This window comes from Streptomonospora sediminis (assembly GCF_054778995.1).
Genome location: NZ_BAAGYZ010000017.1, coordinates 57,672 through 102,046, shown reverse-complemented (window position 1 = coordinate 102,046; position 44,375 = coordinate 57,672). Strand labels below are relative to the sequence as shown.

General features: G+C 71.8%; 37 protein-coding genes and 1 pseudogene (1 of these 38 only partly in view). 10 read left to right on the top strand and 28 right to left on the bottom strand.

Annotated elements, in window-relative coordinates:
• Positions 1 to 490, top strand: a 490-nt coding sequence (locus ACYVD5_RS05045; protein WP_460999714.1) for a PH domain-containing protein, incomplete at its 5' end; no start/stop codon positions are given.
• 55 nt (positions 491 to 545) lie between these two features.
• Here the strand turns inward: ACYVD5_RS05045 and ACYVD5_RS05040 are convergent.
• Positions 546 to 914, bottom strand: a complete 369-nt coding sequence (locus tag ACYVD5_RS05040) for an STAS domain-containing protein (RefSeq protein WP_460999713.1) — start codon at positions 912 to 914, stop codon at positions 546 to 548.
• Between the two features lie 614 nt (positions 915 to 1,528).
• Here ACYVD5_RS05040 and ACYVD5_RS05035 point away from each other — a divergent pair.
• The 3 genes from ACYVD5_RS05035 to ACYVD5_RS05025 all read left to right on the top strand — a co-directional run bounded on the left by ACYVD5_RS05035 (position 1,529) and on the right by ACYVD5_RS05025 (position 7,589).
• Entirely contained in the window at positions 1,529 to 2,419 is an 891-nt protein-coding gene (locus tag ACYVD5_RS05035; protein ID WP_460999712.1) for a sigma-70 family RNA polymerase sigma factor, read from the top strand.
• 1,754 nt (positions 2,420 to 4,173) lie between these two features.
• Entirely contained in the window at positions 4,174 to 6,201 is a 2,028-nt protein-coding gene (locus ACYVD5_RS05030; protein WP_460999711.1) for a DUF6807 family protein, read from the top strand.
• 350 nt (positions 6,202 to 6,551) lie between these two features.
• Positions 6,552 to 7,589 (top strand): LacI family DNA-binding transcriptional regulator, encoded by a 1,038-nt coding sequence (locus tag ACYVD5_RS05025; RefSeq protein WP_460999710.1) that lies wholly within the window; start codon positions 6,552 to 6,554, stop codon positions 7,587 to 7,589.
• A 61-nt stretch (positions 7,590 to 7,650) separates the two neighbouring features.
• On the opposite strand, the gene ACYVD5_RS05020 is transcribed toward ACYVD5_RS05025, so the two are convergent.
• The 4 genes from ACYVD5_RS05020 to ACYVD5_RS05005 all read right to left on the bottom strand — a co-directional run bounded on the left by ACYVD5_RS05020 (position 7,651) and on the right by ACYVD5_RS05005 (position 11,597).
• Positions 7,651 to 8,562 carry a sugar phosphate isomerase/epimerase family protein gene (locus tag ACYVD5_RS05020; protein WP_460999709.1) on the bottom strand — a complete coding sequence of 304 codons (912 nt, stop codon included), beginning with the start codon at positions 8,560 to 8,562 and terminating at the stop codon, positions 7,651 to 7,653.
• Positions 8,562 to 9,728, bottom strand: a complete 1,167-nt coding sequence (locus tag ACYVD5_RS05015) for a dihydrodipicolinate synthase family protein (RefSeq protein ID WP_460999708.1) — start codon at positions 9,726 to 9,728, stop codon at positions 8,562 to 8,564. Before ACYVD5_RS05015 ends, ACYVD5_RS05020 begins: the two co-directional genes overlap by 1 nt.
• Complete coding sequence (locus ACYVD5_RS05010) at positions 9,725 to 10,882, bottom strand: Gfo/Idh/MocA family protein (protein WP_460999707.1); 1,158 nt, start codon at positions 10,880 to 10,882, stop codon at positions 9,725 to 9,727. Before ACYVD5_RS05010 ends, ACYVD5_RS05015 begins: the two co-directional genes overlap by 4 nt.
• A gap of 274 nt (positions 10,883 to 11,156) precedes the next feature.
• Positions 11,157 to 11,597 carry an Rv3235 family protein gene (locus tag ACYVD5_RS05005; protein ID WP_460999706.1) on the bottom strand — a complete coding sequence of 147 codons (441 nt, stop codon included), beginning with the start codon at positions 11,595 to 11,597 and terminating at the stop codon, positions 11,157 to 11,159.
• Positions 11,598 to 11,810: 213 nt separating this feature from the next.
• On the opposite strand from ACYVD5_RS05005, the gene ACYVD5_RS05000 reads away from it, so the two are divergent.
• Together ACYVD5_RS05000 and ACYVD5_RS04995 are read left to right on the top strand one after the other, a co-directional pair.
• Positions 11,811 to 12,617, top strand: coding sequence for a glycerophosphodiester phosphodiesterase (locus tag ACYVD5_RS05000; protein ID WP_460999705.1), 807 nt, complete (start codon positions 11,811 to 11,813; stop codon positions 12,615 to 12,617).
• A 77-nt stretch (positions 12,618 to 12,694) separates the two neighbouring features.
• The gene (locus ACYVD5_RS04995) at positions 12,695 to 14,101 is read left to right on the top strand and encodes an MFS transporter (RefSeq protein ID WP_460999704.1); all 1,407 of its coding nucleotides are present in this window, start codon (positions 12,695 to 12,697) and stop codon (positions 14,099 to 14,101) included.
• Positions 14,102 to 14,203: 102 nt separating this feature from the next.
• Here the strand turns inward: ACYVD5_RS04995 and ACYVD5_RS04990 are convergent, their stop codons facing one another.
• Positions 14,204 to 15,646 (bottom strand): aminopeptidase, encoded by a 1,443-nt coding sequence (locus ACYVD5_RS04990; RefSeq protein ID WP_460999703.1) that lies wholly within the window; start codon positions 15,644 to 15,646, stop codon positions 14,204 to 14,206.
• Between the two features lie 280 nt (positions 15,647 to 15,926).
• Here ACYVD5_RS04990 and ACYVD5_RS04985 point away from each other — a divergent pair, with 280 nt between their 5' ends.
• A complete protein-coding gene (locus tag ACYVD5_RS04985; protein WP_460999702.1) occupies positions 15,927 to 16,331 on the top strand; it encodes a nitroreductase family deazaflavin-dependent oxidoreductase in 405 nt (134 codons plus the stop codon).
• A 432-nt stretch (positions 16,332 to 16,763) separates the two neighbouring features.
• Positions 16,764 to 17,147 carry an RNA polymerase-binding protein RbpA gene (locus tag ACYVD5_RS04980; protein WP_460999701.1) on the top strand — a complete coding sequence of 128 codons (384 nt, stop codon included), beginning with the start codon at positions 16,764 to 16,766 and terminating at the stop codon, positions 17,145 to 17,147.
• Between the two features lie 163 nt (positions 17,148 to 17,310).
• Here the strand turns inward: ACYVD5_RS04980 and ACYVD5_RS04975 are convergent, their stop codons facing one another.
• The 4 genes from ACYVD5_RS04975 to lnt form a co-directional block, all read right to left on the bottom strand.
• Complete coding sequence (locus ACYVD5_RS04975) at positions 17,311 to 18,102, bottom strand: HAD-IIA family hydrolase (protein ID WP_460999719.1); 792 nt, start codon at positions 18,100 to 18,102, stop codon at positions 17,311 to 17,313.
• A gap of 162 nt (positions 18,103 to 18,264) precedes the next feature.
• The gene (locus tag ACYVD5_RS04970) at positions 18,265 to 18,789 is read right to left on the bottom strand and encodes a hypothetical protein (RefSeq protein ID WP_460999700.1); all 525 of its coding nucleotides are present in this window, start codon (positions 18,787 to 18,789) and stop codon (positions 18,265 to 18,267) included.
• Between the two features lie 66 nt (positions 18,790 to 18,855).
• A complete protein-coding gene (locus ACYVD5_RS04965) occupies positions 18,856 to 19,350 on the bottom strand; it encodes an FxsA family protein (protein WP_460999718.1) in 495 nt (164 codons plus the stop codon).
• Positions 19,351 to 19,530: 180 nt separating this feature from the next.
• On the bottom strand, positions 19,531 to 21,186 hold the full coding sequence (lnt, locus tag ACYVD5_RS04960) for an apolipoprotein N-acyltransferase (protein WP_460999699.1): 1,656 nt from the start codon (positions 21,184 to 21,186) through the stop codon (positions 19,531 to 19,533).
• Positions 21,187 to 22,061: 875 nt separating this feature from the next.
• Here lnt and ACYVD5_RS04955 point away from each other — a divergent pair.
• On the top strand, positions 22,062 to 23,294 hold the full coding sequence (locus ACYVD5_RS04955; RefSeq protein WP_460999698.1) for an ABC transporter ATP-binding protein: 1,233 nt from the start codon (positions 22,062 to 22,064) through the stop codon (positions 23,292 to 23,294).
• 219 nt (positions 23,295 to 23,513) lie between these two features.
• On the opposite strand, the gene ACYVD5_RS04950 is transcribed toward ACYVD5_RS04955, so the two are convergent.
• The 6 genes from ACYVD5_RS04950 to ACYVD5_RS04925 all read right to left on the bottom strand — a co-directional run bounded on the left by ACYVD5_RS04950 (position 23,514) and on the right by ACYVD5_RS04925 (position 30,440).
• A complete protein-coding gene (locus tag ACYVD5_RS04950; RefSeq protein ID WP_460999697.1) occupies positions 23,514 to 24,461 on the bottom strand; it encodes a carbohydrate ABC transporter permease in 948 nt (315 codons plus the stop codon).
• Positions 24,458 to 25,819 carry a carbohydrate ABC transporter permease gene (locus ACYVD5_RS04945; RefSeq protein ID WP_460999696.1) on the bottom strand — a complete coding sequence of 454 codons (1,362 nt, stop codon included), beginning with the start codon at positions 25,817 to 25,819 and terminating at the stop codon, positions 24,458 to 24,460. The genes ACYVD5_RS04950 and ACYVD5_RS04945 overlap by 4 nt, the downstream gene beginning before the upstream one ends.
• Before the next feature lie 93 nt (positions 25,820 to 25,912).
• Positions 25,913 to 27,220: an ABC transporter substrate-binding protein gene (locus tag ACYVD5_RS04940; RefSeq protein WP_460999695.1), complete on the bottom strand. Its 1,308-nt coding sequence runs from the start codon at positions 27,218 to 27,220 to the stop codon at positions 25,913 to 25,915.
• 184 nt (positions 27,221 to 27,404) lie between these two features.
• Positions 27,405 to 28,586 carry an acyl-CoA dehydrogenase family protein gene (locus tag ACYVD5_RS04935; RefSeq protein ID WP_460999694.1) on the bottom strand — a complete coding sequence of 394 codons (1,182 nt, stop codon included), beginning with the start codon at positions 28,584 to 28,586 and terminating at the stop codon, positions 27,405 to 27,407.
• Positions 28,587 to 28,758: 172 nt separating this feature from the next.
• The gene (locus ACYVD5_RS04930) at positions 28,759 to 29,916 is read right to left on the bottom strand and encodes a glycosyltransferase family 4 protein (RefSeq protein ID WP_460999693.1); all 1,158 of its coding nucleotides are present in this window, start codon (positions 29,914 to 29,916) and stop codon (positions 28,759 to 28,761) included.
• Positions 29,917 to 30,068: 152 nt separating this feature from the next.
• Entirely contained in the window at positions 30,069 to 30,440 is a 372-nt protein-coding gene (locus ACYVD5_RS04925; RefSeq protein ID WP_460999692.1) for a MerR family transcriptional regulator, read from the bottom strand.
• Positions 30,441 to 30,562: 122 nt separating this feature from the next.
• On the opposite strand from ACYVD5_RS04925, the pseudogene ACYVD5_RS04920 reads away from it, so the two are divergent.
• Positions 30,563 to 30,820, top strand: a pseudogene (locus ACYVD5_RS04920) (oxidoreductase); the annotation flags it as partial.
• A 390-nt stretch (positions 30,821 to 31,210) separates the two neighbouring features.
• Here the strand turns inward: ACYVD5_RS04920 and ACYVD5_RS04915 are convergent.
• From ACYVD5_RS04915 to dop, 12 genes are all read right to left on the bottom strand, one after another.
• On the bottom strand, positions 31,211 to 34,072 hold the full coding sequence (locus tag ACYVD5_RS04915) for a DEAD/DEAH box helicase (RefSeq protein WP_460999691.1): 2,862 nt from the start codon (positions 34,070 to 34,072) through the stop codon (positions 31,211 to 31,213).
• A gap of 102 nt (positions 34,073 to 34,174) precedes the next feature.
• A complete protein-coding gene (locus ACYVD5_RS04910; protein WP_460999690.1) occupies positions 34,175 to 34,585 on the bottom strand; it encodes a DUF397 domain-containing protein in 411 nt (136 codons plus the stop codon).
• 59 nt (positions 34,586 to 34,644) lie between these two features.
• A complete protein-coding gene (gene tatC / locus ACYVD5_RS04905; protein ID WP_460999689.1) occupies positions 34,645 to 35,457 on the bottom strand; it encodes a twin-arginine translocase subunit TatC in 813 nt (270 codons plus the stop codon).
• A gap of 142 nt (positions 35,458 to 35,599) precedes the next feature.
• Positions 35,600 to 35,941 carry a Sec-independent protein translocase subunit TatA gene (tatA, locus tag ACYVD5_RS04900; protein WP_460999688.1) on the bottom strand — a complete coding sequence of 114 codons (342 nt, stop codon included), beginning with the start codon at positions 35,939 to 35,941 and terminating at the stop codon, positions 35,600 to 35,602.
• A gap of 62 nt (positions 35,942 to 36,003) precedes the next feature.
• Complete coding sequence (locus ACYVD5_RS04895) at positions 36,004 to 36,192, bottom strand: hypothetical protein (RefSeq protein ID WP_460999687.1); 189 nt, start codon at positions 36,190 to 36,192, stop codon at positions 36,004 to 36,006.
• Positions 36,193 to 36,473: 281 nt separating this feature from the next.
• Complete coding sequence (locus ACYVD5_RS04890) at positions 36,474 to 38,552, bottom strand: helix-turn-helix transcriptional regulator (RefSeq protein ID WP_460999686.1); 2,079 nt, start codon at positions 38,550 to 38,552, stop codon at positions 36,474 to 36,476.
• Between the two features lie 236 nt (positions 38,553 to 38,788).
• A complete protein-coding gene (locus ACYVD5_RS04885; RefSeq protein WP_460999685.1) occupies positions 38,789 to 39,898 on the bottom strand; it encodes an FKBP-type peptidyl-prolyl cis-trans isomerase in 1,110 nt (369 codons plus the stop codon).
• 206 nt (positions 39,899 to 40,104) lie between these two features.
• Positions 40,105 to 41,463, bottom strand: coding sequence for a Pup--protein ligase (gene pafA / locus ACYVD5_RS04880; protein ID WP_460999684.1), 1,359 nt, complete (start codon positions 41,461 to 41,463; stop codon positions 40,105 to 40,107).
• Positions 41,464 to 41,640: 177 nt separating this feature from the next.
• Entirely contained in the window at positions 41,641 to 42,462 is an 822-nt protein-coding gene (gene prcA / locus ACYVD5_RS04875) for a proteasome subunit alpha (protein WP_460999717.1), read from the bottom strand.
• A 46-nt stretch (positions 42,463 to 42,508) separates the two neighbouring features.
• The gene (gene prcB, locus ACYVD5_RS04870) at positions 42,509 to 43,357 is read right to left on the bottom strand and encodes a proteasome subunit beta (RefSeq protein WP_460999683.1); all 849 of its coding nucleotides are present in this window, start codon (positions 43,355 to 43,357) and stop codon (positions 42,509 to 42,511) included.
• Between the two features lie 232 nt (positions 43,358 to 43,589).
• Positions 43,590 to 43,793, bottom strand: coding sequence for a ubiquitin-like protein Pup (locus ACYVD5_RS04865; protein ID WP_460999682.1), 204 nt, complete (start codon positions 43,791 to 43,793; stop codon positions 43,590 to 43,592).
• A 199-nt stretch (positions 43,794 to 43,992) separates the two neighbouring features.
• Positions 43,993 to 44,375 carry the 3' portion of a depupylase/deamidase Dop gene (gene dop, locus ACYVD5_RS04860; RefSeq protein WP_460999681.1) on the bottom strand. Its footprint extends 1,138 nt past the window's final position, so 383 of the gene's 1,521 nt are visible here — the last part of the coding sequence; its start codon lies beyond the right edge, outside the window; it ends in the stop codon at positions 43,993 to 43,995.

Below are 44,375 nucleotides of genomic sequence, written 5' to 3'. Positions count from 1 at the left end.
GGCCGCAGGCGCCGCCGCGGCTGCGTCGGCGATGCTGCCGCGGGCCGCCGGACCTGGGCTGGGCGCCCTCCTGCCCGGGGTTCCGGCGGACGGGCTGCCGCCGGCGCAGGAGTGGGCGGCGGTGGGGACCTGGGGGCCGGCCGCTGCTGCGGGCGCGCTCGCGGGGGCGCTGCTGCTCGTGCCCTGGGCACTCGGCTCCTACCGCGGGCTCGGGTACGCGCTCCTGTCCGGAGCGCCGGGCTACCTCGTCACCCGCAAGGGGATGCTGGCCCGCTCGACGGTTGCGCTGCGGCGCGACGGGATCATCGGCTGGCGGATCTCCCGCTCGCCGTTCCAGCGGTGGCAAGGGCTGGCGACCGTGGCCGCGACCACATCAGGGGGCGCCGGCCGCTATGCCGCCGTGGACATGGAGCTCGGCGCAGGGCTGCGGCTCGCGGACGAGGCCGTGCCCGAACTGCTCGACCAGTTCCTGGTTCCGGCGCGGGCGTGACAGGCGCCGGCGAAGAATGACATGCCGGGTGGTACCGCTACCGGCGGCACCGGTATCAGCGGCGGAGGGCCGAGTCTGCGTTGAAGGGCACCTCCGACGGGGGAAGGACGGTGAAACAGCAGGCCAGGTCCAACACGTCGAGGGTACGGACGACGGCGGCCGAGGGCGCTCCCAGCACCACTCGCACGCCGCGGGAGGTCAGGCGGCGGCGTACCGCCATCAGGGCGCGGACGCCGCTCGCGTCAAAGAAGTCGACCTCGGACAGGTCGGCGATCAGAACCGCGCAGCCGGGCTGCCCGGCCGCCGCCAGCATCCGGTCGCGCATGTCGTCGGCCGTGGCGATGTCGATCTCGCCCCGGACCGCGACGACCGCGGTTTCCCCGTGTTCGAACCGCAGGCTGTTCGCTCGGGCATCTCCGGGCACACCGTGCCGCCTCTCACTCGCCTTATCCGGACCCCTCCCCCCGAGGCATGATCGTATCGGGTTCGCGGCGCTTGCGCCCGCCCCATCCGCGTGAATCCTCCGATCCGCGGATGAATCCAAGGCGTCGGACCGCGCATGGGCGGAACACGCGAGGATTTCGGCGGGACACACCTTCGGAGAACAGGCGCGTGTTCGGCGGGAGGCGGGGCGGGGCGGGCCGGCTGCTGTGGGGCGGGTCCCCGGAGAGTAGGGGTGCTGTCGCTGCCGTTGGGCGGTTACCCATCCACGTCCAAGCGGTTGCCGACCGGTCGCGGGCCGAGGATCGGCTAGGGGGCGGCGGCCGCTGGTGCTGGTCGATCGCCGGTCGGCCACCGGTGCTGATGGCCGGCCGCCGGCCGGTCCCCGACCGCCGGCGGGTCTCCCGCAGGGACCACCGACCGTCCTGTCACATCAGTGGGACTCCAGGGGTCAACAAGCCGGGCGCTACAGGCGCAGGCAGCACCCCAGACGAAGGGATTCGTGACCGCATGGGCAGCAGGGACGGTCGGAAGCACGGGGACACCAGCGACGGGGGCGATGTGAACCGTGGGGACGGCAGGGACGGCGGTGGCAGTATGGACGAGCGCAGCTGGCTGATGGAGCGCTTCACGGCCGACCGGCAGCGGTTGCGCGCGGTGGCCTTCCGGATGCTCGGGTCCCAGAGCGAGGCCGACGACGCCGTCCAAGAGGCCTGGCTGCGACTCAACCGCGCCGACACCACCGGCATCGAGAACCCCGGCGGGTGGCTGACAACCGTGGTGGCGCGGGTGTGCCTGAACATGCTCCGCACCCGCAATGCGCGGCGCGAGAATCCGCTGGACGACCTGGCGGCCGACAGCGGAGTCCGGAAAGAAGAGGCCGCCGGCCCCGAGCAGGAGGCGCTACTGGCCGATTCGGTCGGATTGGCGTTGCTGGTGGTCCTCGACACCCTCGCCCCGGCCGAGCGGCTCGCCTTCGTGCTACACGACATGTTCGCCGTGCCCTTCGACGAGATCGGCCCCATGATCGACCGCTCCCCCGCAGCCGCCAGGCAACTCGCCAGCCGCGCCCGCCGCCGCGTTCGCGACGGGGCCGAGCCGCCGAGGTCCGATCTGGCGCGCCAGCGGCGCGTCGTCGAGGCGTTCCTGGCCGCGGCACGCGACGGAGACTTCGATGCGCTAGTCTCAGTGCTCGATCCCAACGTGGTCCTGCGAGCCGACGCCGAAGCCGGCCCGACCCCCGCCCCCTTCACGCTCAACGGCGCGCGCAACGTCGCCAAGGGCGCAAGCGCCGCCGCAGCGCGGGCACGCTACACCGAGCCGGGCCTGGTCAACGGCACGGTCGGCCTAGTGGTGGCACCCCGCGGACGGCTCGCCCTCGCTCTCGCGTTCACGATCGCGGATACGGAGGACAAGATCACCGGCATCGACATCATCGCGGCACCCGACCGCCTCGCCGACCTGGACATCGCCGCCCTCGGCACCTAGTGATGCGGCGCGGTGTGGCACCTGGTCGGGGCGGTGGTCGGTTAGCCGGTGGTCGGTCCCGCCCGGCGAGCACCGCGACGCCCGCCCTACGGTGGCGCGGTGGATCGGACGGTCACCGGGACAGCACGCAGACGGGACAGCACGCAGACGGTGCGGCGGCTGCAGCGGGGTGGTGGCAATGGACTGCGGTGCCGGCGACGGTCGGCTGTGCGGCCTTGTGATCTGCCGGGCGACACGCGGTCTACAGCAGGGCAACGACGGCAACGGCCCACTGAGCGGCCTTGTGGTCAGCCGAGCGACACGCGGTCTACAGCAGGGCAACGACGGCAACGGCCCACTGAGCGGCCTTGTGGTCAGCCGAGCGACACGCGGTCTGCAGTGAAAAGCGGCACCAAGGGCGGTGGAGGGCTCGGCCGAGCGTGGAGGGGCGCCCGTTATGTCGGGTTTATTAGGAACCCAGGAGCGACAGGCAGGCACCCCACGAGGGTTATGCCTCACTCCTGTAAATGGCCGGATTGCGCTCTGAATCGAGCAGAGCAATGGCGCCCGCGCGCCAACGCGACTACAGCGGCCGCCGAGGCACAGCGGGCGTGGACGATCACCGGAACCGCAACCCTCGGAAGCCCTCAGCGGGACAGCGACGCCAACACAGGGCAGGACGACTACCACCGACCCCACCGCAGACGCGTGCCCCCGACCACCGCCCCCCGCTCCGGCATGGCCGCCAACCCGATGGCGCGTTGCCGGAGATGGGGCAACGGGGCAAAACCGGTCGCTCGACCGGCGACGCCCCCGGCCTGAGATCGACAGCGCGCACTGGCGCCCCTCAGCCCCAGCCGATACACCCCTCCCAGCGAGGAGAATTGCCGGGTTTGACCTGATTCATCACAGCGGACACCCTGCTCGCACGGACACCGGAAGCACGAACCCCGCCGAAATAACTCCCGGAGGCCTTCCGAACCGTCACTGGCCCGGTCTCGTGGCACCACACCCCCGTGATGGGGCACAAAGATCCGGCAATCCAGACAAAACGCGCCGCATTTCTTTCGCATGACGGAAGAACGCGGCGAGATCCGCCAATACCCGCCCCGCGGAACACACTGGCCTGGCCTCGTTAGCCGCAGGCACCCAACCCGCCTGCGTTTTGCCCGAATAGTCCACTGCCATCCAGCCACCTACCCCGTTGTCCCGACCAAGGAGTGGCGACAGTGCAGAAATGCCCAAATCTAGCGATGTTTTTGGGCACTTATGCACTGTCGTTGCGCCAGGCAAGGCGCTGGCGGTGCCTTGGCCCTTTGGATCCCGCTGCCGATTCGGCAGGGCGCCACCCGGCGGGCGGCCGACCGCCGGGTGGCGCCCCGTCTGACGCCCCACCACCAACCCGCCTCACCGCTGACCCGCCGCCCCAACCCACCGCCGACCTCGGTGCCGCCTTTCACCACAGAGACCCCGACACCCGGCCGACCACAAGGCCGCACAGCAAACCCTTGCCGCCCCATCCGGAACCCCACCCTCGCCCGCCGTATCGACAACCAACCACCTCACCCCCATGACTGAAAGGGGACGACTACGACGGCTATTGGCGGCATTTGGCGTGTTCGGTGGCTTTTGCCGACGTTGACACCGCGGATGGAGCTACCTAAATTGGCTTGGCAAGCGCTTTCCACCCTTCCTTTCCCGCCCTGCTCCTGCTCCGCACCCGTCCGCCCGCACACACCCCCTCCTCCCAGCCCTCCAGCCCCAAGGCAGGTTCCATGCACGAAACCCCCGTTCCGGTCGTACTCGCCGGCGCCCACGGGCATGGGCGCTCGCATCTGCGCAAGTTGCGGATACTCGCCGAAGAAGGACTGGTCAGGCTGGTCGGGGTGTGCGACCGGGTGCCGCTGCCTGCGGAGGAACTGGCGGCGCATCCGGGGGTGGAACAGGACGGCGACCTCGGTGCGCTGCTGCGGCGTACCGGTGCGGTGGTAACGGTGCTGTGCACGCCGATCCATACCCATCTTCCGCTGGCGCGCACGGCGCTGGAGCACGGCTCCCATCTGCTGCTCGAGAAACCGCCGACGGCGACCGCCACCGAGTTCAGCGCGCTCCGGGAGGCGGTCGATGCCTCCGGCCTGGCCTGCCAGATCGGGTTCCAGAGTCTGGGTTCTGCGGCGATCGACGCGGTGCGCTCGATGATCGCCGACGGTGCCATCGGCACTGTGCGCGGCATCGCTGGTGCCGGGACGTGGGTGCGTTCCTCTGCCTACTACGCGCGCGCCGAGTGGGCGGGGCGGCGCAGTCTCGGCGGTCTGGACGTTGTGGACGGGGTGCTTACCAACCCCCTTGCCCACGCAGTGGCGACCGCGCTCGCCGTCGCCAGCGCCCAGCGCGGGGTCGCAGGCGGGATCGAGCTCGAACTCTTCCGCGCACACGAGATCGAAAGCGACGACACCTCGTGCGTGCGCGTGCACGCTCCCGACGGCACGCCGATCAGTGTCGCGGCCACGCTGTGCGCGGCCACCGCCCGGCCGCCGCGCCTGGTCGTCCACGGCGACGCCGGCCGGATCACGCTGTTCTACACGTTCGACGAGGTGCGTTTGGAACGCCCCGACAGCGAACCGGAGGTCAGCGTCCACCCGCGCACCGAGCTGCTGCGCAACCTGGTCGCCCACGTGCGCGGCAAGGCACCGCTGGCGGTGCCGCCCGAGGAGACCGCCGGGTTCATGGCGGTCCTGGACGCGGTGCGCCGCGCGCCCGCCCCCGTGCCGATCCCCGCGGATCTGCAGCGCATCACCGACGACGGCGGCGCCCTCCACCGGGTGGTCGAGGGGGTGGACGACCTGGTCGCGCTGAGCGCCGAGCGGGTGGCGCTGTTCTCCGAACTGGCGGCGCCCTGGGCGGCCCGGCGGACCGAGGATGTGCGGCTGCGCTGCGGGGGCGGCGTTGTCGCCGAGTGGGCCGACGGCACCGGCGTCGAGCCGCACCTGTCGCCGCGCCCCTACCTGCACCCGGTACGTACTCGGGCGGGCACCATCGTCACCGAGATCCGTCCCGACGACCACCTGCACCATCTGGGTGTGGGGGTGGCCGTCCCCGATGTCAACGGCAGCAGCTTCTGGGGCGGCACGACCTTTGTCCGCGACCGCGGACCGGTGCTGCTGGACGACCACGGCCGCCAGGAGCACCGGGGTTGGGAATCGGTCGGGGACAACCGGCTGGTGGAGCGGCTGGCGTGGGTGGGGCGCGACGGAGGCGAGCTGCTCAGCGAGGTCCGCGAAACCGCCGCCTGGGAGGTGGACGAGCGGATGTGGGCGCTGGACCTGCGCACTCGGTTGCTCGCGGGTGATTGCGACCTGGAGATGAACAGCCCCGCCACCAAGGGCCGCCCGGGTGCCGGCTACGGCGGGTTCTTCTGGCGTGCGCCCAAGCATGCGCGCCCGCCCCGGGTGCTCGGTCCAGGCGCCGAGGGCGAGGAAGCGCTGCACGAGTCGTGCGCCCCCTGGGTGGCGCTGCAGGGCGGGGCCGACTCCGGCGGCGCGCCGTGGACCCTGGTCTTTGCGGCCGCGGGCGCGGTGGCCGATCCGTGGTTCGTGCGCGCCGGGGAGTATCCGGGCGTGGGCGGTTCGCTGGCGTGGCGCCGGCCGCTGCGCGTCTCGGCGCACACCGCGGTCGAACGGCGCGTGATCACCCTGGTCGCCGACGGCCACCCCGCACCCGCCGACCTGGCCGCCCGGGTGGAGTCCGCCCGCGCCCGGCTCGGCGCGCCGGAGCCGGAGCGCTACTCCGCGGCCGACGGCTGACGCGCCCGCCGAGGTGCGCTGTTCGGCGCTGCGGCGGTGCGCGAGCGGTTAGGCTGGCGCCCGCACCGGGTCCGGTGCACACACGACCGGTGGAATCGGCTTCCCGGGTTCCCGCGGGGGCCGTGCAGGCGGTGCAGGCCGCACGCACCGCTTCGGGGCGCGGGCCCGCACACCTGCCGCGCTGCGCGGTCCCGGTCGCTCAGCGTGTCGGGTATCACCGGTCGGCGGCGGGGTTCCGGCTGGTGAGCGCGTTCGCACCAACCTATGATCGACTTGCGGAAAGTGTTTTCCCGGATCGGCGCCCTCCCGGGCGGGCGTTCTCTTAAAGATACGGCGCGGAAGGTGGGGCCGTGGGCAACGGTTACGTGACATTGGAACAGGTCGCCCGGCACGCCGGGGTCTCGTTGGCCACCGCCTCACGAGTCCTCAACGGCAGCACGCGGCAGGTCGGCCGGACGCTGCACGAGCGGGTCACCGCCAGCGCCCATGAACTGGGCTACCTCGCCAACGCGTCGGCGCAGACGCTCGCCCGCAACACCAGCTCCCTGGTCGGGTTGATCGTGCACGACATCGCCGACCCCTACTTCTCCAGCATCGCCTCCGGTGTCACCCGCGCCGCCGAGGACGAAGGGCTGGTGGTGGTGCTGGGCACCACCGGACGCACGCCCCAGCGGGAGATGGAGCTGCTGGCCACGCTGCGCTCGCACCGCGCCCGCGCGGTCGTGCTGGCGGGCAGCCGCACCGTCGAGGACGAGACCACCCGGCGGCTGGCCGACGAGATCGCCGCTTTCACCGCGCGCGGCGGGCGCCTGGCCTGCGTGTCGCAGGAGGGCCTGCCCGCTGACACCATCGTGCCCAGCAACCGCGACGGCGCCGCCGAACTCGCCCGGCACCTGATCGGCCTGGGGCACCGACGATTTGCGATCCTGGCCGGGCCGACGAACCTGCGCACCGCCCGCGACCGCCTCGACGGGTTCCACGCGGCGCTGTCGGGGGCCGGTATCGAGCTGGACCCGCGCAACGTGGTGCACGGCGCCTTCACCCGCGACGGCGGCTACGAGTCCACCCGCCGCCTGCTGGCGGCCGAGACCGACGCCACGTGCCTGTTCGGTGTCAACGACGTCATGGCCACCGGCGCCGTCGCTGCCCTGCGCGACTCCGGGCTGGGGGTACCGGAGGACCTGTCGGTGGCCGGCTTCGACGACATCCCGACCCTGCGCGACCTCACACCCGGTCTGACCACCGTGCGCCTGCCGCTGGAGTGGATGGGCGAGGAGGCCGCGCGCCTGGCCCTGAACATGGACGAGGGCATCGAGCCGCGCGTCGTGCCGGTCTCGGGCGAGGTCGTCGTCCGCGCGAGCACCGCTCCGCCGACCCGGGCCGGCTGACCGCAGGGACCACCGGCCCGGTCCGGCCGGTGCGGCACCGGCCGGACCGCTTCAGCCCGGTTCAGGCCAGGTAGCGGACGTGGCGGCGGGCGAGGGTGGCCAGTACGGCGTCGGGATCGGCGGCCCACACGTCGGCGTTGAAGATCTCGACCTCGATGTCGCCGGTGTAGCCCGCGGCGTCCACGGCCCGGTGCAGGTCCGGGATGTCGGCGTGGCCGTCGCCGACCATGCCGCGCCCCAGCAGCGGGTCGGCGGGCAGCGGCAGCACCCAATCGCACACCTGGAAGGAAGCGATGCGCCCGCCCGCGCCGGCGCGGGCGATGTCGGCGTGGACGCGGGGATCCCACCACACGTGGTAGGTGTCGACCACGGCGCTGACCTGGCCCGCGGGGAACCGCTCGGCGATGTCGAGCGCTTGGCCCAGGGTGGCCAGCACCGACCGGTCGGCGCAGAACAGCGGGTGCAGCGCCTCCAGGGCCAGGCTCACACCGCGCTCGGCGGCGTAGGGCGCCAGCTCGGCGATCCCCTCGGCCATGCGCTCGCGGGCACCGACAAGGTCGCGGTCGCCTTCGGGCAGCCCGCCGACCACCATCACCAGGCACGGTGCCGCCAGTTCGGCGGCCTCGTCGATGGCGCGGCGGTTGTCGTCCAGCGCGGCGGCATTGTCGTGGCCGGTCAAAAAGCCGCCGCGGCAGTAGGAGGACACCCGCAGACCCGCCTCGCGCAGCAGGCGCGCCGATCGGGCGATTCCGGTCTCGGCCGCGTGTTCGCGCCACACTCCGATGGCGCCGATGCCGGCACGCAGGCAGCCTTGGACGGCCTCGGGCAGGCTCCACCCGTTGACGGTCTTCTGGTTGAGGGAGAGCCGGGCCAGCCGGGGGTCGCCGGGTTCGGGGGCGGCGCCCGCCGGCGCGCCGGAGGGGACGTCGAACTCTGTCGGCGCCCGGCCGTTGTGCGCTCCGGTGGCTGCCATCACCGCACCCCCGAGATCTCCAGCAGGGTGCGCATCCTGGTGACGGTCAGATCGGGGGCGGTGAGGACCCCGGCGGCGTCGGCCAGGCGCAGTGCCTCGGACAGGTGCACGAGGTCGCGGGCGCTGTGCAGGCCGCCGACCATGGTGAATCCGGGCTGATGCCCGTTGAGCCAGCTCAAGAACGCGATCCCGGTCTTGTAGTAGAAGGTGGGCGCCGCAAAGAGGTGGCGGGCCAGCGGAACGGTGGGTTCCAGCGCCGCCCGGTAGCCGGTGGTGTCGCCGGCGTCGAGTGCGCGCAGCGCCGCCGCTGCGGCGGGGGCGATGGCGGCGAAGACGCCGAGCAGCGCGTGGGAGTGGCCGCCGGCGCCGCCCTCGATCAGGTCGGGGTAGTTGAAGTCGTCGCCGGTGTAGAGCCGAACGCCGGCGGGCAGGCGCTCGCGCAGCCGGATCTCCAGTGCGGCGTCCAGCAGGGACACTTTGATGCCGTCGACGCGGGAGGCGTGTTCGGCGATGATGCCGGCCACGGTGTCGATCGCCTCGGCCGGGTCGCCGTGGCCCCAGTAGCCGGCCAGCGCCGGGTCGAACGCGGTACCAAGCCAGTGCAGGATGACCGGGGCGCGCACCTGCTCCAGCAGGCGGCCGTAGACCTCGGCGTAGTCGCCGGGCCCGCGGGCGGCGGCGGCCAGGTGGCGGCTGGCCATCAGCACGGGGGTGGCGCCGGCTCCCTCGACGGTTTCCAGCTGCTCGGTGTAGGCGGCGGCGACCTCTGCGAGGGTGGCGGCCTTGCCGGGTTCGAGGTGGTCGGTGCCTGCGCCGCAGCACAGCAAGGCGCCGCGGGCGGCGGCCTCGGCTGCGCTGCGGCGGACCAGTTCCGCGGTGGCCGGCCAGTCCAGTCCCATGCCGCGCTGCGCGGTGTCCATGGCGTCGGCCACGCCCAAGCCCAGGTCCCACAGGTGGTGGCGGAAGGCGAGGGTGGCGTCCCAGTCCAGTCGTGCGGGGGCGCCCATGGCGTTGCCGGCCAGCGGGTCGGCGACGACGTGGGCGGCGGCGTAGGCGGTGCGCGAGCGGGGCGGTGCCGCCTGGGCGGGGACGGGAGCGGGGGTGCGGGGGGTGAACCCGTGCAGCAGGCCGTCGGTGCCGGGAAGGTGCAGTTGCGGGCCGCTCACGGCAGCTCCACCTCCTCCAGCTCTACGCGGTGGCCCGCGGCCGCCGAACGCAGCCCGGCCTCGGCCAGCTGCAGCCCGCGGGCGCCGGAGACCAGGTCGTAGGGGAAGGGGGTTCCGGCGCATGCGTGGGAGAGGAACTGCTCCCACTGCGTGCGGAACCCGTTGTCGAAGTCGGCGTTGTCGGGGACTTCGGCCCACTGGTCGCGGTAGCCGCCGCGGTCGGCGGGCGCGTCGGGGTCCCAGACCGCGCGGGGCGTGGCGGCCCGGTGCTGGATGCGGCAGTCGCGCAGTCCGGCGACGGCGCTGCCCTCGGTGCCGTCGACCTGGAACTCGACCAGTTCGTCCCGGTCGACGCGCACGCACCACGAGGAGTTGATCTGGGCGATGGCGCCGCCCTCCAGTTCGAACACGCCATAGGCGGCGTCCTCGGCGGTGGCCGCGTAGGGGTTGCCGTCCTCGCCCCAGCGCCGTGCGATGTGGGTGGCGGTGGTGGCGGTGACCGCCCGGACGGGGGCGAAGAGCTGCTCCAGGATGTAGTGCCAGTGCGGGAACATGTCCAGGACGATGCCGCCGCCGTCCTCGGCGCGGTAGTTCCAGCTCGGCCGCTGGGGCTCCTGCCAGCCGCCTTCGAACACCCAGTAGCCGAACTCGCCGCGGATGGACAGGACCCGGCCGAAGAAGCCGCTGTCGACCAGCCGGCGCAGTTTGAGCAGGCCGGGTAGGAACAGTTTGTCCTGCACGACGCCGTTGCGCACGCCGGCGTCGCGGGCGAGCTTGGCGAGGTCCAGCGCCGCGCTGAGGGTGGAGGCGGTGGGTTTTTCGGTGTAGATGTGCTTGCCGGCGGCGATCGCCGAGCGCAGTGCCTCCTCGCGTGCGCTGGTGATCTGGGCGTCGAAGTAGACCTCGATACCGGGGTCGGACAGCACGGTGTCGAGGTCGGTGCTCCAGCGCTCGATACCGTGCTGTTCGGCGATGCGGCGGAGCTTGTCCGCGGATCTGCCCACGAGGACGGGCTCGGGTATGACCCGCGAGCCGTCGGGAAGCACGACTCCTCCGGCCTTTCTGATCGCCAGCACCGAGCGCGTCAAATGCTGTCGATAGCCCATGCGGCCGGTGACGCCGTTCATGGCGACGGCCAGCACCCGATCTTGCATGCGTCGTCCTATCACTCGACTGAGAAAGCGCTTTCCAACGTACTTTAACCTGCTTTCCGACGCCAGCGATGCGTTCACACCCTTTGGCGCGCCGGCTCCGCCGCCGGGACGGCGCCGCCCACCGCGGCGGACGGCGCCTCGGCATCGGTTTTCAGGCCTGTGACCTGGTTAATCTTATGGGAAGGCGCTTACCAAGCTAGTACGGGGGGATTCCCTGACCGCGTGGACCGGGTGGATCTGCGCGGCGCCCGCCGACCGGGCGGGCGACCGCCCCTCAGCGCCCCGCCCGGCACAGATCGGTCTCGATGTGGGTGCACAGCCAGGCGTGCTGGACGTAGGCGACGCGCAGTGCCAGGGCCCGGCAGCGCGCACCGCACTCGACCACCGCGCTGAGCTCGGCGATGTCGGCGGCCGGTGCGCTGAGCCGGGCGTTTCGCACCCGCGGTCGCTGGGCGCAGGCGTAGGCACCGGCCCGGCGGGCAAGAAGTTCGTAGGCCCGGCGCGACAGCAGCGGACGCACCTGGCGGGCCGGGCGTTCCCCCGCCAATACCTCGGCCAGGATCTGGGCGAATCGGCCGAGCTGTTCGGGGCTGCGCCGGTGCGGGTAGACAACGGCGCGCGGCCGGGCGGCGGGGGCGTGTGCGCTGCGGCGCACCGCCGTGCGAGTGCAGGAGGCGGGGTGGGCCTGCGGGATCGGGCTGTGGTGAGCGGCCAAGGACGCATCCCTTCACGAGGCGAGAGCGGATTGTGCGGGCGGCACGCCGCGGAAACCGGTGCTGCGGCGCCGTCCGCCACCTACTCAGAGCGGCCACCGCCCCGGCGATGCCACCTGGAATACCGGGTTCTTCGGCCAACGCGCCGCCCCCGCGCCGCCGGATGGGCGCTCCCGGCGTGCCCGGCCGCCCCCAAGACGGGCATACTGCTGGCTGTGAGTCATCGGTACCTCGACGCCCCCGCGCCCATCGCACTCGCCCACCGGGGAGGTTGGCGCACCGACGGCTCCGGCGCGCCCGATACCACCCTGGAGAACACCGCGGCCGCATTCCAGCACGCGGTCGACCTGGGCTACCGGTATCTGGAAACCGACGCGCACGCCACCAGCGACGGCGTGCTGCTGGCCTTCCACGACCCCACCCTGGACCGCGCAACCGACCGCAGCGGGCGCATCGCCGAGCTGCCCTACACCGAGGTGGCGGGCGCGCGCGTCGCCGGGCGCGAACCGATCCCGCTCCTGGAGGACCTGCTGGGATCCTGGCCGCAGGTGCGGTTGAACATCGACATCAAGAGCGACACGGCCGTGGCCCCGCTCATCCGCGCGCTGCGCCGTACCGGCGCCTGGGACCGGGTCTGCGTGGGCTCCTTCGACCAGCGGCGGCTGGACCAGGCCCGCAGGCTGTTCGACCGCCCGGTGGCGACCTCCTGCGGGCCGCACGAGGTCGCCCGCCTGCGGGCGGCGTCGCTATCGCCTGCGCTGCGGCCGCTGGCCCCGCGTGTACCGGCCTGCGCGCAGATCCCGCTGATCCACGGCCGCATACCCCTGGTCAGCCGCGACGTCATCGCCGCGGCCCACCGGCGCGGTATGCAGGTGCACGTGTGGACCATCAACGACACCGCCGTGATGGAGCGGCTGCTCGACGCCGGCGTCGACGGGATCGTCACCGACAACATCACAGGGCTGCGGCAGGTGCTGCTCCGGCGCGGCGCCTGGCACGGCACCGGCCCGCTGCACGGCTGAACCCTGCGGCTCCGCGCCGCCCGGCCCGCACCCGCAACCCGCCGCCCGTCCGATCGACCCACCCGACAAGGACCCCCATGGCGACCACTCCCCCGGCACCGCCGCCCGCCGGCGCGGCGCCCGCTACGCCGCCCGGCCTGCGCGGTGAGCGGCGCGCCTGGTACTTCTACGACTGGGCGAACTCGGTCTTCTTCACATCGGTCATCTCGGTGTTCTTCGGGCCGTATCTGACCACGCTGGCCGAGGAGGCCGCCGGAGCAGGCGGGCGGATCAGCGTACTGGGCTGGGCGATCGACCCCACCGCGCTCTACCCCTACGCCACCTCCCTTTCGGTACTGCTGCAACTGGTGGCGCTGCCTGCGATCGGCGCGATCGCCGACTACACCGGGCGCAAGCGCGAGCTCATGGGCGTACTGGCCTACCTCGGGGCCTTCGCCACCATGGGCCTGTACTTCGTCGACGGCGCCGACTACCTGCTGGGCGCCGGGTTGTTCGTGCTGGCCAACCTCGCCCTCGGCGCATCGGTGGTGGTCTACAACTCCTTCCTGCCCGACCTGGCGGGGCCCGACGAGCGCGACGCGGTGTCCTCGCGCGGGTGGGCGCTGGGCTACCTCGGCGGCGCCCTGCTGCTGAGCCTGCACCTGGTGCTCTATCTGCTGCACGAGAGCTTCGGCCTGGAGCAGGGCCATGCGGTGCGCATCGCGATGGCGTCGGCGGGGGTGTGGTGGGCGGTGTTCACCATCATCCCGCTGACGCGGCTGCGCAACCGCCACCGCGGCACCGTGCTGACCGGGACCCGCCCCCAGGAGCCGGGCCGGTCCACCGGCGCCCGCGCGGTGCTGGGCAGCTTCGGCCAGCTCTGGTACACGGTGCGCGGCCTGCGCGCCTACCCCCGGACGCTGGCGTTCCTGGTGGCCTACATCCTGTTCAACGACGGCATCCAGACGGTGATCGCGTTCTCGGCGACCTTTGCCGACCAGGCGCTGGGGCTGGGCCAGGAGGTGCAGATCGGCGCCATCCTGATGGTGCAGTTCGTGGCCTTCGGCGGCGCGCTGCTGGTGGGCGCGCTCGGGCGCCGGTTCGGCACCAAGCGGACCATCCTCGCCAGCCTGGTGGTGTGGACCGCGGTGGTGGGCGTGGCGCCGCTGCTGAGCGGGGGTTCGGCGGTGCAGTTCTTCATCCTGGCGTTCTTCATCGCCATTGTGCTGGGCGGCACCCAGGCGCTGTCGCGGTCGCTGTTCTCCCAGTTGATCCCCCGCGGCAAGGAGGCGGAGTACTTCGGCCTCTACGAGATCAGCGACAAGGGTTCGGCGTTTCTGGGGTCGCTGGCGATCGGGGTGGCGCTGGATGCGACCGGGGGCGACTACCGGCTGGCGATCCTGTCGCTGGTGGTGTTCTTCGTGCTCGGTTTCGCGGTGCTCGCGTTCCTCAGCGTCTCCCGCGGTGTCGCCGAGGCGGGCAACCCGGTGCCCGACCGCATCTGAGCCGCACCGCCCGCATCCCGTCCGCCCGCGCCCCACGGAGGCCGGGGCGGGCAGGGGCGGGGCGCCGGCTGCGCTCCGCCCCTGCGCTCACAGGGGCGCGGGTCAGCGGAACCCGCGCTCGAGTTTCTCGCGGCGCTCACCGGCGCTGTCGAGTCCGGGGACCCGCTCGGACAGGGTGGCGGCCTCGTCGTCCACACCGGCCCAGCGGCGCAGCGCCGCGGTGGCCGCGGAGCGGTCCTCTGGGGCCAGGGCGGCGATGTCGGCGCCATGGTTGGCTCCGGGGGCGACGAAGCGCATCGTGTCGCGCCGCTCGCTGCCGGCGCGGAAGTGCTCGGCGCCCCACGGGTCGTACTCGCCGTCCACGAACAGCATCTGCTCGGAGCGGTGGGTCACCCAGTGGTCGATGTCGGGCATCGCCCACCGGTCGAAGCGGGGCACGTCCATCTCATCGGGCAGGTAGCTGCGCGCCTGGAACAGCCCGGGGTGGTTCAGCAGGCCGCGCAGGTGCCGGGTGGGCACGCTGGGGGTGCCCAGCTGGGTTGCCGACTGGAAGTAGTAGGGGATGTAGGGGAAGGTGCCCTGGTCGGTGTAGAAGTCGAACCCGGCGACCTCGTCCAGGAACGCCGCGATCTCTGCGGTGGAGGCGTCGGGAGCGGGTATCCCTGCGCAGGCTTCGGGGGTGGGCTGGTACTGCCAGAACGCCCAGGGGGTGTCCAGTACCAGGATCTCCAGTGCCCGGTCGACGCTGCCGAGGGTGCGGTCGAAGGTCCATTCGTTCTGCTCGGCGAGCTTGCTGTAGTGGTCGGTGAACTCGCCTCGCCGCTCCAACACGCCCCGCTGGAGCGCCTCCAGGTCGTCCTGGCACTGCGGGTCGTCGCCCACGGTGCGGAAGAACCTGCGGTAGGCGTGGTCCTCGCCGTCGACCACGTCGTTGGGTGCGACGTAGGCGACGGTGCCGTCGAGGTCGCCGGGGTAGAAGCGGCGGTGGTAGACCGAGGTCATCCCGCCTTTGGAGGCTCCGGTGGAGATCCACTCCTGTGTGTAGATGTCGTTGAGGGCTTCGACGATGCGGTGGTGGTCGGCGGCGCCCTGGCGGATGTCCAGGTCGCCCCAGTCGGCCGGGTCGGGCCGCGACGGCTTGAAGAACCGCTGCTCGGTCGAGATCTGGTTGCCGTCGATCATGCGGGTGGGCTCGCTGCGGAACGCTTGGGTGCTGACCCCGTAGCCGCTGGTGTGCAGCACGGTGGGCCGGTCGAACCCGCGGTGCAGCAGGGTCAGCCGCTGCTCGAAACTCTGGCCTTGGGGGTCGTCGTGGTCTGCGGGCTGCTCGTAGCCGAGCACGAAGAAACGGAAGCCGGGTTCGGTCTCGGTCTCCTCGATGATGCGCAGACCGGGGATCGCCTCCAGCCGGTCGGTGATGCGGGCGGTGCCGGGGGCGGGCTCCGCGTTCACCGGGGCCGTTGTGATCAGCAGGGCGGCCGCGGTCAGCAGCGCTCCGGCAGCGCCGCGCCAGGTCACCGCGGAACGTGGTCTTCGGGGGATCACCTGTGCTACCTCCTCGGGGGGCGTATTCCGCCCTTTGGCCGGCGCCGCGGGGCGGATGGTGCGACTGACCGATCATTCGGGGCGGCGCAGGCATAGTCAAGGCATTCAAGGCATTGCGCCATGTCCGGCGCCCCGCTAACGGTTCTCCTGGTGCCTGCGGGGCGCCGCGGCGGGTGCGGCGGTGCAGGCGGGTAAGCTGCGGCGCCGGATGATAGGCGGTCGGAACCGTCCGGGCCCGCCGGGGCGGGCGGTCCGGCCGGAATCGGAGAAGGGGAATCCAGTGCTGTTCGGCGACGAGCACGTGGAGCGCTACCGGGCGACCGGCGGCGAAGAGGGCCACGATTGGCAGGGCACAACGACGCTGATCTTGACGACGACGGGACGCAAGTCGGGTCAGCAGCGCAGCACGCCGCTCATCTACCGCACCGACGGCGACGCCTACGCGGTGGTCGCCTCCAATGGCGGCGCTCCCGACCACCCGCAGTGGTACAAGAACCTGCAGGCCGATCCTGAGGTGGATGTGCAGGTCAAGGCCGACCGGTTCCGTGCGCGGGCGCGCACCGCAACCCCGGGCGAGAAGGGCCGGCTGTGGCCGGGGTTGGCCGCAACATGGCCGCAGTACGACGAGTACCAGGCCCGCACCGACCGCGACATCCCGGTGGTGCTGCTGGAGCCCGTCGATTGAGTCGCGCTCCGGGCTCCCGCTCCGGGCGCCCGGATCCGCGCGGCCGTTCCGGGAACCACCCCGGTCCCGGAACGGCCGCGGGTACGCTTGCCGCAACTGCAGGCGGCGCGCAGGAATCCGCAGGCCGTGCGGATTGTTTCGCGTGATGGCCGGCCATGTGTCGGCGATGCAGGATCCGTGCCGCGGCGGGCGTTGGATGCGCCGCGGAAGGTAAAGATTCCGTCAAGTCCACCCGCATCGGCGCCGGGCGCGATCGGGCTGTGTGCGCAGTGTTGCGCGCCTGTGTCCTGCGCCGACTACCGTTCAGCGGGCCCTGGTCACTGCCGACCGGGCATTATCGCACGGTTGGACCACCCACGTGCGGGGAATCTTGACACGGAACGACGTGTTAGACCCATGTATACCGCAAGAGCGCCTGGAGGCACGCAACCGATGGCCGAGCGAGCACTTCGCGGCACACGACTCGGGGCGACCAGCTACGAGAACGACCGCAACACCGACCTGGCACCGCGCCAAGAGGTCACCTACGACTGCCCTCGGGGCCATCGCTTCTCCGTCACATTCGCGACCGAGGCCGACGTCCCCACCAACTGGGAATGCCGCTACTGCGGCGACACCGCGCTGATGGTCGACGGCAACGGTCCGCAGGAGAAGAAGGCCAAGCCTGCGCGCACCCACTGGGACATGCTCCTGGAACGCCGCAGCATGGAGGATCTCGAAGAGGTCCTCGCCGAGCGGCTGGAGCTGCTCCGGTCACGGCGCAGGGAAGAGCAGGAGCACATGCAGGCGATGGCCGCGGAGCGGCGCAGCGCCTGAACACGGGCGGGCACGCGCAAAGGGGCGGCGGCGGGGAGGGCCAACCGCCCCTTCGCTGTTTCGGGGGGTCCTTTGGTCTTCGGGGCCCTGCCCTTTTGCACGGCACCGTTTCCGCACGCCGGGCCCTGCGGGGCCCGTGCCCGTGCCGATACGCCGCCTACCCTCAGATCCGTTTGGCCTCCTCGGGCATCAGCCCGTCGAACGGGTCCAGGGTGCGACCCACCAAGTCGGCCACCGAGTCCAGCACCTTGGTCGGACGGTAGGGGAACAGTTCGGCGGTTTCGCGCCCGGAGATCCCCGATAGCACCAGCAGTGTCTGCAGCCCGGCCTCAAGGCCCGACCGCACATCGGTGTCCATGCGGTCACCGATCATCACGGTGTTCTCGGAGTGCGCACCCAGCGCCCGCAGCGCCGAACGCATCATCAGCGGGTTGGGCTTGCCCACGTAGTACGGCGCGCGTCCGGTGGCGCGTTCGATCAGGGCGGCCACCGCACCGGTGGCCGGCAGCGACCCCTCGCGGCTGGGCCCCTTCTCATCGGGGTTGGTGGCGATGAACCGGGCGCCGCTCTCGACCAGCCGGATCGCGCGGGTTATCGCCTCGAAGCTGTAGGTGCGGGTCTCGCCCAGCACCACATAGTCGGGATCGCGGTCGGTGAGCACGTAGCCGATGCTGTGCAACGCGGTGGTCAGCCCCGACTCCCCCACCACGTAGGCCGACCCGCCGGGCCGCTGCTCCTTGAGGAACCGCGCGGTGGCCAGCGCGGAGGTCCAAATGGACTCCTCGGGGATGTCCAGTCCGCTGCGCTTGAGCCGGGCGCGCAGGTCGCGGGGCGTGTAGATGGAGTTGTTCGTCAGCACCATGTAACCGATGCCGGTTTCGCGCAGCTCGGAGACGAACACGTCGGCGCCGGGGATCAGGTGCTCCTCGCGCACCAGCACCCCGTCCATGTCCATAAGGTAGTTCCACGGCTTTTCGTCGTTCACGCCGCCACACTATCTGTTGCCCCCTACCCCGGTCGGGGCCGTGGTCCCGGCACCCGGTGCCGCCTGAATGGTGCGGCCTGCGGCACCCGCACGCCTGCTGCCGCAGCACGCCGGCACGCGCCCGGCCGCCCCTCACGGACCCGCTGCCCGCTGTCCCGCCTCAGCCGAGGCGCCGGGTGTCCGGTGCGGCGTGTCGAGCAGGTGGCCGTAGGCGTGTTCGAGGTAGGCCCGCTCGTGTTCGTCGTCGCAGGCGCGGGAGTCGGCGGCCCAGGGCACCGGGCACGGGCTCTGGTGGAGCGGATCGGGGCACAGCAGGCCGCAGAGGGCCTCGTGGACGGCCTCGGGCTTGTCGGTGACCACGCCGATGCGCACCTGGGCGGTGCTGCGCCCTTCGGGGGTGCGGCCGGGATGCTCGTAGCCCCACTGCTGCGGAAGTTCGTCGTAGAGCAGGGCGACGGTGAGCGAGGGCTCGTCGTCGGCGGCGCCATCGCGGGGCCATGCCCGCTCGCCGGCCTCGGCGACCGAGACCGCCCAGCTGCGCTGCGGCGGCCCCAGGTATCCGGCGAGCAGTTCGCGGGCCCGGCCGACGAAGTCCTGCACCGTGTCAGGCGTGGCGAACACGCCGACTCTCAGCTCGTACAGGTCCGCCAGCGCCAACCGTTCCCCCGGATATCCCTATATCCCTGATACCGACCGCTTGCCGACCGCTGCGCCAGGGCGCTGTCATTCGTCCTCGACGACGCGGCCCTGGATGATGCGCCCGCCGCTGGGGGCGCGCTCGCCCGGCTGGCCCGGCTGCGGCGGGATGCGGCCGCCTTGGGCGACGAACTCGGCCTCGGCGGAGTCGCGCATGCGCTTGATGCGGCGTTCGGCCCAGGCGGTGAACACCCAGCGCAGGGCCGGGCGAGTGAACGGCAGCGCCATCACGGCGCCCAGGACCGCGGTGACGAACCCGGGGGTCAACAGCAGGATGCCGCCGACCATCAGCATCAGCGTGTCCAGCAGACTGCGCTGCGGGGGCTGGCCGGTGCGGATGGCGGCGTCGGCCTCGCGGAAGGTCTTGGTTCCGGCGCGGCGCAGCACGACGACCCCGGCGGCGCTGAGGACGAACAGCAGTCCGATGGTCCAGGCGACGCCGATCGTCTGGCCGACCAGGATCATCAACCAGATCTCCAGGAAGGGCAGCGCCATCAGCGAGATGACGATCAGCAGCGGCAGCATGGGCACCATCCTCGGGTTCAGCGGCTCTCCTCTTGCAACGCCGGGCACCGGCCAAACGTTCCCGGCCGCGCCGGCGATACCCGGCGCGGTGGATGCGGCCTCGGGGATGCGGGTCTGTCGGTCCTGCTCTCCTGTGCTTCCCTGTTCCCCGGGCGCCGGGCCCGCCGGCCTTGCCGCCTAATCCCCTGCGCCGGGAGGACCGGCGCCCGCCGCAGCGGGCCGGTTGCGCCGTGTGCGGCCGCCGCCGTTGCGGCGCGCGGCCACCCCGGCTGCGGCGACGGCGCCTGCGGCCACCGCACACAGCGCCGCCTCGGGCAGGGGCCCCAGCCGCGTGGCCGGGGTCAGGCCGCTCATCGCCTGCAGTTCGGCCACGTGCACCGCGGGCCGCGCTTCGGGCGAACGGTAGGTGACCTCGCCCTGTGCGGTGACCACTGCGCTGATCCCGCTGGTGGCGGCCACCACGGCGGGACGCCCGTGCTCGACCGCGCGCAGCCGGGTGATATCGAGCTGCTGCTCGGACTGGCCGGTGAAGTTGTAGTTGGCGTTGTTGGTGGGCACCGCGAGGATCTGGCCGCCGGCCGCCACCGATTCGCGCACCGGGCGATCGAAGGCCACGTCGAAGCAGATCGCGGTGGCCACCGTCGTCCCGCCCATCTTCAGCGCCCCCGGCTCGGTGCCGGGCAGCGCATCGCTGGTGACGTGGTCCAGGCGCTGGACGAACCGGGTGAAGACCTCGCGGTAGGGAATGTACTCGCCGAAGGGCACCAGGTAGCGCTTGGTGTAGTACTCGCCGGGGCCGTCCTCGGGATCCCACACCACGCTGCGCACCTCGCGTTCGGTGGCATCGTCGCTGTAACGGGTGACGCCGAACAGCAGCGGGGCGCCGACATCGCGGGCGGCGCTGGTGATCATGTCGGCGGCGGCCGGGTCGCGGTAGGTGTCGATGTCGCTGGCGTTCTCGGGCAGCACGACCAGATCGGGTTGCGGCGCCTTGCCGGAGTCGACGCGGCCGGCGAGGCGGTGCACGCCCTCGACGTGGTTGCGCAGCACCTCCATGCGCTCGCCCAGGACGCTCATCTGCCCCACGCCGGGCACATTGCCCTGCACGAGGGCGACGGTGGCGGTGTGGTCGACGGCGGGTGCGGTCAGCGCCGGCAGGGCCGCGCCCGCTGCGGTGAGGGCGACCGCGCCCGCCGCCAGCCCTGCGGTCGCCGCCAGCGGGGCCCGCGGACGCCGTACGAGGCGCAACACGGCCGCCAGCAGCAGGGCGCCCGCCAGCGCAACGGCGAACGTGGTCAGCGGCGCCGACCCCAGGGCCGCGTAACCGGCAAAGGGTGTGTCGGGTTGAGCGAAGGCGAGTTTGCCCCAGGGGAATCCACCCAGCGGGAAGCGGGCGCGCACCGCCTCCTGCAGCACCCACAGCGCGGCGGTCCACACCGGCCAGCCCGGCAGCTTGGCGACCCAGGCGATGCCGGCGGCCATGGGGGCGAAGTACACGCATTCGGCGGCGGCGATGATCAGCCACACGTCCACGCCGAAAACGTCCTGCCAGCGGATCAGCGGCACCATCAGCGTTGCGCCCGCGAGCAGCCCCAGCCAGGCTGCGCGGCGCGTGCGGGTGCCCATGACCGCGATGGTGAGCAGCGCGGCGCCGACCGGCCCGAGCCACCACAGGCTGAAGGGCGCCAGCGCGAAGAGTTGGCACAGCCCCGCCGCCGCGGCCGCAAGGGCGCGCGGGGCGGGTCCGGTGAGCGAGCGCTGAGGGGATCTGCCTGCCACCGCGGGGGCGGTCCAGGCGGTATCGCCCGTGTGCTGGGCGCCTTCGGTTACCACGCCTGGCTCGCTTTCACCTGAATGTGGGGGGACGCGGAAAAGGCCCGAAAGCACCCTTCGGACCGGATCCGTCTCGTCGGCGGCGAGCGCGGAGACCGTTGTCTACTGGATGTTCGGGCCTTCTCCGGGTCCAACCCCCCGCCCGGCCGCGGAACCCCGGTCCTTATCAGGCCGCCGAACGCACCTGGTGCGTGGTGCGACGTCCGGCAAGACAACGACCGGACCGCTCGACCGGTCCGTCCAGTGCTGGACTGGTCAGTAGGTTACCCAGTCTCACCGGTCGTGCGCCGCAACCCTTCGCCGACGTGTCGGAGCGAGGGAGTCCCGCCCGCTCACGCACGCGGAGAATGCGAGGCCCACCGGATCCGGATAACCGCCGCCAGGCTAACGCACCCCGTGCGCACACGCCAGTCCGCCGATGCCGCGCCGAGCGCCGGCACAACGCACCGAAACAGGGCCTGACCAGGCCTTACGCGCGTATGGCAATCGTTCGGCCACGGTCGGTCGCGGCTCCCCGCAAGGCCTGCGGGCGCGGCGGCGCCCGCGGCGATCCACCTGAGCAGTGGCGCCCGCTCGCGCACGCGGGCACTTCCGCGCACACGGATGCGGGGCGCCCGGGCGCCCGGGCGCGCCGCGGTGGCTTGCGGCCACACACCGCACACACCGCCTCCCCGGGCCGGCGGTTCCCGTTGCGCACCCCTGGCCCCTGACATCTCACATCGTGGACGCAATCAGATCGAAATGGCGCGAACTATCGACAGAACGGCATCACTGGTGTTCGATATCACCAACAGATCGATACAGACCGATCACGACAGCGGAAAACCCGCCCCCCGACCGGGGCGGCAGGCCACGGACACGGGAGCTGTTACCCCATGGCGAAGATCGTCCTGGACGGCGTCGACAAGGTGTACTCCGGCGGAGTCAAAGCCGTCGACAGCCTGAACCTCGAAATCAACGACGGCGAGTTCATGGTGCTCGTCGGCCCCTCCGGCTGCGGCAAGTCCACCGGCCTGCGGATGATCGCCGGGCTTGAGGAGATCACCGGCGGCGACCTCTACATCGGCGACGAAGTGGTCAACGACCGCCCGCCCAAGGACCGCGACATCGCGATGGTCTTCCAGAACTACGCGCTGTACCCGCACATGACCGTCGAGCAGAACCTCGCCTTCGGCCTGAAGCTGCGCAAGATCCCCAAGCAGGAGATCCAGAAGCGGGTGGGCGAGGCCGCCGCCATGCTGGGCCTGGAGTCCTACCTCAAGCGCCGCCCGGCCGCGCTCTCCGGCGGTCAGCGCCAGCGTGTGGCCATGGGCCGCGCCATCGTCCGCGAGCCGCAGGCCTTCCTGATGGACGAGCCGCTGTCCAACCTCGACGCCAAGCTGCGCGTGCAGATGCGCGCCTCGCTGAACCAGCTGCACGAGCGCCTGGGCGTGACCACGGTCTACGTCACCCACGACCAGACCGAGGCGATGACCCTGGGCGACCGCGTCGCAGTGCTGCGCGACGGCCGACTGCAGCAGGTCGACACCCCCAAGAACCTGTTCGACCACCCGGCCAACCTGTTCGTCGCCGGTTTCATCGGCTCGCCCGCGATGAACTTCGTCAACGCCGAACTGCAGAAGGACGGCTCGAACGCGGTGCTGAAGTTCGCCGAGCACACGCTGCCGGTGCCCAGCTCCATCCTCGACGCCCGGCCGGGCCTGCGCGACTACATGGGCAAGCACATCATCCTCGGCATCCGCCCCTCCGACTTCGAGGACGGCGCGATGCCCGGCGCCGCCACCGGCTCCGAAAACGGCACCAACGCCACCATGGAAGCCGTCGCCGACATCACCGAGGAACTCGGCACCGAGATCAACGTCATCTTCTCGGTGAACGCCCCTCCGGTGCGCCACGAGGAGGCCGCTGCTCTGGCCGCCGACGCCGCCGGCGACGAGGCCGACGAGGAATCCGCGCTGCCGCTGTCCGGCGACAAGTCGCTGTTCACCGCCCGGGTCAGCCCGCGCAGCTCGGTGCGCCCCGGCGGGCGGATCTCCCTGTCGGTCGACGTCAGCCAGCTGCACTACTTCGACATGGACAGCGGCCTGGCCATCGGCCTGACCGGCTGAACCGGCCGGACCCCCAAGCCGCGGCGGGTCCACTTCCCCTCCCAGCGGCCGCCGCACTCGCCGGCTGCGGCCCCGGGCGGGCCCGCGGCAACCGGCGGGCTCCGGAACACTTTCCGGGGCCCGCCGGCCCTTTTCCGGCCCTTCTCAGCCCGCACGGCCTTCACGGGGCGTTCGGGCTCTTGCGGCCGGCCGCCGGGCCCGGCGCGGGCCGGCGCCGCGCTACTTCACAGCGCCGGCCATCACGCCCTGGACGAAGTAGCGCTGGAACGCGAAGAACACCAGCAGCGGCACCAGCATCGACAGGAACGCCCCCGAGGCGATCACGTCGATGTTGGCCCCGAACTGGCGCATCTGCGACTGCAGCGCCACGGTCATGGGCCGGCTGGACTCGGCGGCGAACACCAGCGCCACCAGCAGGTCGTTCCACACCCACAGGAACTGGAAGATCCCCAGTGAGGCGATGGCCGGACCGCCCAGCGGCAGGACCACCCGGCGGAAGATGGCCGGCTCGCTGCAGCCGTCCATGCGCGCCGCCTCCAGCAGGTCCCGCGGGATGGCCGCGAAGAAGTTGCGCAGCAGGAAGATCGCGAACGGAAGTCCGAACCCGACGTGGAACAACACCACCGCCGGGATCGTCCCGTACAGCGGTGTGCCCCCGTACAGCCCCGAGATGGGCACCAGCGCCACCTGGAGCGGCACCACCAGCAGCCCCACCACACCCAGGAAGAGCCGGTCGCGCCCTGGGAACTCCAGCCAGGCGAAGGCGTAGGCGGCCGGCGCGGCGACCGCCACGATCAGCACGGTCGAGGGCACCGTGATGAGCACCGTGTTGCCGAAGGAGGCGACGAATCCGGCGTCGTCCAGCAGGCCGGCGTAGTTCTGCAGGGTGAGCTGGGCGGGCCGGGTGAACACCGTCCACCAGCCCGAGGCGGCGTTGTCGGCCGACGAGCGCAGGCTGGAGACCAGCAGGCCCAGGGTCGGCACCATCCAGAACAGGGCCACCAGTACCAGCAGCAGTTGGACCAGCCCCGACCCGGTGCGGGTGGCCAAGCGCCCGGCCACCGAGCTGCGCGCCCCGCCGCGGCGGGGCGCGGACGCGGGCGGACGCGGCGGGCCCAATGCCGCGGCAGGACGGCTCTGCGCGGTCCCGCCGGCCTGCGCACTCATGTCGCCTCCCGGCGGAACCGGCGGATCTGGAAAACCATCGCGGGAACGACCAGCACCAGCAGGAACACCGCCAGCGCGCTGCCCAGCCCCTGGTCGTTGGCGCCGAAGGAGACCTGCCACATCTCCAGCGCCAGCACGTTGGCGTCGGCGCGCACCGACCCCGGCGCGATCACGAACACCAGGTCGAAGATCTTCAGCACGTAGATCAGCAGGGTCACGAAGACCACCATCAGCACCGGCGACAGCAGTGGAACCGTCACCCGCCGGAACACCTGCCACTCCGAGGCGCCGTCCACCCGGGCGGCCTCCAGCACCTCGCGGGGCAGGGACGACAGCCCCGCGGCGATCAGCACCATCGCGAAGCCGGCCCACACCCACAGGTAGGCGGCGATGATCGACGGGGTGATCAGGACCGGTCCCAGCCAGGTGAGTCCGTTGTAGGGCTCGGAGAAATTGCCGGCCACCAGGCGCACGGTGTAGTCGCCCGCTTCCAGGCCGGTCAGTGCGAAGGTGCCGTCGGCCGCGGTGGTCGCGGTGGCGGCCACCCCGCCGTTGCGCACCGCTTCGATGCGCATGGCGGGAAACCCGGTCTCGGTGGTGTCGACCTCGCCCGCCCGGCCGCCGCCTCCGCGGGTGAAGTCCAGCCACACCGTTCCGGTCACCGCGTTTTGGCGGGTTGCGGCGCTGCCGGCGGGCTCGGCGCCGGCGGGCATGTCCTCGGCAGAGACTCCCACCAGGGGAACGTCCACCGCCTCGCCGGGCGAGACGGGCGCGCTCAGCCGGTAGCCGCCGCCTGCGGTCCGCTCCAGCGGCACCCCGTCGCGAGGGTTGGCTCCGGGGTAGGCCCCGGTGGGGGCGATCGTGTCCTGCACCGTGGTGACGATCGCGTTGGCCAGGCCGCGTTCGGGGTCCTGCTCCAGGACCAGCCGGAAGATCACCCCGGAGGCGAGGAAGGAGATCGCCATCGGCATGAACACCACGATCTTGAAGGCGGTGGCCCAGCGGATGCGCTCGGTGAGTACCGCGAAGATCAGTCCGGCCACGGTCACCGCGGCCGGTGCCACGGCGATCCAGATGACGTTGTTGCGCAACGCGGTGAACGTGTCGGGGCGGGTGAACATCGCGGCGTAGTTGTCCAGCCCCACGAACTGGGTGCCGGCTGCGTCCCACAGGCTCCGGTACACCGAGAACACGATCGGGTAGAGCATGTAGACGCCCAGGAACAGCAGCGCGGGCAGCAGGAAGACCAGTGCCAGCCGGCGCGGCGGGCCCAGGCGCGCCCGGCGGCGGGCGGTCCCGGCCGAGCCGCCGGATCCGCTGGAGGGGGCGGTGCGGTCGGTGCGGTCGGATCCGGTCATGGCGCCCTCCTGCCTTCCGCGCCGCCCTTTGCGGCGCCCGCCCGGTGCACAGCCGGTGGCGGCCCGCCGGCCGCCGGCGCTGCCATTGCGGGGCTACTCCGCCGCGGCGGCGGCCTGCTCCAGCTTCTCGGCCGCGGCCTCGGGGTCGGCGGGATCGCGCAGGAAGTCCTGCAGGATTGCCCACATGCCTTTGCCCTCGGTGGCACCGAACCGGCTGGGTACCTGGTCGGAGAGGTCGTAGCGGACGTTGTCGCCGGCTTCCAGGACGGTCTGGGCCAGGGTCTGGGTGAACTCGTCGGGGTAGGCGTCGGGCTGCACCTGGGAGTTGGCCGACAGGTAGCCGCCCAGCCCGGCCCAGGTGGTCTGGGCGCCGGGTGAGGCGAGGTAGGCCATCAGGCGCTGCACCCCTTCGGCCTCGCTCATGGCCACCGCGATATCGCCGCCCACCACGACCGGCGGGTCCTGGCCCACGGCGGGGAACGGGAAGGCCCGGGCGGTCTCGCCGACCGTTGCGCCGGCCTCCTCGGCGCTGGCGGCCACGAAGTCGGCCTCGTAGACCATGGCGGCCTGTTCCTGGCCGTAGACCTCGGTCACGCAGGTGGGGAAGTCGGTCTGCACCGCGCCCTGGGTGCCGCCGGCCATCCAGTCCTGTTCGCCCCACACCTCGGCGAGGGATTCGAGGGTCCGCACGACGCTGTCGTGGGTCCAGGGGATCTCGCGGGCCGCGAGGCGGTCGTAGTCGGCGGGGCCGGCCTGGGAGAGGTAGGCGTTCTCGAACCAGTCGGTCAGGGTCCACCCGGAGGCGCCGCACATGGCAAAGGGGGTGATTCCGGCGTCGGAGAGCGTGGGGGCGGTGGTGGCGGTGAGGTCGTCCCAGGTCTCGGGCGGGTTCACCCCCGCCTGGTCCAAGGCGTCGGGCCGGTACCAGATGATGGATTTGTGGGCGGCCTTGAGTAGGACGCCGTAGCTGTTGCCGTCGACCGAGCCGAGTTCGCGCCAGTAGTCGGTGTAGTTCGCCTCCAGCGCATCGGCGGCGCCGCCGGCCAGGGGCACGAGCGCATCCTGGGCGGCGTACTCCCGGAGCAGGCCGGGTTGGGGCAGCACGGCCACGTCGGGCGGCTCGCCCGCCTCGATCTTGGGGCCGAGGTAGGCGCCGGTGTCCTCGCCGGTGGACTCGTAGGTGACGGTGGCGCCGGTCTCCTCTTCGAACCCGGCCAGCACCTCGGTGAAGTTCTCTTCCTCGATACCGGTCCACTTGGCCGCCACCAAGAGCTCCACACCCGCCAGGTCGCCGGTTCCGGGGCTCTGCGTCGATCCGGGGCTGCAGGCGGTGGCCGCCAGCAGCAGCCCGGCTGCGGCCGCCGATAGCGGGCCGCGGGCTGTCCGCACGTGCTCGGGCATGGGGGTCTCGCCTCCGCCGATCTGGCCTGCCCCCGGATTCGCCGCGGCCGGTGTCATGGCCGCGGGCGGGCCGGGAACCGCAGTTGATCTTGTGACCTACGTCGCAGTGGCACTTGCCTCCTTGTACCAGTGGATGTTGCGTGTGGACAGGGCTTGCCGCAGGGCTGTTACGAAGTCGTATCCGTTACCGCGCCGCGGGACCGGTCCCGCTGTCGGCGGCGCGGGCCAGGTCGCGGCCGATGACCAGGCGCTGTATCTGGTTGGTGCCCTCGACGATCTGCAGCACCTTGGCCTCGCGCATCAGCCGCTCGGCGGGCAGGTCGCGGGTGTAGCCCGAGCCGCCGAGCACCTGGACGGCGTCGGTGGTGACCCGCATGGCGGTGTCGGTGGCAAAGAGTTTGGCCATTGCGGCCTGGGTACTGAAGGGGCGGCCGGTGTCGCGGCGCCGCGCGGCGGCCAGGTAGAGCTCGCGTGCGGCGGCGATACCGGTGGCCATGTCGGCGAGCATGAACGAGATTCCCTGGAAGTCGCCGATGGCCCGGCCGAACTGGTGGCGATGGCGCGAGTGCTCCACGGCGGTGTCCAGAGCGGCCTGGGCCACGCCGACGGCGCAGGCGGCGATGCCCAGTCGGCCGGAGTCCAGCGCCGCCATGGCGATCGCAAAGCCCTCGCCTTCGTCGCCGATGCGGTGCTCGGCTCCGGCGGCGGCCTCCTCGAAACGCACGACCGCAGTGGGCGAGGCCGCCATGCCCATCTTGCGTTCGGGCGGGTCGGCCTGCACCCCGGGGGTGGCGGCGGGCACGTGGAAGCAGCTGATGCCGCTGTCGCCGGAGCCGGGTTCGCCGGTGCGGGCGAAGACGGTGTAGAAGTCGGCGACCCCGCCGTGGGTGATCCAGGACTTGGCGCCCTCGATCACGTATCCCCCGGCGCCAGGGCGGGCGCGGGTGGCCATGGCCGCGGCATCGGAGCCGGACTGGGCTTCGGACAGGCAGTAGGCGCCGAGCCGTTCGCCGCTGAGCATGTCGGGCAGCAGTGCCCTGCGCTGGGCGGCCGAACCGCAGGAAGCGACGGGGAAGCACGCGAGGGTGTGCACGCTCAGCCCCAGCCCCACGGCCAGCCAGCGGGTGGCCAACTCCTCGACCACCTGCAGGTAGACCTCGTAGGGCTGCTCGCCGCCGCCGTGCTCGGCCGGGTAGGGCAGGCCCAGCAGCCCGGCGCGGCCCAGCAGGTCGAAGGCATCGCGCGGGAAGGCGCCCTGCTCCTCGTCGCGGGCGGCCCGCGGCGCCAGTTCCTTGTCGGCGATGCCGCGGACGAGGTCGAGCAGATCTGCGGCCTCGGGTGTGGGCAGGTTGCGCTCGTGGGCCATGCCGGCTCCCCTGGTGGTCGGTGGTCGTGGGCGGGATCGCCGCCGCGCGAACGGGATTGGGACGAACTAGTAGGACGTCCGAATACATTGTCGCGCCTTCGCGCGGGTACTTCCACCACGCTTTACCGCCGAGTGCGGCCGGGAGCGGCCAGCGGCCCGGGCCGGGCCGCGGTCAGGCCGCCGGGGCGCCGTCCAGTTTGGCCAGCATCCGTTCCCAGGTCCACTCCTCCAGCACCCAGTCGCGGCCGCGCTCGCCCATCGCACGAGCGGTGTCGCGATTGCCCAGCAGCAACGCCAGCCGCCTGGCCACATCGCTCGCATCCCTGCCGTCGGCGACGTAGCCGGTCTCGCCGTGGCGCACCCGGTCCTGGGCGGCCGCCGAGTCGCCGGCGACCACGGGCAGCCCGCAGGCCGCGGCCTCCAGGAGCCCCGCCGGGGAGGGCGCATTCCGGCTGCCCGAATCCAGTCGGCCCGGCTGAGCGAAAATGTCGGCGGCCGCATAGAGCTCCGGCAGTTCGGGTCCGGTGGAGGGACCGGCGAAGGCGACCTCGCCGGCCACCCCCGCCCACTCCGCCAGCGCCCGCAGGCGGCCCAAGTCGGGGCCTGATCCGGCCACAAGCAGCCGCACGCCCGGGAACCGCACCCGCAGCCAGGTCATGGCCCGGATCAGGGTGTCGGCGCCGCAGCCGCGCACCAGGCGGCACGCGCACAGGATCACCGGGCCCGCGCCCAGCCCGTAAGCGCGGCGCACCCGAGTCCCGTCCATGCCGGGGCTAAACGTCCGGGTGTCCACCCCGGCGGCCAACCGCACCAGCCGCACCGCCGAACCGGGCGGCAGCGCCCGCTCGGCCTCCTCGCGGGCGTACTCGCCGGGGTAGGCGAGCATGTCGGCGCCTGCCGCGGCACGGCGCAGCAGCGGCCGTGCGGCCGGCCCCCACGCGGCCGTGCCGCGGGCGGCCACCACGACCTCGCCCTGGCCGTACTCGCGCAGGCGTGCGGCCATCAGGCCCAGCCCGGCCTCGGCCAGCAGCACCCGGTCGCAGCCGTAGCCGCGCATCAATCCGGCCGCGCGGCGGGCGGTGCGCGGAGTCGGCAGCAGCCGCGGCCCGGAGTCGCGCTCGATGGGATAGTCCTGGTGGTCGTCGAACCCTCCGGTACCCGCCGAAACGGTGTGCACGACCACACCGCCACCGCCACCGGTGCCGCTGCGGGCGAGCCGGCGGGCCAGTCGGCTGGCGAAGGTTTCGTAGCCGCCCCCGCGCCCGGGGAAGTCGTTGGTCACCAGCAGTGTGCGCGACACCATCGCAGAGCCCCCCGTATTCCTCGTCATGGGCGCGCTCCCGGATGCCCGCGGCGGCGCGGCAGGAGCGCGTGGAGCCGACCGTGTCCGGTGGCTCTATCCCCGCGGCAGCCGGCCTACACCCCGCCGACCGGCCGATCCGCGGTATCGGTATCCGGCCGGTACCGCGACCGGGCGGAGGTTCACTCCGAGTACAAAGAGCGGCGGGAGCCCGCCGCGGATTCGGCCGAGGCGATGACGCCGTCGAGGCGGTCGCGCGCGGACTGGAGTTCGCGGAGGCTGCGGTCGATGCGCTCGCGCTGTTCGGCGAGGCGGTCGACCATCTCGGGCGAGACATCGCCGGTGGCCAGGCACGGCAGCATCCCGCCGATGACCTGGCTGGTCATACCGGCCGCGTACATCTCCTGGATCATCTGCACGCGTTCGACGGCCGCCTCGGCATAGTGCCGCTGCCCGCTGCCGCTGCGCTGGGCCGCAAGGAGCCCCTGTTCCTCGTAGTAGCGCAGCGACCGCACGCTCACGCCCGTCTTCGCCGCCAACTCGCCGATCCGCACGCCGCACCTCCCCGGTGACGTCCACCATATTACTTGCCTCTGACGTCAATGTCAGGTTCCAGTCTGCTGGGCGACAGCAACGCACGGCCCTGCGCCGCTGACTCAACCGCAGAGGCCCCCCAATGACGAGCCTGTTCGAAAGCTACCGCCCCGCCCGCCTGGACCTACCCAACCGCATCGTCATGGCACCCATGACACGCGCCCGCGCAGCGGCCGCGGGCCTGCCCACCGCGTCGGCGGCGCGGTACTGCGCCCAGCGGGCCAGCGCGGGCCTGATCATCAGCGAAGGGGTGCAGCCCAGACTGCAGGGCCAGTCCAACCGCGTCCACCCCCGGCCCGCACACCGACGACAGGTGGCGGCCTGGCGGCCGGTCACCGGCGCGGTACACACCAACGGCGGACGCATCTTCGCCCAGCTCATGCACGCCGGCCGGGTCAGCCACCCGACGTGGCGGGTTTCCGCCCCGTCGCGCCGTCGGCCGTGGCGCTGGAGGCCGAAACTGTACACCGGCCCCAACACTCCTGGCGCTGCGCAAGTCCTGGCCCGGCGCGTTCATCGTCAACCCGTCGCAGCCGACCAACGCGGCCAACCCCGACCTGGTGGAGCGGTAACGGGCCGGGCTTGCGCTCAGCTCGCCCGACCGCGAAACGTTCTACCAGGGCGGCGACACCGGATACATCGACCAGCCGCCCTACCGGCACTGACCACCGCGGCGGCCCGCAGGGGCCGGGCGGGCGCCCGCTCGGTACCTGCGCGCCCCGTGCCCCGGTCAGGTCACCGAGGAGTAGGCGACCACGCCGCGGCGGACCAGATCGGCGGCGCGGCGGGCGGTGCGCCGCACCCCGCTGTCCTCGGGCGCGGCACCGGCGATCTGGCCGAGCATGTCGACCAGCTGCTTGGTGGTGCGCACGAAGTCGCCGGCGGGCATGTCGGCCTCGCCGAGGATGCGGTCGAGCCGGTCGCCGCGGGCCCAGCGGTGGGTGGTCCACACGAACCCCATGTCGGGGCGGCGCAGGAACGACACATTGTTGTCGCGCTCGACCTCGTGCAGCTCGCCCCAGAGCCGCTCCATCTCCTCCAGTACCGCCGCCGGAGCGCCGTCGGGCACCCGCGGGAACGGGTCGTCGTTGCGCCGCGACTCATAGACCAACGATGACACGCACGAGGCCAGGTCCTGGGGCCCGAGGTCCTCCCACACGCCCCGGCGCAGGCACTCCGCCACCAGCAGGTCCAGCTCGGAATAGACCTTGGCCAGCTTGGCCCCCTCCTCGGTGACGGTGTCGCCGTCGAGGTAGTCGAGGGTGTCCAGCACACCGCATACGCGGTCGAAGGTGCGGGCGATCACGTGGGACCGCCCCTCGACCCGGGCGCGCAGCGAATCGGTCTCCTTGCGCAGCCGGAAGTAGCGCTCGGCCCAGCGGGCGTGGTCCTCGCGCTCGTCGCAGCCGTGGCAGGGGTGTTGGCGCAGCTCGCGGCGCAGGCGGGTGATCTCGGGGTCCTCGGCGTCGCCGCCGCCGCGCTGCTTGCCCGGGTCGACGCCGCCGGTCTCCTCGATCTTGTTGCGCAGTGAGGAGGCGAGGTCGGTGCGCGACTGCGCCGAGCGGGCGGAGAAGTTCTTCGGGATGCGCAGCCGCCCGGCCGGCTCCACCGGCACCGGGAAGTCGGCGGCGTTGACCCGCTTGACCTGGCGTTTGGAGGTCAGCACCAGCGGCGCCGGCGCGTCGCCGCGCAGCCCGGGGTCGAGCACCACCGCGAAGCCGGTGTGGCGCCCGGAGGGCACCCGGATGATGTCGCCGGCGCGCAGGCGCTCCAGGCTGCGCACCGCCTCGTCGCGGCGGCGGGCGTTGCGCCCCTTGGCCGACTGGGTCTCGCGGTCGCTCAGCTCGCGGCGCAGCGCCGCGTACTCCATGAAGTCGCCCAGGTGGCACGTTGCCGCCTGGGCGTAGCCGGCCATGGCCTCCTCCTGCTTTCGCAGCTGCTTGACCAGGCCCACCACCGCCCGGTCGGCCTGGAATTGGGCAAAGGAGGCCTCGAGCATGGTGCGGCTGCGCTCGCGGCCGACCTGGCCCACCAGGTTCACCGCCATGTTGTAGGACGGCTGGAAGCTGGAGTTGAGCGGGTAGGTGCGGGTGCTGGCCAGCCCGGCCACGGCCTCGGGGTCGGTGCCCGGCTGCCACACCACGACCGCGTGGCCCTCGACGTCGATCCCGCGCCGGCCGGCGCGCCCGGTCAGCTGGGTGTACTCCCCCGCCGTCAGCGGGGCGTGGGTCTCGCCGTTCCACTTGTCGAGCTTCTCGATGACCACGGTGCGCGCGGGCATATTGATGCCCAGTGCGAGGGTCTCGGTGGCAAAGACCGCGCGGATGAGGCCGCGGGAGAACAGGGTCTCGACGACCTCTTTGAACGTGGGCAGCAGGCCGGCGTGGTGGGCGGCCACGCCGTGCTCAAGGGCGCGCAGCCATTCGTCGTAGCCCAGCACCGACAGGTCGGCAGGGGGGATGTCGGCGCACTGGCGCTGGGCGTAGTCGCGGATCTCAGCGGCCTCCTCCTCGGAGGTGAGCCCCAGCCCGGCGTAGACGCACTGGCGCACGGCGTCGTCGCAGCCGGCGCGGCTGAAGACGAACACGATCCCCGGCAGCAGCCCCTCGCGGTCGAGTTCGTCGACGACCTGCACCCGGTTGGGCGGAGCATACTTGGCGCGCGGCCGCGCCGAGGTCCGTGCCCGGGTCTGGGGGTGGCGGCGGCGGTGGGCGAGCTGGGTGATGCGGTCTTCCTCCTGAGCCAGCCGGACCAGCCGCGGGTTGACCCGCATGCGCTCGCCGTTGACCTGGATCTCGGCCGCGGACTCGCCGGGCCGGCGGTCGCGCTTGCGGGTGCGCTTGGCGCGGCCGCCGCCGTTTCCGTTGCCCGAGGCGCCCTGGCTGTCGGGGCCGTCGGTGTCCTCGGTCTCAAGGGGCACGAACAGGTCGTGAATGCGCTTGCCGGCCATGACGTGCTGCCACAGCGGTACCGGGCGTTTCTCGTCGACGATGACGGTGGTCTCGCCACGCACCTGCTGCATCCACTCGCCGAACTCCTCGGCGTTGCTGACCGTGGCCGACAGCGCCACCACCCGCACCGACTCGGGCAGGTGGATGATGACCTCTTCCCACACCGCGCCGCGGAAGCGGTCGGCCAGGTAGTGGACCTCGTCCATCACCACATAGGCCAGCCCCGCCAGGGTGTGCGAACCCGCGTAGAGCATGTTGCGCAGCACCTCGGTGGTCATCACCACGATGGGTGCTTCGCCGTTGACACTGTTATCGCCGGTGAGCAGCCCGACCTGCTCGGCACCGTAGCGGCGCACCAGGTCGGTGTACTTCTGGTTGGACAGCGCCTTGATGGGCGTGGTGTAGAAGCACTTCGCGCCGTCGCGCAGCGCGAGGTGCACCGCGTACTCGCCCACGACGGTCTTGCCCGAGCCGGTGGGAGCGGCCACCAGGACGCCTTCGCCGGATTCCAGCGCCTTGCAGGCACGGACCTGGAAAAGGTCGAACTCGAATCCGTAGAGCCCTTGGAACTCCTCGATGGCCGTGCTGGACTCGGCTTGGCGCCGACGGAAGGCGGCGTACCGCGCGGCGTGGGTACTCATATCGCCCAAGCTTATGGCGTTGGGGCGGGTGAGGCGCACGCGGCGCGGAGCGGCGCTGCAGGCCCCACCCGGCCGGGACTCCGGCGCGGCCGTGCGGGCCGATCAGCTCCGGGCACCGCCGTCGTGGTCGGCCGGGTCGGTCTGATCGGCCTCGGCCTGGGAGGGGTCGGTGCCCGGGACGGACGCCACCGCGGTGACCGGGACCTCGCCGCGCTGGATGGCAGCCTCTTCGGCGGTGAGGTACTCCTCGGGGATGTCGAACTCGCCGTCCTTGGCGCCCAGCACGAACGCGTCCCACTCGGCGGGGGTGAAGAACAGGGTGCCCTTCTCAGGGTGTTTCCCGTCGCGAACGGCGCGGTAGCCGTCGTCGAACTTGGCCACCTCGACTATGGCCGCGGAGTCCTCGCGCGAGAGTGAGGACCGCTTCCACACCGCATCGGTGGTGTCGTGCCACTTGGCGTTGCCCTGGGCCTCGGGCGGCAGGTCCCGGGGGGTACCGGTGGCGTCGTCCATCTGGTTGCTCCTCGGCGGCGTCGATCGGATTCCGCTGATCGCGGCTGGCGTATCCGAGACTAGCGCTTCGGTCCGGAGTCGGGCACGGACTCCGCATCATCCAGTGGAGAGATCTCGTCGTCGCTGAGCCCGGCCAGGTGGTCGCCGCGGCGCAGGCGCCGGTCGTTGATGAAGCAGAACAGTTCGGCGGCCTCGAACAGCACGATCAGCGGGATGGCCAGTGCCAGCATCGACAGCGGCTCGGCGGGGGTGACCACCGCGGACAGCACGAAGACGCCGAAGAGGATGACGCGGCGGGAGCGGGCCAGTGCCTCGTGGGTGACCACGCCCATCAGGTTGAGCAGCGCCACCAGCAGCGGGGCCACGAACCCCAATCCGAACACCAGCATCATCAGGGTCATGTAACCCAGGTAGTTGGTGATGGTGATCATCGGGACCGTGCCGTCGGGGGCGAAACCGAAGAGCACCGCCATCGCCAGCGCGGTGATGTAGTAGGCCAGCGCCGAGCCCGCTACGAACAGGATCGCCGCCAGCGGCACGAACACGTAGGTGTAGCGCTTTTCGCGGCCGTTGAGGGCCGGGGCGATGAACGCCCACAGCTGGTAGAGCCAGAAGGGACTGGCGACCACGAGGCCGACCATCACCCACACCCGGAAGGCCACGAAGAACGCGTCGAAGACCCCGGTGAAAATGAGTTCGCAGCCCTGGCCGGTATCGCCGCGCTGTTCGGCCGGCAGCGAGCAGTAGGGCTCCTTGAGCCAGGCCCACACCGGGTCGTAGATGAGGTAGCCGACCACGGTGCCCAGCGCGAGGAACAACAGCGCCTTGACCAGCCGGTTGCGCAATTCGCGCAAGTGGTCCATCAGCGGCATGCGGCCCTCAGGGTCCCGTGTCCGCCGCCGTGCCCGACCCACCTGCATCGCCCGCTACGCTCCTCGAACCTGACCGAATGCCACACCGGCGCGCCCGTGCGCGCCGGCCGCTGGGCCGCCGGGGGCGGCGGCCCGCACCACCCTAGCCGCCGAAGCCGCGGCGGACCGGTTCACCGTTTTCGTTGACGACCTGCCGGCCGGCCGGAAGTTCCGGGTAGCCCTGGTGGCCGTTCTGCGCAGGCTGCTGCTGTGCGGTTTCGGCACCGGCCTGGGGCGCGGGGTCGCTTTGCTGGGTCTTCGCCTGGTTCTGGTCCTGCTTTTCGGCCGCTTCGGCCTGTTCCTCATCGGTCAGACCCTTGGTCTCGGACTTGAGGATCCGGGCGCTGCGGCCGAGGGACCGCGCCAGGTCGGGCAGCCGGCGCGCGCCGAACAGCACCAATGCGATGAGCAGCAGAATGAGCAAAGTACGGGCATCGAAACCCATGTCTCAACCTCTTTTCCCGGCGCTACCTGCGCCATCGATGGTACGCCCCGCCGGCATGGGAGTCATGGGGCGTCCACCCGCCCGCGCCCGCTGTGGGCGCGCAGCCTGTCGTATGCCGGTTCGACCTGGTCGCGGGTCCGCGCAAGCTGGTCCTCGAGCCAGCGCAGCCGGGACAGCATCCGCAGGGCAAGGATGCCCACGCAGAGGAACCCGGCGAGGACCGGCACGGCCAACACAGCGAACACGAACACCGCCCCAGCTTACCGCCTATGCTCCGCGATGGGGATGGACGCGGGATGAATCGGGATGATCGACCATACGAATCGCGCAACCGCCCGGCAGCTCAGCGGTGCCGGCGCCCGCGGCAACGGCGGTGCTGACGCCGGATCGCTCGGATCGCTCCGATCACCGGGAGCCCGCAAAACCCGCGGAACGACCGGATCAACCCGCGGATCGCCAGGCACTCTCGGCTGGCCGGGATATCCCGGATCGGAGCGGGCCGGGCGGCGAGGCCGGCGGTCCGGTAAGAGGGTCATTCACCGGAGTCGTAGACCGACAGGGCCCGCCGCGCGTCCTCGCGGACGCGCTCGGCGAGTTCGATCGGCGCGACCACACGCGCCTGAGTGCCCAGCCGCAGCGCCAGCCGGCACACCCATTCGGGCGCCGGCGTGCGCAGCACCACCCGCACGCGGCCGCCCGGAAGTTCGCGCACCGAGGAGCACAGGTACTCCTCGGTGACCCAGCGCGCCTGCGGGTCCAGATCCAGAGTGACGCGGGCGTCGTCGGCCGAGAGCTGCAGCACCCCCGCGCTGAGGTCGCGGCGCCGGGCGCGGGCGGGTACCTCGGCGGGCTCGGGCAGCACGGTGAGGTCGAGCACGCGGTCCAGCCGGAACAGCCGGACGTCGCCGCGCAGGCGGCACCAGGCCTCAAGGAAGGCGTGGCCGTCGTGGACCACCAGGCCCATCGGATCGACGTCGCGCTCGGTGACCTCGTCGACGTAGCCCGACAGGTAGCGCAGGTGCAGCAGTTGGCCGGCGCGCAGCGCTTCGTCGCAGCGCCGCTGGACCCCGCGCACCTCGTCGCTCTGTTCGATGCGCACCCCCACGGCACCTGCCAGGCGCTCCAGCGGGTCGGGGCCGTGGTCGGGATCGGGGCCGCCGGGCGCCCCGGCGGACTCGCCAGGCGCGCCGGCGGGCGCCACCGCGGCCGCGCGCAGTTTCTCGCCGACGCGTTTGAGCGCTTCGCTATCGGCCACTCCGGGCAGTTCGCCCAGCAATTCGATGCCGATGACCAGGCTCGCGGCCTCGTCGGCGGTCAGTCGCAGCGGCTGGGCGAGGGTATCGGCGTTGCCGATGATGATTTCGCCGGTGACCTCGGCGGCCTCCAGGTCGACGTCGATGAGGTCGCCGGGCGTGTAGCCGGGCAGCCCGCACATCCACAGCAGGCTGAGGTCCTTGAGCACCTGGCGCTGGCTGAGCCCGAAGTGGGCGGCGACCTCGGGTACCCGGACGTCGTGGCTGAGTGCGTAGGGCACCAGCATCAGCAGCCGGCGCAACTGTTCGGAGGAGGCGGTCTGGCGCCGGGCGGCAGCGGCGGGAACGGGTTCGGCGGCGGTTTCGGCCGCGGCCTCGGGGTCGGGGTCGCGGGCGGCGAGCTCGGCCAAGTGGGCGGCCACGGCATCGCGGGCTTCGGCGGGTGCCTCGAGCACCGCGCGGTCGCCGAACCTGGCCACGGCGCCCACGAGGTCGGCGACGTCGGTATAGGGGAGGTCGATGCGGTCCCAGCGCCGGCCGTCGGCGGTGTGTTCGGCGGCCACGATGCGCAGTGCGCCGCGCCGCAGTTCGTGCCCTGAATCGGCGCGCACCCGCACCCGGGCGATGCCCTGGGGTTCGCCGCGGCGGCCGCGCCGCACGATCGAGCGCAGATCAATGCCGTCGGGGACCTCGACGGGCGGGCCGCCGGCGGCGACCTCGACCTCGCCCGCGATCCGGCCCAGCCGGAACACCCGCTGGGCGCGGCGGTCGCGGTCGAAGCCGGCGACGTACCAGTGGCCCTGGACGTTGACCACGCCCCAGGGTTCCAGGCGGCGGCGGGCGGGGGAATCGTCGCCCGGCTTGCGGTAGTCGAAGGCGACCGGGCGGCGGTCGCGTACCGCCTGCCAGATGGGCAGGAACGCCGGCTCGTCGGTGCCCAGCACCGGGGTGAGGGCGGGTGCGGCATCGGTGTCGACGGGCACCCCGGCGGCACGCAGCTTGAGCAGGGCGTTGGCGGCGGCATCGCCCAGTGCGGCGTGGCGCCAGGCGCGCGCGGCCAGGCCCAGCACGGCGGCTTCGTCGGCGAGGAGTTCGATCTCCGGGAGTTCGTAGTGGGACCGCAGGATGCGGTAGCCCTCTTCGTCGCTCCACAGGTCGCCGCCGCCGGTCTCGATGGGGATACCGGACTGGCGAAGTTCGCGTTTGTCGCGCTCGAACATCCGCTTGAAGGCGGCGTCGCCGTCGGCTTCTTCGTAGCCGGCGACCATCGAGCGGATTTCGCGCGCGGTCAGGAAACGCCGCGTGGCAAGCAGGCAGATCACCAGGTTGAGCTGGCGTTCGGTCTTTTTCCGCGACATGGGCCTTCCCCCTCCCGCCGTCCGCGTGCCGGGGCCGCGGATCTTCCAGCCCTGACCGTACCGTGCCGGAGGCCCTCCGGTGACGTTGTGCACAAGCGGCGGCGGTGCTCGCCGCCGCCCGGGCGGGTGTTCCGGCCGGGGCCCGGCCGTGCCGCGGCGGGGCCGCACCGGCGGCGCCCGGCGCATCGAAGCGCCGGGCGCCCGCGCGTGCGGCCGCTCCTCAGCGGTGCGGCGGGCTACTCGCCGCCCGAACCGCCGTCGCCGCCGGAGCCGCCATCGCCGCCGCCGTCACCGGAACCGCTGTCACCGTTGCCGCCGCCGTCACCGCCGTCGCCGGAGGCCTCCTCGGTGGGGGCGCCGTCGACCGCGTCGAGCACGTCGACCACGAACACCAGCGTGCCCTTGGGCGCGTCCTGCTCGGGGTTCTTGCCGTAGGCCTTCTCCGGCGGGATGACCAGCAGCATGCGGCTGCCGACCTTCTCGCCGACCAGCCCTTCGTCCCAGCCCTCGATGACCTGGCCGTCGCCGATGATGATGGGGGTGGGCACGCCCTCGGCGCCCTCGCGGGTCCACGTGGCGTCGAAGACCTCGCCGTTGTCCCACCGCATGCCGGTGTACTGCACGACCAGCTGCTGGCCGGCCTTGATCTCGGGCCCGGTGCCCTCGATGAGGGTCTCGGTCTCGACCTCCTCGGGAGGTTCGGTGTCCTTGGGGATCGTGATGTCGGGCTGCTCGTGGCCTTCCTGCTTGACGGTGGGCAGGTCGCCGCCGCCGTTGGAGGTCTGCTCGCCGGGTACGGCCTCGGCCTTGCCGTAGCGGTCGCGGATGTCGAATACGAGCAGGGTGCCGCCGGCCGGAGGCGAGGGCTGGCCCATCTGCTGAGCCTGGGCGGGGTCCTGGGGCGGCAGGGCGAAGACCATCCGGGTGCCCACGGGCTGGTTGGCCATGGCCCCCGACATGTCCTCGCTGAGCTGGCTGAGGCCGAGCACAGCGGGCGCGCCGTCGTCGTAGGTGGACTGCTTCTTTTTGGCCTTGCCCTTAGCGGTCCACTGGTACTCCACGACGTCGGATTGGATGACGTCGTCGGTGCGGATCAGCTCGTTCTCGCCATCGCCTTTCTCGACGACGCCGGAGGTCTGCTCATCAAGCGGGGCCTTGCCGCTGAAGTCGACCTTGGGCTCCTTGCCGAACTTTCCGGTCACCTCCGGCAGCCGGTCGTCGAGCTCCTCTTCGCCCGTTTGCAAGAAGGCGGGGGTGCGCCAGTCCTCGGGGATGGAGCTGCAGCTCGTCGCCGCGAGCAGCACAGCACAGAACGGCACCGCGATGGCGGCGGCACGCAGTCGCATAGGTCACTACCTCAAATATCCGGCTCGGGTCCCCGACACAATATCGAAGGGCCCATAGTGCCCTGGCGGGGTGAAAGAAGCGTAAGACGCGCGGCAGTACGGCGGCATCGCGATTCCTGCGCGCGTGCTTGCGGTGCAGCACCGCGGCGGGTTCGGCGGCTTCTGCACCGCCGATACCGCCCCGGAAATCCGTCCGGAAACCCTTCCTACATGCCGGCGATGAGCTTCTCGACGCGTTCGTCGACGGCCTTGAAGGGATCCTTGCACAACACCGTACGCTGCGCCTGATCGTTGAGCTTGAGATGGACCCAGTCGACCGTGAAGTCGCGCCGTTTCTCCTGCGCCTTGCGGATGAACTCGCCGCGCAGCTTGGCCCGCGTGGTCTGCGGCGGCACCGACTTGGCCTCGAAGATCTGCAGGTCGCCGATCACCCGGTCCATCTGCCCCTTGCGCTGCATCAGGTAGAACAACCCGCGGTCGCGGTAGATGTCGTGGTAGGTGAGGTCGAGCTGGGCAACCCGCGGCGACGACAGCGACAGGCCGTGCTTCTCGCGGTAGCGCTCCAGCAGCTGGTACTTGGCCACCCAGTCGATCTCGCGCGATACCAGGTCGAGGTTCTGGGTCTCGACCGCCTCCAGCGTGCGGGCCCACAGTTCCAGCACCCGTTTGCCGGTGGCGTCGGTGCCGTTGCGGTCGACGAAGTTCTGCACCTTCTCCAGATACTCGCGCTGGATCTCCAGTGCGCTGGCTTCGCGGCCGTTGGCCAGGCGGACCTTGCGCCGACCGGTCATGTCGTGGCTGACCTCGCGGATGGCGCGGATGGGGTTCTCGAGCGTGAAGTCGCGCATCACCACGCCGGTCTCGACCATGCGCAGCACCAGGTCGGTCGAGGCCAGTTTGAGCAGGGTGGTGACCTCGCTCATGTTGGAGTCGCCCACGATGACGTGCAGGCGGCGGAACCGCTCGGCGTCGGCGTGCGGTTCGTCGCGGGTGTTGATTATGGGCCGCGAACGGGTGGTGGCCGAAGAGACGCCTTCCCAGATGTGCTCGGCGCGCTGGCTGACGCAGTACAGCGCGCCCCGGGGGGTCTGCAGCACCTTGCCCGCGCCGCAGATGATCTGGCGCGTGACCAGGAAGGGGATGAGGATGTCGGCCAGCCGGCCGAACTCGCCGTGCCGGCCCACCAGGTAGTTCTCGTGGCAGCCGTAGGAGTTGCCGGCGGAGTCGGTGTTGTTCTTGAACAGGTAGATCTCGCCGGCTATGCCCTCTTCGTGCAGCCGCTGTTCGGCGTCGACCTGCAGGCCTTCCAGGATCCGCTCGCCGGCCTTGTCGTGGGCGACGAGGTCGGCGAGGCTGTCGCACTCCGGTGTGGCGTACTCGGGGTGGCTGCCCACGTCCAGGTACAGGCGCGCGCCGTTGCGCAGGAAGACGTTGCTGCTGCGCCCCCAGGAGACCACGCGGCGGAACAGGTAACGCGCCACCTCGTCGGGCGAGAGCCGCCGCTGGCCCCGGAAGGTGCAGGTGACGCCGTATTCGTTCTCAAGACCGAAGATGCGACGTTCCATGTGGCCTCACCCAATCCCGTCCGTGGTCGCCGCTTCCGGCCCGTGCCGGAGCGCTGCAACGACTCCCAGCCTATTTATCGGCAGCTTGTTGGCCACAGAAACCCCGGCGGGCGCGGACCCGCCGCCCGGCGCCGCCAAGGTGCCGGAGCCGGTGGACCGCGCCCGCCGATGCCGTGGTCAGGAGCCGTTCTGCCCGCCGTCGGAGCCGCTGCCCGACGGCCGTTCCGGTGAACCCGACGAATCCGAGGAATCCGCAGAGTCCGCGGAATCTGCGGAGTCCGCTGCCTGCTCGGTGCCGCCGGTGCCGGAGCCGCGGCTTTCGATCAGTGCGCTGAGCCGGTCGCCGGCGATGCGCCGGAACTTGCGGTGCTCGCGGCGCTCGCGTTCGAGCACGGCCACCTCCAGCCCGGAAGCGTCGAGGTCGCGCTCTTCGCCGTTCTCGTGGCGCAGGGCGTGCATGGCGGCGTTGAGCGCATCGCCCAGGGACGCATCCTTGTCGAAGCGCTCCTTGAGAGCGGTGCTGACCTGCTCGGCCGAACCGCCCATGGCCAAGAAGCCCTGCTCGTCGACCACCGAGCCGTCGTAGGTGATGCGGTAGATCTGGTCGGCCGCGGCGTCCTCGCCCACCTCGGCGACGACGATCTCGACCTCCCAGGGCTTGTTGCTCTCGCTGAAGACGGTGCCCAGGGTCTGGGCGTAGATGTTGGCCAGCACCCGCCCGCTCACGTCGCTGCGGTCGTATTGGTAGCCGCGCACGTCGGCCATGCGCACGCCCATCTGGCGCAGGTTCTCGAACTCGTTGTAACGGCCCACCGCCGCGAAGGCGATCCGGTCGTAGAGCTCGCTGATCTTGTGCAGGGTACGGGAGATGTTGTCGGCCACGAACAGGATGCCGCCGTCGTACTGCAGGACGACGGCGCTTCGGCCGCGCGCGATGCCCTTGCGCGCATAGTCGGCCTTGTCCTTCATGCTCTGTTCGGGCGAAACGTAGAACGGCATCGACACCGCGAATCGTTCCTTTGCTACAGATCGTCGGGGCGGGGGCTCAGCGCAGCGGTGCCCGTGGGCCGTCCGGCCGGTCGGCGCGCTCCTCGACCACCCTGGTGGACAGGGCGGCGATGTCCTCGGACGCCATGCGGCGGTGGCCGTCGGCGGTGATGACATCGACCAGCGGATAGATCTTGCGGTGCAGGTCGGGGCCGCCGGTGGCGGAGTCGTCGTCGGCGGCGTCGTACAGGGCCTGGATCGCGACGGTCGCCGCGTCCTCCTCGGAGAGGTCGGCGGCGAACAGCTTCTTCAGCGCGCCGCGGGCATAGACCGATCCCGACCCGATCGAGTGGTAGTCGTGCTCTTCGTAGCGCCCGCCCACGGGGTCGTAGCTGAAGATGCGGCCCTGGCCGAGGTCCTGGTCGTAGCCCACCAGCAGCGGCACCACCACGAACCCTTGCAGCGCCATGGCGAGGTTGCCGCGGATCATCGTGGCCAGCCGGTTGGCCTTGCCGACCAGGGAGAGCGAGCGCCCTTCCATCTTCTCGTAGTGCTCCAGCTCCACCTGGAACAGTTTGGCCAGCTCGATGCCGATGCCCGCCGCACCGGCGATGGCCATCGCCGAGAATTCGTCGGTGCGGTAGAGCTTGTCCATGTCGCGGTTGGCGATCACGTTGCCGGAGGTTGCCCGGCGGTCGCCCGCGAGCACCACACCGCCGGGAAAAGCCAGGGTGACGATCGTGGTGGCTTCAGGGGTCAGGTGCGATGCCGAGACGCCCTGCGGAAGCTCCCGGTTGGTCGGCAGCAGGTCGGGGGCCACCGTGCCGACCAGCTCGGTGAATGAGGAGGTTCCCGGATTCATGAACGCGGCTGGAAGCTGTCCGCCGCCGTCGAACGCTTCGGACACTCGACTCCCTTCAGATGGCGTCCCGCCCGGTGGGGGCGGGCGGGACGCGTGAGGTTGTTCGGTTGGCACGTACCGACGACCCTAGTGACCGCCGTGGAGGACGGTGCACCAGCGTGCCGGACTCCGCTGAGAGCGAACCGGCCGGACCCGGCGCCTGCGGACGCAGACGCCTTGGGCCCGGCTCAGTTGCGCATCGGCGCGTGCGGCCGGGCGGCGCGGCCCGGCCGCCGGATCACTGGCCGCCCTTCTGCACGAACTGCCGCACGAAGTCTTCGCTGTTGCTCTCAAGAACGTCGTCGATCTCGTCGAGGATGTCGTCGACGTCCTCGTCCAACTTCTCGTTGCGCTCCTGCGCCTCGGTGCCGGCCTCGGTCTCCTCGACGTCTTCCTCGCGGCGGCTGCCGTGCTTCTGGCCGCCGGTGTCCTTCGTCGCCATGGATGCAACCTCCTCAATGGAGCTTTCGCCCTTATCTTGGCCCAAGCCGGGGCACCTCAACCATGATCGCGGCACCCGTTGTCAGCGCGTTGGCCGTGCGCGTGCGCACACCCGCCCTGTAACCCCGCCAACGACGCCCCCGCGGCCCCGATTCCCGCTCCGGTAGGCGGCGGCGCCGGGGCGGCCCGGCACGCGGGGTTCAGCGGCGGTCCCCGGTCAGCACCGAGACCAGGTCGGCCGCAGTGGCCGAACGGTCCAGCAGGCCGCCGACGTGTTCGCGGGTGCCGCGCAGCGGCTCCAGGGTCGGCACGCGCTGCAGCGAGTCGTGGCCGGGCAGGTCGAAGATGACCGAGTCCCACGATGCCGCCGCCACCGAGTCGGCGTACTTGGCCAGGCACCGGCCGCGGAAGTAGGCGCGGGTGTCCTCGGGCGGTTCGGTGATCGAACGTTCGACCTCGTCCTCCGTGAGCAGCTGCTGCATGCGCCCGCGCGCCACCAGGCGGTTGTACAGCCCCTTGTCGGGGCGGACGTCGGAGTACTGCAGGTCGACGAGCTGGAGGCGGTGGTGGCCCCAGTCGATGT

Coding starts and splice junctions, on each gene's coding strand:
- ACYVD5_RS05035 (WP_460999712.1), top strand. CDS start 1,529: ATGGACGAGCGCAGCTGGCTGATGGAGCGCTTCACGGCCGACCGGCAG.
- ACYVD5_RS05030 (WP_460999711.1), top strand. CDS start 4,174: ATGCACGAAACCCCCGTTCCGGTCGTACTCGCCGGCGCCCACGGGCAT.
- ACYVD5_RS05020 (WP_460999709.1), bottom strand. CDS start 8,562: ATGGCAGCCACCGGAGCGCACAACGGCCGGGCGCCGACAGAGTTCGAC.
- ACYVD5_RS05010 (WP_460999707.1), bottom strand. CDS start 10,882: ATGCAAGATCGGGTGCTGGCCGTCGCCATGAACGGCGTCACCGGCCGC.
- ACYVD5_RS04995 (WP_460999704.1), top strand. CDS start 12,695: ATGGCGACCACTCCCCCGGCACCGCCGCCCGCCGGCGCGGCGCCCGCT.
- ACYVD5_RS04980 (WP_460999701.1), top strand. CDS start 16,764: ATGGCCGAGCGAGCACTTCGCGGCACACGACTCGGGGCGACCAGCTAC.
- ACYVD5_RS04975 (WP_460999719.1), bottom strand. CDS start 18,102: ATGGACATGGACGGGGTGCTGGTGCGCGAGGAGCACCTGATCCCCGGC.
- ACYVD5_RS04955 (WP_460999698.1), top strand. CDS start 22,062: ATGGCGAAGATCGTCCTGGACGGCGTCGACAAGGTGTACTCCGGCGGA.
- ACYVD5_RS04950 (WP_460999697.1), bottom strand. CDS start 24,461: ATGAGTGCGCAGGCCGGCGGGACCGCGCAGAGCCGTCCTGCCGCGGCA.
- ACYVD5_RS04945 (WP_460999696.1), bottom strand. CDS start 25,819: ATGACCGGATCCGACCGCACCGACCGCACCGCCCCCTCCAGCGGATCC.
- ACYVD5_RS04940 (WP_460999695.1), bottom strand. CDS start 27,220: ATGCCCGAGCACGTGCGGACAGCCCGCGGCCCGCTATCGGCGGCCGCA.
- ACYVD5_RS04935 (WP_460999694.1), bottom strand. CDS start 28,586: ATGGCCCACGAGCGCAACCTGCCCACACCCGAGGCCGCAGATCTGCTC.
- ACYVD5_RS04930 (WP_460999693.1), bottom strand. CDS start 29,916: ATGACGAGGAATACGGGGGGCTCTGCGATGGTGTCGCGCACACTGCTG.
- ACYVD5_RS04915 (WP_460999691.1), bottom strand. CDS start 34,072: ATGAGTACCCACGCCGCGCGGTACGCCGCCTTCCGTCGGCGCCAAGCC.
- ACYVD5_RS04910 (WP_460999690.1), bottom strand. CDS start 34,585: ATGGACGACGCCACCGGTACCCCCCGGGACCTGCCGCCCGAGGCCCAG.
- tatC (WP_460999689.1), bottom strand. CDS start 35,457: ATGCCGCTGATGGACCACTTGCGCGAATTGCGCAACCGGCTGGTCAAG.
- tatA (WP_460999688.1), bottom strand. CDS start 35,941: ATGGGTTTCGATGCCCGTACTTTGCTCATTCTGCTGCTCATCGCATTG.
- ACYVD5_RS04890 (WP_460999686.1), bottom strand. CDS start 38,552: ATGTCGCGGAAAAAGACCGAACGCCAGCTCAACCTGGTGATCTGCCTG.
- ACYVD5_RS04885 (WP_460999685.1), bottom strand. CDS start 39,898: ATGCGACTGCGTGCCGCCGCCATCGCGGTGCCGTTCTGTGCTGTGCTG.
- pafA (WP_460999684.1), bottom strand. CDS start 41,463: ATGGAACGTCGCATCTTCGGTCTTGAGAACGAATACGGCGTCACCTGC.
- prcA (WP_460999717.1), bottom strand. CDS start 42,462: ATGCCGTTCTACGTTTCGCCCGAACAGAGCATGAAGGACAAGGCCGAC.
- ACYVD5_RS04865 (WP_460999682.1), bottom strand. CDS start 43,793: ATGGCGACGAAGGACACCGGCGGCCAGAAGCACGGCAGCCGCCGCGAG.